This window comes from Fodinibacter luteus, from assembly GCF_039541575.1.
Classification (GTDB): Bacteria; Actinomycetota; Actinomycetes; order Actinomycetales; family Dermatophilaceae; genus Fodinibacter; species Fodinibacter luteus.
Genome location: NZ_BAABGM010000024.1, coordinates 55,998 through 111,380, shown reverse-complemented (window position 1 = coordinate 111,380; position 55,383 = coordinate 55,998). Strand labels below are relative to the sequence as shown.

The following is a 55,383-nucleotide window of genomic DNA, read 5'->3' as shown; positions in this document are numbered from 1 at the left end:
GTTCGGCGCGCTCGCCGAGGTCGGCCCCGCGGTCAGCGTCTTCGGCTCGGCGCGCACGCACCCGAGCGACCCCCTCTACGAGCTGGCCCGCCGGGTGGGCACCGCCCTGTGCGAGGCGGGGTACGCGGTCATCACCGGTGGGGGACCGGGTGCCATGGAGGCCGCCAACCGCGGGGCGCTCGAGGCCGGGGGGACCTCGGTCGGTCTCGGCATCGAGCTGCCGTTCGAGGCCGGGCTCAACGAGTTCGTCGACCTCGGCGTCAACTTCCGCTACTTCTTCGCCCGCAAGACGATGTTCGTCAAGTACGCGCAGGGGTTCATCGTCCTGCCCGGGGGGTTCGGCACGCTCGACGAGCTCTTCGAGGCCGTGACCCTCGTGCAGACCGAGAAGGTGACGAGCTTTCCCATCGTCCTGCTCGGGTCGGGGTACTGGAGCGGTCTGCTCGACTGGCTGCGCGGCACGGCGGCCGCGGCGGGCACGATCAGCACCCGCGACCTCGACCTGCTCACCCTCACCGACGACGTCGACGAGGCGGTGGCCGCCATCGTCGCGGCCGACACCTCGGCCGGGCCCACCCCTGACCAGCCCGAGGGTGCGACGTACCCCGAGTAGGCCCACGGCACGCCGCCGTAGGATCGGCGGCGTGGTCCCCGACGTCGTCCTCGTGCTCGCCGCCGTCGCGCTCGTCGCTGCCGTGCTCGGCGTCGCGAGCGGGCGGCTGCCCGCCGACCCGCTCGTCGAGCCGGTGCGCTCGACACCCGACACGGGCCTGCCCGAGGTGCCCGCGGCGGCCGACGTGGATGCCGTGCGCTTCGACACCGCGCTGCGCGGCTACCGGATGGCGGACGTCGACGCCCGCCTCGAGGAGCTGCGCGAGGAGCTCGCCGAGCGCGAGCGGGCGCTCGCCACGCTGTGCGGGGACGCGGGCGGCCGGCATCCGGTCGGTGTCGCCGACGACCCGGGCCACCCGCCTGCCGGCGACGGACGCCGACCCGCCGACCCGGCGGATCCCTACGACCCCCGGGGCGGCTGACGCCATGGCCTTCACCGTGAGCCGACGCACCGCCCTCGCGCCGGACGTCGTCTGGGCGGCGCTGAGCGACCTCGCCGAGCACACGCGGCACGTCCCGCTCACCGACGTCGAGGTCCCCGCGGCCGGCCTCGTCCTCGGCAGCGAGGTCGTGGCGTGGACCCGGCTCGGGCCGCTCGCCGTGGCCGACCGCATGCTCGTCACCGCGCTCGAGCCGGGCCACCGGCTGCGGCTCGTCAAGACCGGCCGCCTGCTGCGCGGCTGGGCCGACATCACCCTCGACGCCGACGCCGACGCGAGCGGGGGGTCCCGCGTCACGTGGACCGAGGAGCTGTGGCTCCCCGGCCTGCGCCGCCTCACCCGCCCGGTCGGCGACCGGCTCGGGGTCATCCTGTTCACCGGGCTCGTCGACGGACTGCTCGCCCGCGCGGCTGCGGCCGCCCGGGGCCCTGCCCCGGCGCCCGACGGGGCGGCGCCGTGACCTGGGCCGTGGCGCTCGCGGTGCTGGCCGGGGGCGTGCTCGTCGCCGTGGCGTGGCTGCTCGCCCGGCCCCGCCCGGTCGGGGGCTTCTGGGAGGACCCGGAGCCCGGGGGCGTGCCGCGTCCCGGCGACGGGTTCGCGAGCCAGCTCCGCGGCTACCGGATGGACCAGGTCGACACGGTCGTCGACGTCCTCGAGGCCCGGCTCGCCGAGCACGACCGCGACATCGCCCGGCGGCGCGGCGACCCCCGGGGCGCCCCCGCTGCAGGGGCCGCCCCGGTCGGCCCACCCCCCGCGGAGGAGCCACCGCCCCCCCGACCGGGTCCGGCAGCCCTCCACGAGGAGGTTCGGGCTGCCGGACGACCCGTGCCGCTGCGCCGGTCCGACCTCCTCGCACCGGCCACCTACCTCCTCCTCGCCACCTGGCTGCTCTCCGGGCTCATCGCTGACCTGCGCACCGGCTACCTCTCCCAGGGGGTCCAGGACCAGCAGGCCTTCGAGTGGTACTTCGGGGCGACCGCGCACAACCTCGTGACCCTCGCCAACCCGCTCTTCAGCGACCTCCAGAACTTCCCGGCCGGCGTCAACCTCATGGCGAACGCCTCGATGCTCGGTCTCGGGGTGCCGCTCGCCCCGCTCACCCTGATGGCGGGCCCCTCGGCGACCTTCCTCGTCGTCGAGCTGCTCGGCCTCGCCCTCACGGCGTCGGCCTGGTTCTGGCTGTTCCGCCGACGCCTGGCCGTGCACCCGCTGCTCGCCGCCCTCGGCGCCGGTCTCGCCGGCTTCGCCCCCGGGATGGTCGCGCACGCGAACGGGCACCCCAACTTCGTCGCGCAGGCGCTCGTGCCCGTGATGGTCGACCGGGTCGTGCGGATCGCCGAGGGCCGCCGCCCGGTGCGCGACGGTGTCGCCCTCGGCCTGCTCGCCGCCTGGCAGGTGTTCATCGGCGAGGAGGTGCTCCTCCTCACGGCCATCGGGGTGGGCCTCGGGGGTGCGGTGCTGCTCGCCCATGGCCTGGGAGACCCGCGGGCGCTCGCCCGCGGCGTGGCCACGGGGGCCGGCGTCTGCCTGGCCGTCGTGGCCGTCCCCCTGTGGTGGCAGTTCGCCGGGCCGCAGAGCTACACCGCGCTCTGGCACCCGCCGGCGGGCAACGACCTCGCCCAGCTCTGGGGGCGGGCGACCCGCAGCCTCGGAGCCGACCCGTGGCAGGCCGCGGCCCTGTCGATGAACCGCACCGAGGAGAACTCCTTCTTCGGCGTCCCGCTCCTCGTCGCCGCCCTGTCCGTCGTCGTCGTCCTCTGGCGGCGACCCCTCGTCCGCGCCCTCGGCGTCGTCGTCGTCGTCTCGCTGTGGCTGTCCCTCGGGGAGGAGGTCGTGCTGCACGGCCGCGCCACCGGCATACCGGGTCCGTGGGCCCTGCTCGAGCAGCTGCCGGTCGTCGAGAACGTCCTCCCGACGCGCCTGGCCCTCGTCGCGGTGCCCGCACTCGGTGCGCTCCTCGCGCTCGGGCTCGAGGAGGTGCGCCGCGCCGCCGGCCAGTATGCCGCGCACGAGGCGGCGGGTCTCGGCGTCGCCGCCCTGGCCGCCGCCCTCGTGCTCCTGCCGGTCGTCCCCACGCCCCTCGTCGTCGAGCCGCGCGCGGCGGTGCCGACGTTCTTCAGCGACGGGTCGTGGCGCGAGTGGGTCGACGACGGGGGGTCGGTCCTCGCCGCACCCGCGCCCTGGGTCGGCGACGCGCGGGCGCTCGAGTGGCAGGCGCAGGCCAGGTGGGGCTTCCCGCTCGTCGCGGGCTACTTCGTCGGGCCCGGCACGACGGCAGAGCGACGGGGCCAGTACGGCGCGACCCCGACCGCGCTGACCCAGTGGATGGCCGAGGTCGTCGAGTCGGGGGCCGTCGCCACCGCGGACGAGGCCCAGCGGCGGCAGTTCGGTCGCGACCTCGACGCGGGTCGGGTCGACGCCATCGTGCTCCCCGACTCGCACCCGGCGGCCCCCGCGCTGCTCGCGTCGCTCACGGGGGTGTTCGGGGCGCCGGTGGGCACCGGCGGGGTGCACGTCTGGGACGTCCGGAGCCTGACCGATGACGCTCGCTGACACCTCGGCGCCCGCGGCGCCCGAGCGCCCGAGCCCCTTCACGTCCGCCGGCCGGCACGCCCTCGGGGCCCGGGCGCTCGCGCACCCGCTCCGCACGATCGTCGTCGTCTACCTCGTCTCGCGGGTCGTCTCGCTCGTCGCCCTGTGGGTGGCCGCCACGTGGTTCCAGAACCCGGCGGGCGTCGGGCACGCCTCCCCGGGGCTCGGTGACATGTTCGGGCTGTGGGACGGCGTCTGGTACGAGCGGGTCGTCCGCGACGGCTACCCCGTGCCCCTGCCCGTCGACGCCGACAGCGGTGCCGTGACCTACAGCGCGTGGGCCTTCTACCCGCTCTACCCGTACCTCGTGAAGGCCGTCATGGTGACCGGCCTGCCGTTCACGGCGGCCGGCGGGCTGCTCAACGTCGTCCTCGGCGGGGTGGCCGCGGTGCTCATCTGGATGCTCCTGCGCTCCGGCGTGCACGCCGACCGGCAGCCGCAGCGCGAGCGGCTCGCCCTCGTCGCGGCGTGCCTGTGGTGCTTCTACCCGACGACCGCGGTCATGCTCAAGCCCTACACCGAGGCCCTCGCCACCGTCCTCGTCGTCGGGGCGCTGCTCCTGCTCGTGCGGCGCCACTACGTCCTCGTCGCGCTCGTCTCGGTGCCGCTCGGCTTCACCCGGGGCGTCGCCCCGGCGCTCGGCGCCGCCGCCCTCATCCACCTCGCGGTCCGGTGGCGCGAGGACCGGGCCGCCGGCATCCGCCCCCTCCACGGGCAGCGGCTCAGCGCCTTCGTCATGCTCGCCGGCCTCGCCGTGAGCGGCATCGCCTGGCCGGTCGTCGCGGGACTCGCCACCGGGGTGCCGACGGCGTTCTTCGACGTGCAGGCGGCGTGGGGACAGCGCCCGGGCGAGGGGCCGTTCGTCCTGTGGCTCGAGTGGGCCTGGCACGGCAAGGGTGCGGCCGGCGTCGTCGTGCTCGTCGCCCTCGTCGCGACCTACGTCGCGCTCGTGCTCGGGCGCCACGGCCGGTGGATCTGCATCGAGGCGCGGGCGTGGGCCCTGGCCTACCCGCTCTACCTCTTCGCCGTCGTCCGCCCCATCACGAGCATGTGGCGCTTCCTCCTCCTCGACTTCCCGCTCGCCGCGCTCGTCACGTCGGTGGCGATGCGCACCGCGAACGGACAGGGCGTCGTCCCCCACTGGAGGCGACGGGTCGCGGTCGTGCTCGTCGTCGTCGTCGCCGGGCTGCTCTGGTGGACGTGTGCGCTGCTCGTCTACACCCCGTGGGGCTCGTTCCCCCCGTGAGGGCCGCGCCGGGGCGGGGGGTGGATTTCGTTCCGTCGCACGGCTACGGGATAATGGACCACCATTGCCGACGCCCCGGCGTCGGACACCACGCGGCGCGCACTCCGCAGCCGCGGCGAGGAAGGGATTTCAGCCATGGCGGCAATGAAGCCGAGGACGGGCGACGGCCCGCTCGAGGTCACCAAGGAAGGCCGCGGCATCGTGCTGCGCATGCCCCTCGAGGGCGGGGGCCGGCTCGTCGTCGAGATGACTCCCGACGAGGTGCGCGCTCTCGGCGCCGCGATCGACAACTGCGAAGGCCTGAAGTGACCTCCTCCTGAGCCTCCACGACGGGGCCCCCACCGACACCGGTGGGGGCCCCGTCGTGTTCCCGGGCGCCGAGGCGCGAGGTGCGGTCGGTAGGGTCGGGCGGGTGCCGCGCGACGACGTCATCCTCACCCCCAGCACCTCGGCCTGGAGCGTCTGCGCCGACCTCGACGCGGCGCTCTTCGCACCGCAGGCCGGTGACGCCGCCGACGGGGCCGCGGTGGTGGCCGTCGTCGGCGACCCGGCCGGGCCCGGCGACGCCGCAGCCCGCGCCACCCTCGACGCCCTCGGACTCGACGCCGAGGAGGTCCTCGCCACGCACGAGCCGGGGACGACGGCCGGCGCCCTCACGACCGTCCCGCTGGCCCCGGGCCGGTTCGCCGTGCGCCGGGTCGTGCTCGTCGGCGTGGCCGACGGCACCGAGGGGCAGTGGCGGACGGCAGCGGCGGCGGTGGGCCGCGCGACCCGGGGTCGTCGCCGTGTCGTCCACGCGGTCGGCGGGTCGGCCACACCCGAGGCGCTCACGGCCTACGTCGAGGCGGCCGTGCTCGCCTCGTGGGGTTCGCCGCGCTGGACGAGCGAGGGGGCCACTGTCGTCACGCACCCCGCGGGCGAGGCGGTCGTCACGGGCACGACCGACGCCGCCGCGGTCCGCCGTGCGGTCGCGCGAGCCCGTGCGCAGCTGCTCGCCCGGGGCCTCGCGATGACGCCGTCGAACACGAAGAACCCGGCCTGGCTGGCCCGGCAGGCCCGGACCGTGGCCCGTCGCACCGGCCTGGCCGTCGACGTCTGGGACGAGCGGCGGCTCGCCAGGGACGGCTTCGGCGGGCTCCTCGCCGTCGGCCGCGGCTCGGCGACACCCCCGCGCCTCGTGCGACTCGACCACGTGCCCACCGGGGCGGGGGACCGGACGCCTCGCGTCGTGCTCGTCGGGAAGGGCATCACGTTCGACACCGGCGGCCTGCAGGTCAAACCGGTCGACGGCATGGTCGGGATGAAGACCGACATGTCAGGCGCCGCCGTCGTGCTCGCCGTGCTCAGCGCCTGCCGCGAGCTCGAGGTGTCCGTGCGCGTCACCGGGCTGCTCGCGCTCGCCGAGAACGCCGTCGGCGGGGCCTCCTACCGACCGGGCGACGTCGTGACCCACTACGGAGGGCGCACGGTGGAGATCCGCAACACCGATGCGGAGGGTCGCATCGTGCTGGCCGACGCCCTCGCGTGGGCGGATGCCCACCTCGACCCGGCCTGGCTCGTCGACGTCGCGACCCTGACCGGAGCGGCCCGGGTGGCCCTCGGCCGCGCGGTCGCACCCGTCTTCGCCACCGACCCGGCCCTCTCGGACGCCCTCGTCGCCGCGGGCGCGACGACTGGTGAGACGCTGTGGCCGATGCCCCTCGCCGACACCTACCGTCGAGCCCTCGACTCCGACGTCGCCGACCTCACCCACATCGCCGACGGGGTGGGTGCAGGGGCCGCCACCGCGGCCCTGTTCCTCCGCGAGTTCGTGGGGGAGCGCCGTTGGGCGCACCTCGACGTCGCGGGCACCGGACGTTCGGACGTCGACGCCGGGACCTCCGCCAAGGGGGCGACCGGGTTCGGGACACGACTGCTGCTGCGGTGGCTGGAGGAGATGGGATGAACGCCGGGTACGGGCTGACGGTGCGCTGGTCGCTGGAGAACGCTCCGGCCGATGCCGCGGACCGGCTGCGCGAGTACGTCGTCGGGACGTCGATCGCGCGGTTCATATTCCTCGACGGGCTCGCCTTCAAGGTGTGGCGGATGCGCGCGGGGGAGTGGTTCGAGGGCACCTACGTCTTCGACAGCGAACAGGACCGCACGCTCTTTCGTGAGGGCTTCGAGCCGGGTGCCGCCCAGGCGCCGGGCAGCGCGATCATCGGCTCGCCCCCCGTGCGCGTCGAGGAGTGGGAGGTCGTCGCCATCGCCGAGGGGCCGGCCGGGTTCCGGCGCGGCGCCGGCCCGGACGTCAGCTGAGGGTCAGCGCCGCACCGCGACGAGGAGCCCGTCGCTGACCGGCAGCAGGGCGGTGAGGAGCGACTCGTCGTCACGCAGCGTCTTGCCGAGGTCGCGCAGCGTGCTCGTCGTCGCGTCGCGCGCTGCCGGGTCGGCGACCTGGTCGTGCCAGAGCATGTTGTCCATGACGAGCACACCGCCGGGGCGCAGCAGCCGCACGGCGTGCTCGACGTACGTCGGGTAGCCGGTCTTGTCGGCGTCGACGAGCACGAGGTCGTAGGCCCCGTCGGCCATCCGCGGCAGCACGTCGCCCGCGGCACCGGTGATGACCCGGGTGCGCTGGTGCGCGTAGCCGGCGGCCGAGTAGGCCTCGCGCGCCGCGCGCTGGTGCTCGGCCGAGGAGTCGATCGTCGTGAGGACACCGTCGTCGGGCATGCCGGCGAGCAGCCACAGACCCGACGTGCCTGCCCCGGTGCCGATCTCGACGACGTGCCGGGCCTGCACGGCGGCGGCGACGAAGCGCAGCACCGCCCCGGCGCCGGTCCCCACCGGGGTGGCGTCCCCGAGCTCGAGCCCGCGCCGCCGGGCCGCCTCGACGACCTCGGGCTCCGGCACGAACTCCTCGGCGTAGGTCCAGCTGGCCGGCTTGAGGGTGCTCATGCGCCAACCCTAGGGCCCGGGGCCGGGCGGGTCGCGCCGATGGCCCGCCGTGACGTTCCCAGCGTTCGTTCAGGGAGACCGGGAACAATTCAGGACCCAGACGCGTACCGATGGGTGACACGAGCCACCCGGTGAGGGATGAACCGATGACGACGACGTATGCCGCGCAGCCCGGTGAGGCGCCGCCGGCTGCCGGTTGGGTGCCCCCGACGTGGGAGGAGGTCGTCGAGCAGCACTCCGCGCGGGTCTACCGGCTGGCGTACCGCCTCACGGGCAACGTGCACGACGCCGAGGACCTCACCCAGGACGTCTTCGTCCGGGTCTTCCGCTCGCTGCACACCTACCAGCCGGGCACCTTCGAGGGCTGGCTGCACCGGATCACGACGAACGTCTTCCTCGACAAGATGCGTCGCAAGCAGCGGATCCGCTTCGACGCGCTCTCCGACGAGTCCGCCGCACGGCTCCCGAGCCGGGGCCCGGGCCCGGAGCAGACCTACCACGACGCCCACTTCGACGACGACGTCCAGCGCGCCCTCGACGCCCTCTCACCCGACTTCCGGGCCGCCGTCGTGCTCTGCGACATCGAGGGCCTGTCGTACGAGGAGGTCGCGGCGACCCTCGGCATCAAGCTCGGCACCGTGCGGTCGCGCATCCACCGCGGCCGCGCCCAGCTGCGCGAGTCGCTCGCGCACCGGGCCCCGCAGCCGTCGACGACCCCCGCCAAGCCCCAGCGTGGCCGCCTCGTGCGCCGCCCCGCGGCCGGGACCGTGTGAACGACGCCATGCGGGTGCGCTGCCTCGGTGACGAGCTGACGGAGTACGCCGCCGGCCGCCTCCCGCTGGACCGGCAGTGGGCCTGGGACCGTCACCTCGTGGCCTGCCGGGTCTGCTGCCAGGCGGTCGAGGAGGAGCGGCGGCTGCGTGCGGCGCTCGCCGGGTCCCCGTCGATGCCGGGCGATCTGCGCTCCTCGCTGCTCGCCCTCGGCAGCTCGATGGCCGCCGAGGCGCCGGCCCGCCCGGCCGCCGACCGGCATCCGGACCCGCTGCGCCTCCTCGCGCCCTCGGCCCCGGCCTGCCACCGCAGCCCGCTGCGGGCCACGGTCGTCGCAGCGGCGGCCGCCGGCGTGTCGGCGGCGGCCGCGTGGAGCCTCACCGTGGTCCCCGCCCCCGGCGGGGCCCGGCCCGCCCTCGCCACGACGGCCACCCCGGTCGCCTCGCCCGCCGCCGCCCCCTCGCGCACGACGTCCACGACGCCGGCCGTCTCACCGGTGGGGCTGTCGCAGACCGTGGTCCTCACCCGGCTGGGCCAGCAGGCACAATCGACCCCATGACGAGCGAGCACGAGCCGGGGCGCGACGACTGGCGTCCGTGGGACCGGCCGGATGCCGTGCCCGAGCGGCCCGACGCCGCCGCCGGGGGAGAGCAGCCCGCCGACGGACCCCCGCGACCGGAGCCGGTCTGGGTGGGTCACGGGGCTGAGCCGACCCAGGAGGTGCCCCAGGCCCCGGCGTGGGTGTCCGCGTCGCCGGCGCCGCCGCCGGTGCAGCCGGTGCCGCCGGTGCCGGTGTCGTCACCGCCCACCCTCGGTGCGCCCGCCTACCCCGCGTACCCGCCGCTCACGACGTCGACGGCGCAGCGTCCGGCCCGCCGCGGGCCCGGGTGGGGTGCGCTCCTCGGCGTCTCGCTCGCGGTCGCACTCGTCGCCGGTGTGGTCGGCGGGCTGCTCGGCGGGGCGCTCACCGGCCGCGGAGCCCCGGACGGCACCGCTGGCCCCGCCCCGAGTGCCGGCCCGGCAGCCACGACGCGTCCTGCGGGATCGGTGGCGAACATCGCCGCGCGCGCGACGCCGAGCGTCGTCACGCTGCGCGTGGACGGGGCCGACGGCAGCGGCACGGGGTCCGGCTGGGTCTACGACGGCAACGGCCACGTCGTCACGAACAACCACGTCGTCGCGAGCGCGGCCGAGGGCGGTGAGATCACCGTCGTCCTCGCCAACGGGCAGCAGGTCGACGGCGAGATCGTCGGTCGGGACGCCTCGTACGACCTCGCGGTCGTCAAGGTCGACCGCGCCGACCTCGAGCCGCTCCCCCTCGGGCGGTCCGCCGACGTCGTCGTCGGCGACCAGGTCATCGCGGTCGGCGCGCCGCTCGGCCTCGACTCCACGGTCACGTCGGGCATCGTGAGCGCCCTCGACCGGCCCGTGACCCCCGGCGCCGCCGACGACCAGGCCTTCATCAACGCCATCCAGACCGATGCGGCGATCAACCCGGGCAACTCGGGGGGCCCGCTGCTCGACATGCAGGGCCGGGTCATCGGGGTCAACTCCGCCATCGCGCGCGCGCCGGGCTCCGAGCTGAGCGGGCAGAGCGGCAACATCGGCGTCGGCTTCGCCATCCCGAGCGACCAGGTGGCCACGACCGTCGAGCAGCTCATCGCGACCGGCCGCGCCGTCCACCCGATCATCGGCGTGTACCTCGACTCCCAGTACGAGGGGGAGGGCGTGCGCATCGCCGACGAGGGGCCCCAGGGCCAGCCGGCCGTCAACCCGGACGGCCCCGCGGCCGAGGCCGGTCTGCAGGCGGGTGACGTCGTCATCGCCTTCGAGGGCCGACCGGTCTCCGAGGACGGCGAGCTCGTCGTGCTCATCCGTGCCCGCACCGTCGGCGAGAAGGTGACCCTGACCATCCGTCGCGGCGGTACCGAGCGGGATGTCACGATGGTCCTCGAGGGCTCGGCGAACTGACGGCCCGCACGGGTCCGGTCGAGGAGAGGATGGTGGCGCGGTGTTCGGCGTGAACGGCTGGGAGATCGTGCTGCTCGCGCTCATCGCCGTGTTCATCCTCGGGCCCGACCGGCTGCCGGACTACGCGGCCAAGCTCGCGCGCGGCATCCGCAAGGCGCGGGTCATGGCCGAGGGGGCCAAGGGCCAGCTCAAGGAGCAGCTCGGCCCGGAGTACGAGGACATCAACTGGCGCCAGTACGACCCGCGGCAGTACGACCCGCGCCGGATCGTGCGCGAGGCCCTCCTCGACCCGCTCGACGACGCCGTGTCGCCGGTGCGCGACGAGATCGGCTCCGTGCGCGAGGTGGGCCGCCGCTCGGGCGGCGCGCCGGGCGCCGGGGTGGCCGCCGGCACCGTCGCGGGGGCCGCGGGGGCGGCGGGTGTCTCAGGCACCGACCGTCCGGTCCCTGCGACCTACGTCTCCAGGGCGCGCAGCGCGAAGGAGTACGACCCGACGCGGCCGACGCCGTACGACATCGACGCGACCTGACCCGGGCCCGTCGGGCCGGGCCCGGTCAGCGGCCGGCGGGGGTGAGCCCGAGCGAGCGGCCCGCGAGGCCGCGCGAGCGGGTCGCGAGCCCCTTGGCGATGCCGCGCAGCGCCACGGCGGCGGCGCTGTCGGGCTCGCCGAGCACGACGGGGGTGCCCTGGTCGGCACCGATCCGCAGGCTCGGGTCGAGCGGGATCTGCCCGAGGAGCGCGACCTCGGAACCGATGGCCCGGGTCAGCGACTCGGCGACGTCGCGACCTCCGCCCGAGCCGAACACCTCCTGGCGCGTCCCGTCGGGCAGCTCGAGCCAGCTCATGTTCTCGATGACGCCCGCGACCCGCTGGTGGGTCTGCAGGGCGATCGCCCCGGCCCGTTCGGCGACCTCGGCGGCGGCCTGCTGCGGGGTGGTGACGACGAGGATCTCCGCGCTCGGCACGAGCTGCGCGACCGAGATCGCGATGTCGCCCGTGCCCGGGGGCAGGTCGAGGAGGAGGACGTCGAGGTCGCCCCAGAAGACGTCGGCGAGGAACTGCTGGAGAGCCCGGTGCAGCATCGGCCCGCGCCACACGACCGGCTGGTTGCCCGGCACGAACATGCCGATCGAGATGACCTTCACGTCGTGGCTGACCGGCGGCAGGATCATGTCGTCGACCTGCGTCGGGCGCCCCTCGACGCCGAGCATGCGGGGGATGGAGAACCCGTAGACGTCGGCGTCGACGACGCCGACGCGCAGCCCCTGCTGGGCGAGGGAGGCCGCGAGGTTGGCGGTGACCGACGACTTGCCGACACCGCCCTTGCCGGACGCCACGGCGTAGACGCGGGTGAGCGACCCCGCCCGGGCGAACGGGATCTCCCGCTCGGCGACGCCGCCGCGCAGCATCGTGCGCAGCTCGGCGCGCTGCTCGTCGCTCATGACCCCGAGGGTCACGGTGACGCCGGTGACCCCCTCGACCCGCTCGAGCGCCGCGGTGGTGTCGCGGGTCAGGGTGTCCTTGAGGGGGCAGGCGGCCACGGTGAGCAGGATCGTGACGGCGACGTGACCGGCATCGTCGGCGGTGACGGCCTCGACCATGCCGAGCTCGGTGACGGGCTTGCGGATCTCGGGGTCGATGACGGTCTCGAGCGCAGCGTGCAGGGCGTCGGGGCTGACCTGGGGCATGGGGCCAGTCTAGGTCGGGGTGCCGGGCGTCCCGTCCACGGTGGGGGCGCCGGCGTCCCCGGCGCGCTCGAGGTCCTCCCGGCGCACGAGCACGAGGCCGCGCTCCTCGAGCTCCTCGAGCAGGTCGCGCAGCTCGCCCCGCACGAAGTCGCGGGTCGCCTGGTCGCGCAGGGCCAGCCGCAGCGCCGCGACCTCCCGCGTGAGGTACTCCGTGTCGGCGAGGTTGCGCTCGTCGCGGGAGCGGTCCTGCTCGAGGGCGACCCGGTCACGGTCGGCCTGGCGGTTCTGCGCGAGGAGGATGAGCGGCGCGGCGTACGAGGCCTGCAGGCTGAGCATGAGGGTGAGGAAGATGAACGCGTAGGGGTCGAAGCGCAGCCGCTCGGGGGCCAGGGTGTTCCACACCAGCCACAGTGCGACGAACACCGTCATCGCGATGAGGAAGTACGGCGTGCCCATGAACCGGGCGAACTTCTCGGAGGCGACGCCGAAGGTCTCCTGGGTCAGCACCGTCGGGGTGCTCCAGCGGCGACCTCCCTCGCGGGGCTGGTCGATGCGGGGCCGGCGCTCTCGCTCAGCCACGGCCCACCCCCTCCGCGCTCACGACGTCGTGGCGGTCCTCGCGCCAGTCGTCGGGAAGGATGTGGTCGAGCACGTCGTCGACGGTGACGGCGCCGAGCAGGTGCCCCTCCTCGTCGACGACGGGGATGCCGACGAGGTCGTAGGTCGCGAGCAGCCGGGTGACCTGCCCGAGGGATGCCGTGGGGAGCACGGGGTCGACGTCCTTGTCGAGGATGCCGCCGATGGGGGCGTGCGGGGGCTCGCGGAGCAGGCGCTGGATGTGGACCATGCCGAGGTAGCGGCCCGTCGGCGTCTCGAGCGGCGGCCGGCAGACGAACACGGTGCAGGCGAGCGCGGTCGAGAGCTCCTGCCGGCGCACGACGGCCAGCGCCTCGGCGATCGACGCCTCCGGGCCGAGGATGACCGGCTCGGTCGTCATGAGCCCACCGGCGGTGTTCTCGTCGTAGGTGAGGAGGCGTCGCAGGTCGGCGGCCTCGTCGGGCTCCATCTTCTGGAGCAGCTCCTCCTGGCGCTCCTTGGGGAGCTCGGCGAGCAGGTCGGCCGCGTCGTCGGGCTCCATCGCCTCGAGGACGTCGGCAGCCCGGTCGACCCGGAGCCCGGCGAGGATCTCGACCTGGTCGTCCTCGGGGAGCTCCTCGATGACGTCGGCGAGCCGCTCGTCGTCGAGGGCCGCCGCGACCTCGGCGCGCCGCTGGGGGGTGAGGTCGTGGATGACCTCGGCGAGGTCGGCCGGCTTGAGGTCCTCGTAGGCCGCGATGAGCCGGGCGGCGCTCTGGGCGCCCGGCGCGTCGCGCAGCCCGCGGACGTCCTCGATGCCGACGAGGAGGGTCTCGCCCCGGCGGCGGCCGAGCCGGCCGAGGCCGCTGCGCGGCGTGCCGGTGCGCACGAAGGCCCGGGCCACGCTCCAGCCGCGTGAGCCGTGCTGCTCGATCCCGATGTCCTCGACGGTGGCGTCGACGACGGTGCCCTCGTCGGTGCGCACCGTGACCGGCCGCTCGAAGAGCTCGGCGACGACGAGGGTCTCGTTGCCGCGCTGCTCGAAGCGCCGCATGTTCACCAGGCCGGTCGTGATGACCTGGCCGCCCTCGACGGACGTGACGCGGGTCATCGGCACGAACACCCGCCGACGTCCGGGCACCTCGACGACGAGGCCGATGACGCGCGGGCGGCTGCTCGTGGCGCTGAAGGTGACGACGACGTCGCGAACCCGGCCGACCTGGTCACCGAGGGGGTCGAAGACGTTGAGCTCGGTCAGGCGGCCGACGAAGGCGCGGGTCGGCGTGCTCACCCGGACAGGCTATCGGGGCACGTCACCTCGACCCGGCGCACCGCGCCGCGGGTCGGAGTTGCGCCGGGCGCCCGCCCGGCCGTGCCAGTGCCACGGCCGCCAGCGCGCGGTCGTGCCCGTGGCCGGGCGGACCGGGGTGGCTCCCGAGGAGTCGTCGTAGGCCCCCGGTCCCTCGACGAGCCGGCCGTGCGGCGTGATGACGTGGATGGTGCACGACCGGCGCCAGCGCTCGGCGACGTCGCCGACGGCGTTGAGCCGTTCGGGGCGCAGCACCTCCACCGCGGCGTCCCACCCGTCGTCCTCGGGGGTGATCTCACGGGCCGTCGCGTGGACGGTGAGCAGCCGCCCCCCGGTGTCCTTGCTGCGCAGGACGAGCTCGACCTCGTCGGGAAGCCAGGGCAGGCTCTGCTCGCCCGGGCCGGAGACGACGTAGGCCGCCGGACCGGTGCCGCGCGCGTCGCCGTCGTCGTGCCACACGTGCCACACGGGGTGCGTGCCGCCGCCGGGGACCCGGACCCACACGAGGCCCGACTTCCCCGCGGCCTCGTGGATGAGGCGGGTGACGTTGACGGGAGGCGCCACGGGCGGCTCGGGGGCGCCGACGGGCGGGAGGGCCTGCGTCGGGGCGTCGTCCGTCACACCGTGAACTCTCTCACAACGGCACCGGCGGGGGCGCTGCTAGCGTCCCCGGCAGACCTGCTCCCGCCGACGAGAGGCCCCCACATGCGCAGCGCCAAGGACTTCTTCACGCCCCTCGCGGTGGGGGCCCCGACCCCGCTGCGGGAGGTGCCCGCCCGGCCCAGCCGGATGATCCACTTCTTCGACCCGAGCAACCCGAAGATGGCCTCCAAGGTGCCCCAGCTCGTCGGCTCGGTCGACGTCCTCCTCGGCAACCTCGAGGACGCCGTCAAGGCCGAGAACAAGGAGGCCGCCCGCGCCGGCCTCGTCGAGATCGCCCGCTCCACCGACGTCGGGGAGCACACCCAGCTGTGGACCCGGGTCAACTCGCTCGACTCACCCTGGGTGCTCGACGACCTCACGACCCTCGTCACCGAGGTCGGCGACCGGCTCGACGTCGTCATGGTGCCCAAGGTGCAGGGCCCCGAGGACATCCACTACGTCGACCGGCTCCTCGCCCAGCTCGAGGCCCGCGCCGGCCTGACCCGCCCGATCCTCGTCCACGCGATCCTCGAGACCGCCCGTGGCGTGGCGAACGTCGAGGCGATCGCCGGTGCCAGCCCGCGCATGCAGGGCATCAGCCTCGGTCCGGCCGACCTGGCCGCCGACCGCCGGATGAAGACGACCCGGGTCGGGGGAGGGCACCCCGGCTACCTCGTGCGCCAGGACCCGGTCGCCGGCGACATCTCCGGGGAGCGCGCGACCTACCAGCAGGACCTGTGGCACTACACGATCGCCCGCATGGTCGACGCCTGCGCCATGCACGGGATCTTCCCGTACTACGGCCCCTTCGGGGACATCGCCGACGTCGTCGCGTGCGAGGACCAGTTCCGCAACGCCTTCCTCCTCGGCTGCGTCGGCACGTGGACGCTCCACCCCGCGCAGATCACCATCGCCAAGAGGGTCTTCAGCCCGAGCGCCGAGGACGTCGCGCACGCGCGACGGGTCAGGGCGGCCATGGGCGACGGCACGGGGGCGGTGATGCTCGACGGCAAGATGGAGGACGACGCGAGCCTCAAGCAGTGCCTCGTCATCCTCGAGCTCGCCGACCGGCTGTCCGCCAACGACCCCGAGCTCGCCGAGCTGTACGCCTCGCCCACCACCGCGGGCGGGGAGGCCGACGCATGAGCGGGGAGACGGCATACCGGCCGCGGCGCTCGGTGCTCTACATGCCGAGCAGCAACGAGCGAGCCCTCGAGAAGGCGAAGGCGCTGCCCGTCGACGGGCTCATCCTCGACCTCGAGGATGCCGTCGCCCCCGACCACAAGGAGGCGGCGCGCGAGAACGCCTGTGCCGCAGCTCGATCGGGCGAGTACGGTCAGCGCGAGGTGACGATCCGGGTCAACGGCGCCGGCACCCGGTGGCACGACGACGACCTCGCGGCCGCGTGCGCGGCGGGCCCGGACGGCATCGTCGTGCCGAAGGTCGACTCGGCCGACGAGGTGCTCGGCCTCGTGGCGGCCATGGAGCGCCACGGGGCCCCGGAGCGCACCCGGCTGTGGGCGATGGTCGAGACCCCGAGGTCGGTGCTCGCGGTCAGCGAGATCGCCTCGGCGTCACCCCGGCTGGCTGTACTCGTCATCGGCACGAACGACCTCGTCAAGGAGCTCGGCGCACGCCACGTGCCGGGGCGGGAACCCCTCGTCACGGCGCTGTCGCTCGCCCTCCTCGCGGCGCGCCGGGCCGGGGTGGCGATCCTCGACGGCGTCTACAACGACGTGCGCGACCTCGAGGGCTTCGAGGCCGAGTGCCGTCAGGGCCGAGACCTCGGCTTCGACGGCAAGACCCTCATCCACCCCGGGCAGGTGGAACCGTGCAACGCGGTCTTCGCTCCATCGACGGAAGAGGTCGCGCAGGCGCGCGGGATCGTCGCCGCGTGGGATGCCGGGGCCGGCACCGGGGTCGTCACCTACGAGGGGCGCATGGTCGAGCACCTCCACGTCGAGATCGCCCGCCAGGTCATCGCCACCGACGAGGCGATCCGCGCCCGCGGCTGACCGGGGGCTCGGCCCGTCGCCGCAACCCGTCGGTCGCAAACCGGCGCGTCGGGTGGCGTCGTCGCGCGTCGTCGCGTGTGCTGGGATGCCGGGAGGAGGCGACATGAGAGGGCACCGGCGCAGCACCGCGGCGACACCGCTCGCCGCGCTGGCCGCGGCCGTCGCTGCCGTCGTGGCGCTGGCGGGGTGTGGCGCGCTCGGCGGCACGTGGACGTCCGGCGGGGCCGGTGCGCCGGTCACACCGACCCCCGCCTCGGCCGACCCGACCCGGTCCGCCACGCCGTTCCCCTCGGCGACGGCCCCTCGTTCGCCGAGCCCCTCGCCGAGCCCCGCATCCCCGCCGTCGGCGGCCCCGAGCAGCCCCACCCCCTCCACCTCGGCGAGCCGCCCTCCCCGCACGACCCTGGTGCGCGGCGACCGCGGGCCGGAGGTCCTCGAGCTGCAGCGGCGGCTCACCGGGCTCGGCTACTGGCTGGGCACGCCGGACGGCTCCTTCGGATCGCTCACCCAGCAGGCCGTGTGGGCCCTGCAGAAGGCGGCCGGCATCCGGCGTGACGGCGTCGTCGGGCCGCGGACCCGCGCGGCGCTCGCCGAGGGGGTGCGTCCGCGCCCGACGCTGTCGGGGGACGGTGTCGAGATCGACCTCGAGCGGCAGCTGCTCCTCGTCGTTCGTGGCGGCTCGGTGCGCACCGTCCTCAACACCTCGACCGGCAACCGCGAGGAGTACACGACGACGTCGGGAACCCGCGCGATCGCGGTCACGCCGCGCGGCAGCTTCACCGTCTACCGCGCCGTCGACGGCCCGGTGACCAACTCGCTCGGGCAGCTGTGGAGGCCGCGCTTCTTCCACCGCGGCTACGCCGTGCACGGCTCGCCGAACATCCCGCCCTGGCCGGCATCCCACGGCTGCGCCCGCCTGAGCAACGCCGCGATGAACATGATCTGGGCCACGGACCTCATGCCGGTCGGCAGCCGCGTCCTCGTCCGCTGAGTGGCCTCCACCCGCGTACCTGTGCGGTTCGCCAGGGCTCGCGACACGCCGCCGGGGCCCTCGCGCAGGAGACTCTCCGGCGGTACCTTTCGAGAAATCCCACACATTCCCATTGTCCCGGGGTGACTCGTCCGTCACACTCGCCCCATGACGGCTGGATCTTCCGTGCCCGCCAGCGACGGCGCGCGACCTGAGCGACCCCCCCAGGGTCGGCACCGGCACGCTGCACCCCGGCGCTTCCGCACGCCCTGGGTGGTCGTCGCCGTCCTCGCCGTCGTGGCGGTCGGAGCGGGCATCGGCCTCGCCGCCAGCCGCGACGGCGCCGAGGCCGCCGGTGGTGGGTGCTCCGGTGACGCGCCGCTGCGGATCAGCGCGTCGGCACCGGTCGCCGCGGTCCTGGCGGACCACGCCGACGACTTCGACGAGTGGGTCGAGGGACGCGCCGGGATGCCGTGCACGACGACCGAGGTCACGACCGCGTCGCCGCAGGAGTTCTCCGCAGCGGTCGGCCGGGCCCTCGACGGCGACACCGAGTCGGCCCCGACGACGTGGGTGCCCGACTCCTCGCTGTGGCGCTCGGTCCTGGCGCGCGACCCCCGGGTCGCCGACGTCCTGCCGCGCACCTACCCGGTCGTCGCGGCGAGCCCGGTCGTCTTCGCGGCGCCGCGACCGATGGCCGAGGCCCTCGGCTGGCCCGAGAGGCAACCGTCGTGGGGTGAGCTGAGCGCCCTCGCCGCCGACCCCGCGGGATGGTCCGCCAAGCAGCACCCCGAGTGGGGCCGGATGCGCCTGGAGTGGCCCAACCCGCTCACCTCGACCGCCGGGCTGGGCTCGACCGTGGCGGTCTACCGCGACCTCGCCATCGGCGCCGAGGCCACCGACGAGCTGCGCCGCCGCCTCGTCACCGCGCACAACGCGGTGTCGGGGTCCACGGGCGACCTCGGGGGGGCCCTCGGGGCCCTGCGCGAGTCCGGCGCGACGGCGCCGGAGGCGCTCAAGGACCTCCCGGTCGTGCCGGCGACCGAGCAGGAGGTCGTCGCCTTCAACGCGCGCAAGCCGGCCGTCGAGGTCGCGGCGATCTACCCGACCGAGGGCTGGGTCGTCAGTGAGGTGCCGGTCCTCGGCCTCGAGGGCGACTGGGTCACGCCCGAGCAGCGCCAGGCGTCCGAGGCCTTCGCCGACTACGTCGTGCGCGGCGACGCGCAGGCGGCGCTGCAGGCGGCGGGGTGGAGGGCCGCCCGGCTCGACTCGGGGGTCACCGCCGACGCGGGGGTCGTCGCCACCCAACCCCGGTACACCCCGGCCCAGCCGAGCCAGGACGTGCTCGCCCGGACGCTGCAGAACTGGACGGCCCTGGACCGCCGCGGCTCGCTCCTCGTCGTGCTCGACACCTCCGGCTCGATGAAGGAGGAGGTCGGGACGACCGGCAAGAGCCGGCTCGACGTCGCCAAGGAGTCCATCCTCGCCTCGCTCCCCTTCTTCGCCGACGAGGCGTCCGTCGGGCTGTGGACCTTCTCGCGCTCGGAGCGGGGTTCGGACCACGTGCAGGTCGTTCCGCTCGGCCCGCTCAACCGGAAGGTCGGCCAGGGTACGGCGCGAGACAGCATCGCCTCGTCGGTGCCGCGCATCACCGCCGCCAACGACACCGCGCTGTACGAGACGACGCTCGCCGCCGTCGACGCCGTGCGCTCGTCGTGGCAGCCCGGCCCGAACACCGTCGTCCTCATCAGCGACGGCAAGAACGAGGACCCCGGCAGCCCCGATCTCGACACGACCCTCGCGCGGCTCGTCGACGGGGCCGACCCGGCCCGGCCCGTCGAGGTCGTCACGATCGCCCTCGGCTCGGGCGCGGACGCCAAGGCGCTGCGCAACATCTCGCGGGTGACCAAGGGCAAGGCGTACAGCGCCGGGCGGCCCGAGGACCTGCAGTCCGTCTTCCTCACCGCCCTCACCGGCTGATCCTCACCGGCTCACCCGGCCCGCCTCACTCACCCGGGTAGGCGACACCCACCTGTCGGCGTGCCTCGTCGAGCACGCCCATGACCCGCCGGGTGGCGTCCCACGGCATCGACCGGGTCTCCTGGCGGCCCTCGGCGAGCGCCAGGGCCACCTCCGCCGCCTCGTGGCGGAAGCCGTGGCCGGCCGGCGCCGAGCGGTACTCGTCGAGCACCGCACCGTCCGCCGCGACGAGCCGCACCGTGCTCCCCGCGTCGTAGAACCGCCCCGCGACCTCGAGGCGCGCCCGGGTGCCGACGACCCGGGCGGTGCAGGCGGTGGCTCCGGCCATCGTGCACCACAGCCGAGCGAGCTCCCCGGCGGGGCCGCGGGCGTCGATCGTCGTCGTCGCGTCGACCCCGAGGTCGGTGAGCACGCCGCGGGCGCTCACGTCGGCCAGCCCGCCGAGCACGTGGTCGGCGAAGGAGACGGGGTAGACGCCGAGGTCGAGCAGGGCGCCGCCGGCCAGCTCGGGGCGCGCGAGGCGCTCGGGCCCGTCAGGCCACAGCCGCTGCCCGTGCTCGGCCTCGACGACGAGCACCTCGCCGAGCGTGCCCGCCTCGACGGTGCGGCGCACGACGTCGTAGGTCGGCAGGTACCGGCTCCACATCGCCTCCGCGGCGAGCAGCCGCCCCGCGGCGGCGGCCGCGAACACCTCGTCGGCCTCCGCGAGGCTGCGGGTGAACGCCTTCTCGACGAGCACGGCCCGGCCCGCCCCCAGCGCGAGGAGCGCGTGGTCGCGGTGCTCACTGTGCGGGCTCGCGACGTACACGGCATCCACGTCGGGGTCGGCGACGAGGTCGGCGTACGACCCGTGGGTCCGGGTGACCCCGTGCCGCTCGGCGAAGGCCGCCGCTCGCTCGGCCGACCGCGAGCCCACGGCGACGACGCGCGAGCGCGTGCCGTGGGCGACGGCCTCGGCGAAGCGGTGGGCGATGCCGCCGGGTCCGAGCACGCCCCACCGGATCGGCGGGGCCTGCATCGGGTCCGGGACCGTGGGGGCGGCGAGCGCGAGGTGGGCGGACGGCATACGACCGAGCGTATGCCGTGCGCCCCGCCTCAGAACCGGGTCGTCGCCTCCGCGACGAGGTCGCCGACGAGCTCGCCGGCGTCGACCGGCAGCCCCTTGCGGGTGAACCACGTCGCCATCGTCGTCGCGTCGCGCTCGAGGAAGTCGAACCCGCGCGGGTTGCCGATGACGTCGACGACCTGCGGCCAGTCGATGAGCACGAGGCGCTCCTCGTGGAGCAGGACGTTGTACGGCGACAGGTCACCGTGCGCCCAGCCGTGGTGCGCCAGCGTGAGCATCGCCGAGCGCAGCTGCTCGAACAGCTCGGCGAGCAGGTCGGGCCCGGGGCGGGTCGCGACGAGCCGCGGTGCGGCGACCGGCGTCGCGCCCGAGGTGTCGCCGACGAACTCCATGAGCATCTCGCGCTCGTCGAGCTGCACGGGGTAGGGCACCGGGAGGTCGAGCTCCCAGAGCCGGCCGAGGGCGTCGAACTCGGCGGCCGCCCACTGGCCCGCGATGAGCTGCTTGCCGAAGTCCGTGCGCGTGGCCATGGCCCGCATCTCGCGGCTCTTGCGCACGCGACGTCCCTCGAGGTAGCCGGCGTCGCGGTGGAAGAGGCGGTGGTCGCCGTCGCGGTAGCGCTTGGCGGCCATCGTGCTCAGCCGAGCGGTGCCCGGCACCCAGCGGCGCAGGACGTGGACGTCGGCCTCCTTGCCGGTCTTGAGGACGCCGAGGTCGCTCTCGACGGCGCCGAGGTCAGTGACGACCCAGTCGGGCCGGGGCCTCGGGCCGTGGGTCGCGCCGTCCCAGGTGGACCAGCGCTCGCCCTCGGGCGGGGCGTCAGGTGAGGTGTCGACGGAGAAGAGGGCCTGCTTCTCCGGCAGGTGGAACGGCTGGTGTGCCACGGGTGTGCTCCTGGTCGAGGAAGGAAGGGATGGGGTCGGTGAGGACCCGGACGGTCGTCGACATCACGGCCTCCTTCTCTCGTTCCGGTGCACGGGCGGCACGACGGATGCCGTGCGCTCGCCTCCCAGCGTGACGCACCCCCGCCCTCGCGCGCCACCGGTTTACCGGGTCACCCGAGAAACCCCGGGGGTCGGTCAGGGGAGGCGCTCGACGCGGGCGAGCACCGGCTCGGTGGGGAAGAGCGTGATGAGGGCGTCGACGGGCAGGTGGTCGGTGGCGGCGACCGCCGTGACGCGGTGGTCGCGCAGCACCACGGCGAGAGCGAGCAGGGCCTCCATGACCGAGAAGTGCTGGCCGATGCACGCGCGCGGGCCGCCGCCGAACGGCATCCACGCGTAGCGGTGCCGCCGGGCCACCGCCTCGACCTCCGGTGCGAAGCGCGCGGGGTCGAACCGGAGCGGGTCGTCCCAGACGCCGGGGTGGCGGTGGATCGTCCACGGGGCGAGCACGACCGTCGTGCCGGCGCGCACCGGCAGGCCCATGACCTCGTCGTCGGCCACCGCCAGCCGGCTGACGAACGGTGCGGACGGGTAGAGCCGCATGGTCTCCTTGAGCACCGCGGTCGTCAGCGGCATGGATGCCGTCGCCGCGGCCGAGGGCCGCCCGTCGCCGACCGCCTCGCGCACCTCCTCGCGCACGGCGTCCTGCACGTCCGGGTGGCGACCGAGCAGGTGGAGGGCGAAGGTCAGGGCCGTCGAGGTCGTCTCGTGCCCGGCGAGGAGGAACACGAGCACCTGGTCGCGCACCTCGTCGTCGGTGAGGTGCTCGTCGCCGTCACGCGCCGCGAGGAGCCGGGTGAGCAGGTCGGTGCCACCGGTGTCCCCCGCGGCGCGTCGGGCCGCGACGATGCCGTCGCAGGCGCCGAAGAGGTCGGCCCGGGCCGCTCGGCCCCGCAGGATGCGCGGCGTGGGCACCGCGGTCGGGAGGCGCACGACACCCACCCCGCGGCGGACGACGGTGTCGGAGACCACGGGGAAGGACCGGCGCACGTGGGGGACGACGGCGTCGGCGGACTCGCCGAAGAGCGCCCGGACGACGACCCGCAGGGCGAGCTCCTGCATCCAGCGGCCCAGGTCGACGGGGCCGTCGAGCGCCCGCGTGTGGTCCGCGACGACGTGCTCCACCTCGTCGACGACGAGGTCGCCGTACCCGTCGACCGCCGCCCTGGTGAACACCGGCTGGACGAAGCGTTTCTGGCGCGTCCAGGCCTCACCCTCGGCGGTGAGCAGGCCGTGCCCGAGCCAGCGGCCGACCTCCTCGTAGACGGGGTCCTGCTTGGCGAAGGCCCGCCACGAGCTCCCGGACAGCACCCGGGACGCCGCCTCCGGGTGGTGCAGCATCCAGATCTCGCGGTCCAGGCCGGGCGGCCCGAGGACCTGCCGCACGACGTCGCCGTGCGCGCGCCACATGCCCTCCGCGTAGCCGACCATGTTCCGGCGCATCGCGACGACCGGGCGGAACCGTCCCCCGACGACTTGGGGCAGCCCGACGGGCCCCGGGTCGGGGGAGGACGTGCGCGCGAGGCCGGCCATGACCCCATGGTGGCCCGGGCGACGGGCCCCGTCGAGGGGGTGGCTCCGCAGGCAGCCGACGCCCGCCCGCCCGCCGGGGTGGGAGGACTCACACCGGCACACGGTTCATCGGGCGCGGGCCCGGCGGCATACTCGGGAGGCAGACCCACCCCCCAGCCGAAGGCGGCGATGACGCGTGTCCCGACTCCAGACCACGGACGGCCTCACCGAGGAGCAGCACGAGCTCGTCAAGCTCGTGCGGGAGTTCGTCGACGAGCAGATCCTGCCGGTCGCCACCGAGCTCGAGCACCGCGACGAGTACCCGACGGAGATCGTCGAGGGCATGAAGGAGATGGGGATCTTCGGGCTGATGATCCCCGAGGAGTACGGCGGGCTCGGGGAGTCGCTGCTCACCTACGCGCTCGTCGTCGAGGAGATCGCCCGGGGCTGGATGTCGGTGAGCGGCATCATCAACACCCACTTCATCGTCGCCTACATGATCATCCAGCACGGCACCGAGGAGCAGAAGCAGCGCTACCTGCCGCGGATGGCGACCGGCGAGGTGCGCGGGGCGTTCTCGATGTCCGAGCCCGGCATGGGCTCCGACGTCGCCGCCATCCGCTCCAAGGCCGTGCGCGAGGGGGACGAGTGGGTGCTCACCGGGCAGAAGATGTGGCTGACGAACGGCGGGTCGTCCAACCTCGTCGCGGTGCTCGTGCGCACCGACCTCGGCGAGAGCGACAGCCCGTACAAGAACATGACGGCCTTCCTCATCGACAAGGAGTCCGGCTTCGGGGAGACCGCCCAGGGCATCACGGTCCCCGGCAAGATCGAGAAGATGGGCTACAAGGGCGTCGACACGACCGAGCTCGTCATGGAGGGCCACCGCGCGAGCGACGCCCAGGTGCTCGGCGGGGTGCCGGGCAAGGGCTTCTACCAGATGATGGACGGCGTCGAGGTGGGCCGCGTCAACGTCGCCGCCCGCGCCTGCGGCCTGTCCCGGCGGGCCTTCGAGCTCGGCATCGCCTACAGCCAGCAGCGTGAGACGTTCGGCAGGAAGATCGCCGAGCACCAGGGCATCCTGTTCCGGCTGGCCGACATGGCGACCAAGGTCGAGGCGAGCCACCAGATGATGGTCAAGGCCGCGCGGCTCAAGGACGCGGGGCAGCGCAACGACCTCGAGGCCGGCATGGCCAAGTACCTCGCGTCGGAGAACTGCGCCGACGTCGTCGAGCAGAGCTTCCGCATCCACGGTGGCTACGGCTACTCCAAGGAGTACGAGATCGAGCGCCTCTACCGCGAGGCACCGATGCTCCTCATCGGCGAGGGCACTGCGGAGATCCAGAAGATGATCATCGGCCGGCGCCTGCTCGAGGACTACAAGGCCCGCTGACCCGGCGCGAGTGCGGAGAAGGTCGCCGAGCGACCGCTTCCGCGCTCATGGCGGGATGCCGGGCGCGGGATGCCGGGCGCGGGGTCGGCCACCCGGCCGCCGGTCAGTACGTGGGCGCGTCGGGCCGCCCGAGGAACTCCTCGTAGGACCGCCAGCCGCCCTCGTGGTACGCCCGGGCCAGGGCGGTGCCGACGAACCGGAAGTGCCACGGCTCGAAGCCGACCCCGGTCACGGGGGTGCGGCCCTTCTCGTAGCGCAGCAGGTAGCCGAAGCGCCACGAGTTCCGGGCCAGCCACTCGCCCTGGGGGGTCTCGTCGATGCAGTCGTTGATCGCGCAGGTCGGGTGGCCGACCGGCAGCAGGTCGACGGTGAGCCCGGTCTGGTGCTCGCTGAACCCGGGCCGCAGGTACCAGCGGTCGGTCCAGGCCCGGCCCCGGCGCGCGAGCGTCCGCGCGTAGAGCGACTCCTGGGTCTCGTAGGAGCGGAACGCGGTGTCGATGCCGACCCGGCCCACCCCGGCGTCGGCTGCCGCGGACGCCATCTCGGCCAGCGCCGTCGCGGCGTCCGCCCGCAGCCGCTGGCCGTTCGCGTGCGGCATCGGCGGCACGACGAGGTCGGTCGGCGCGAAGCGCTCCGGGGACAGGCCGGTGCGCTTGTTGACGAGCACCCACGGGCTCGAGGGGTCCTCGGTGCTGCGGCAGCGCTCGAGGCGCGCGACACTGCTGCGGAGCGTGCGCTCGCCCCCGACGACGGTGACCCGGGCGACGGTCGGCGCGAGGACGGCATCCCGGCTCGCCAGGGGGAGGCAGTACGGCAGCGCCCACAGGAGCGGGGCGCCGGACCGGCCGGCGACGAACGCGCCGGTGAACGCGTCGGTCGGGCGGTCCGGGGTCGCGAGGAGGGCCGCCGCGGGCGTCGCCCCCGGCCAGGCCCGGGCGTGGGCCGCGGCGGCGCGGGCGGCGCGGTCGTCGTCGAGGACCCGCTCCACGGCCCCGGACGGCAGGGCCCGTGCCAGCCCGGACGCGGTCCCGGCCGCGTCGCCGGCGGCCCCGACGACGGTGACGTCCTCGACGCCGAGGCCGCGCAGCAGGGCCACGTCGTCCGCAGCGGGGGCCGCCGACCCCGCGTCGACGACGAGGAGGGGCGAGCGTCGTCCGGCGGCGGCGGCAGCCGCGGTGGCGAGGTCCGCGCCCCGGTCGGCCCCGGCCACCCAGGCGGCGGTGGCCCCGGGGAAGGCTGCCCGGGTGATCGCGCGGGCGGCTGCGGCCGGCTCGCCGTGGTCGACGCGGGTGACGCGCGGGCCAGGCCCGCCGCGCAGGGCCTCGGCGGCGCCCTCGACGACCTCGTCGGACACGGAGCCGGCGTCCCCGACGACGACGACCTCGGCCGGCGCGAGCCGCGCGAGCTCCGCCGCCGTCGTGTCCGGCAGGCCGTCCGCCCGCGTGAGGAGCACGACCCCGCCGCGCGCGGCGGCGGCGGGGACGGCGGCCCAGCCGAGGTCGAGGGCGTCGTCGGCGACGAGGTAGGCGACCGGCACCGGGCCGCCGTCGGGGAACGCTGCGCGGCTCGCGGCGACCGACAGGGCGTGCCGGTCCGCAGCGGTGAGCCGCCCCACCCGGGGTGCGCTCCCCGACTCCCGCGCGGTCGGAGTGCTCGTCGGCGTGGCCGTGGGCGTCGCCGTTGCCACCGCGGACGGCGGTGCGGATGCCGGCCCGCCCGCGGTGGGTGCCGCGGCGCCGGCACCCGCTCCCGTCGCGTCGGGGCGCCAGACGACGACGGCTCCGGCCACACCGGCGACCAGTGCAATGGCGAGCCCGACGACGAGCGCCGGGCGGACGGCGCGATGCCGGCCCCTTCGGGCTGGGTGCTGCGGGCGCGGACGCATCCACCCAGCATCCCCGATCGTCGCCGCCCGCTCGCGCGACGGGTGCCCGGTAGGCCCCGCCGGTGCCCGCGGCATCCCGCGGCATCCCGCGACGAGCGTGCGGGCGAGGGCGGGGATAATGGGGCCATGAGCACGCAGCCCATGCGCCCGGGCCTCCGGGCCACCCTCTCGCTCGAGTACCCCATGTCGCTGGGGCTCTACGACTCCTACGAGGAGGCGCAGGGGGCCGTCGACTACCTCTCCGACCACGACTTCCCCGTCGAGGACGTGCTCATCGTCGGCACCGACCTCAAGCAGCTCGAGCGGGTCACGGGCCGGCTGACCCGCGGCCGCGTCATCGGCGCGGGTGCGCTGTCCGGTGCCTGGCTCGGCCTGTTCGTCGGCACGATCTTCGCGCTGTTCGACCCGAGCGGCTTCAACATCCTCAACGTCGTCGGCACCGTCGTGTTCGGCGCGGTCTTCGGCATGATCTGGGCCGCCGTCGGGTACCGGCTCACCCGCGGTCAGCGCGACTTCACGTCCGTGAGCCAGGTCGTCGCGGCCAAGTACGAGGTGCTCTGCGAGCACAAGCACGTGCAGCGCGGGCGCGAGCTGCTCGTCCGGATGGACCCGATGCGGGCCGCCCAGGAGGAGGTCCGGCGGGCGCGCGAGGCCGAGCAGGCCCGCGCCGCGCAGGTGAGCCAGCAGCACGACCCGCAGGGCCCGCCGGCCCAGCAGCCCCTCCCGCCCCCCTCGGCCTGAGGGAGATTCCCTCCTGACAGGTGGGGTCGTCAGGGAGCAGACTGCGGGGGTAACGGCAGGGGGCCTCTCCCCGCCGTGGACGGGAGTTCCCCGTGAGCCAGCCCGACGGCCCGCAGCAGCCCGACCGCCCCGTCGAGCCCGCTGACCCGGGCGACGCCCGGTGGCTCGCCGACCGCCTCGCCGAGGCGCGGGACCAGCTCGCCGCGACCCGGGAGATCCTGTCGGTGCTCGCGAGGGCGTCCTCGTCGGAGGACGACGTCTTCGCGGCGATCGTGGAGCACGCGCGTCGGCTCTGCCGCGCCCAGGTCGCGCAGATCCTGCTGTTCGACGGGAGCTTCTACCGGCTCGTGAGCGGCACGGGCCACTCCGAGGAGTACGCCGAGTACGCGGCCCAGCACCCGGTCCCCCGCAGCCGGGCCACGCTCGCCGGGCGAGTGGCGATGGACCGGCGGACCCACCAGATCGCCGATGTGCTCGCCGACCCCGACTACGACCTCCCCGGCCTCCAACGGCTCGGCGGCTACCGGTCGATCGTCGGGGCGCCGATGGTCGTCGACGACGAGGTGGTCGGGGTGCTCATGGCGTGGCGGACGAGGGTCGAGTCCTTCGACGAGAACACGCGTGCCCTGCTCACGACGTTCGCCGAGCAGGCGGCCCTCGCCCTGCGCAACGTCGAGCTGTTCACCGCGCTCCAGGCCCGCTCGGCCGAGCTGGCGCGCAAGATCGACGAGCTGGAGGCGCTGGCCGAGGTCGGTCGGGTGGTCAGCTCCACGCTCGACCCCCACGAGGTGCTCACGACGATCGTCGAGCACGCCGTCGAGCTGGCCGACGCGGACGGGGGCTCGATCATGGAGTACGACGAGGACGTCCACGGCTTCCGGGTGCGCACGACGTACGGCACCGGCGAGCACGCGCGAGAGCAGCTGAGGTCGGTGCAGATTGACCTCGACGAGAGCCTCGTCGGCCGGGCGGCGACGCGGGGCGAACCGGTGCAGGTCGCCGACCTGTCGGCGGTCGACCTCGACCCCCACCTCCGGCTGCTCCACGACGACGGCTGGCGCTCCCTCGTCGCCGTGCCGCTCGTGCGGCCCGACCGGATCGTCGGCGCGCTCGTCGTCCGACGGCGGACGCCCGGTACGTTCAGCGACGAGACCTGCGAGATCCTCACCGCCTTCGCGAGCCAGTCGGCGATCGCGCTGACCAACGCGCGCCTCCACGAGCAGCTCGAGCTCCAGCGGCTCGAGCTCGTGCGGACGAGCCAGCACAAGTCCGACTTCCTCGCGAGCATGTCGCACGAGCTGCGGACCCCGCTCAACGCCGTCATCGGCTTCTCCGAGGTGCTCCTCGAGCGGATGTTCGGCGAGCTCAACGAGCGCCAGGCGGACTACGTGGGCGACATCCTCGACGCCGGGCGCCACCTGCTCGCCCTGCTCAACGACGTGCTCGACCTCTCCAAGGTCGAGGCGGGACGGATGGAGCTCGAGGTCACGAGCTTCCCCACGGTCGACGCCATCCAGGGGGTCCTCGCCCTCGTGCGTGAACGTGCCGCCCAGCACGGCGTCGAGCTGCGTTTCGACCCGGCCACGGCACCCGAGGCACTGAGCGCTGACGAGCTGCGCTTCAAGCAGGTGCTGCTCAACCTCGTCGGCAACGCCGTGAAGTTCACCCCCGCCGGTGGCACCGTCACGGTGTCGGCGTGGGCCGAGGGGCCGGAGGTGCTCGTCACCGTGGCCGACACGGGGATCGGCGTGCCGGAGTCGGAGCGGTCGCGCATCTTCGACTCCTTCCAGCAGGGGACCCGGTCGGCGGCGAGCACCGAGGGGACCGGCCTCGGGCTCACCCTGACCCGGCGGATCGTCGAGCTGCACGGGGGACGGATGTGGCTCGAGAGCGAGGTGGGCGAGGGGAGCACCTTCGGCTTCGCCCTGCCGCGCCAGGCGGGCTCCGTGGCCACCGCCGACCCGGGCTGGAGCGAGCCCGCCGTCGAGGACGCCCGGCGCTCGGTCGTCGTCATCGAGGACGACCCGAGCTCCGCCGAGCTCGTCGGTGTCCACCTCGCCGCAGCGGGGCTGCGACCGGTCGCGGTGCGCACCGGCGAGGACGGCCTCGCCGCGGTGCGGGCGCTGCGCCCGACCGCCGTCGTGCTCGACATCCACCTTCCCGGGATGGACGGCTGGGACGTCCTCAGCGCGATCAAGGCTGACCCCGCCGTGGCGGCGACCCCGGTCGTCGTCGTCTCGGTGCTGCCCGAGCGGGGCCGGGGCTTCGCCCTCGGGGCCTCGGACTACCTCGTCAAGCCGGTCTCGCGGGAGGGGCTGCTCAGCGCGGTGTGGCGCGCGGTCGAGCAGCGGGCCGACCGGGCCGCGGGTCGTCGTGACGTCGTCGTCATCGACGACGACCCGGCTGCGCTCGAGCTGATCCGAGCCACCCTCGAGCCGCACGGGTGGACGGTGACGACGTGCACCGGGGGCGCCGAGGCGCTCTCGGTCATCCGGTCGATCCGGCCCTCCGTCGTGCTCGTCGACCTGCTCATGCCCGACATCGACGGGTTCGCGGTCGTCGACGCGCTGCGCGCCGACCCGCGGACGGCCGGCACCCCGGTCGTCGTGCTCACGGCGGCGACGCTCACCGCGCACGACCGCCGCCGGCTCCAGGGCCGCATCGAGTTCGTCGCGTCCAAGGGCGAGCTCGACCTCAGCTGGCTCGCCGAGCGGCTGACCCAGGTCGCCGCCGGGGGCGGCCGGGCCGAGCCGCACGGGCAGGACCCGCACGGGCCCGACGCGCACGGGCCGGATTCGCACGGCCCCGACGCGCACGGGCAGCACCCGGGCGGTGGGGCGCCATGAGCGTGCTCAGCGTGCTCCTCGTCGAGGACAACCCCCGCAACCTCAAGCTCGCGCGTGACGTGCTCGAGTTCGCCGGGTTCGTCGTCACGGCCGTCATGACGGGGGAGGAGGTGCTGCCGGCCGCGCTGCACGTGCGCCCGGACGTCATCCTCATGGATCTCCAGCTGCCCGGCATCGACGGCCACGCCGCGCTCTCCCGGTTGCGCGCCGACCCGCAGACGGCCGGCATCCCCGTCGTCGCGGTGAGCGCCTTCGCGATGCGGGTCGACCGGGAGCGGGCGCTCGAGGAAGGCTTCGACGGCTACCTCGAGAAGCCGATCAGCGTCCGCGAGCTGCCCGACCAGGTGCGCCGGCACGCCGCCCCGAGGGGCGACCCGTGAGCACCGACGACGCGACCGTCCTCGTCGTCGACGACCTGGCCCAGAACCTGCGCCTGCTCGATGCCGTCCTGTCACCGCACGGGTTCACCGTGGTGCCGGCCTCGTCGGGCGAGCAGGCGCTGGCACTGCTCGCCGAGCAGCTGCCGGACATCGTGCTCCTCGACGTCATGATGCCGGGCCTGGACGGCTACGAGACGTGTCGACGGATCCGCGCCGAGCCGGCGACCTCGTTCATCCCGGTCGTCATGGTGACGGCGAGCGGCGACGCCGAGAAGGTGCGGGCCATCGAGGCGGGGGCCGATGACTTCGTCACCAAGCCGTTCAACCGCGCCGAGCTGCTCGCCCGGGTCCGCTCGCTCGTGCGGGTCAAGCGCTACCACGACACGATGACGGCCCAGGCCGAGGCGCTCGCCGCGTGGAACAGAGAGCTCGAGGCGCGGGTCGAGGCCCAGGTCGCCGAGCTCGAGCGGCTCGGGCGGCTGCGGCGCTTCCTGTCGCCGCAGGTCGCCCAGCTCGTCGTCGACACCGGGGACGACTCGTTCCTGCGCAGCCACCGTCGCGAGATCGTCTCGGTGTTCACTGACCTGCGCGGCTTCACGCCCTTCGCCGAGCGCTCCGAGCCCGAGGAGACGATGGAGGTGCTGCGCGAGTACCACCTCGCCCTCGGCGAGCTCGTCTTCGCGTTCGACGGCACGCTCGAGCACTTCGCGGGCGACGGGCTGCTCGTCTTCTTCAACGACCCCGTCCCGTGCCCGGACCCCGCCGACCGGGCGGTGCGGATGGCTCTCGCCATGCGCGACCGGGTCGCCGCGCTGGAGCAGGCCTGGGCACGCCGGGGCCACGACCTCGGCTTCGGGGTCGGCATCGACCAGGGCTACGCCACCCTCGGACGGGTCGGCTTCCCCGGCCGCTACGACTACGCCGCCATCGGCACGGTGACCAACCTCGCGGCCCGGCTGTGCGCCCACGCGCTCGCCGGGCAGGTGCTCGTCACGACGCGGGTGCGGCACGGGATCGTCGGCGAGGTCGAGTGCCGCGACGTCGGCCCGCTCGACCTCAAGGGCTTCAGCCGGCCGGTCGAGGCCCACGAGATCATCGCAGTGCACTAGGAACGGAGGTGGCGCCGTGGTCGACGTCGCGCACGAGGGACCGACGCTCGCCGAGCTCGACGAGGACGCGCGCAACGCCGTCTTCGACCGGCTCCAGGCCCGGATGCCGGAGGTCTGGCAGGCGTTCCGCCGCGACGACCCCCGTGAGTCCGTCGTCGTCGTCCCGTCGATGACCCTCGACCGGGTCGTGGCCAACAGCGGTGGGCTGAGCCAGGCGCTCGAGGAGCGGTTCCTGTTCTTCCTGCTGCTCCTGCGCCAGCCCCGGCTGCGAATGGTCTACGTCACCTCCCAGCCGGTCAACCCGCTCGTCGTCGAGTACTACCTGTCGCTGCTGCCCGGGGTCATCCCGAGCCACGCCCGGGCACGGCTCTCGCTCGTCTCCGTCGACGACTCGGGCCCGGAGCCGCTCACCGAGAAGGTCCTCGCGCGGCCCCGGCTCGTCGCCCGGATCCGCGACCTCGTCCCCGACCGGTCGCTGTCGCACCTCGTGCCGTACAACACGACCTCCCTCGAGCGGGACCTCGCGGTGCTCCTCGGCATCCCGATGTACGGCGCGGACCCCCGCCTCTTCCCGCTCGGGACGAAGACGGGGTGCCGCCGCCTCTTCGCGCGCGCGGGCGTCCCCCACCCCGCCGGGGCCGAGGACCTGCACACCCGGGACGACCTCGTCGCCGCCCTGCTCGAGCTGCGGGGCGTGCGGCCCGGCATCCGGGCCGCGATGGTCAAGCTCAACGAGGGAGTGTCCGGGGCGGGCAACGCCGTCGTCGACCTCGCCGGGCTGCCCGAGCCCGGCAGCGCGGGGGAGGCAGTCGCGGTCGGCGCGTGCGTCGACGCCATGGAGCTCGAGGACACCCGGATCGACGTCGGCGCCTACCTCGCCAAGCTCGCCGAGCGCGGTGGCATCGTCGAGGAGCGGGTCGTCGGCGACGAGATCCGCAGCCCGAGCGTTCAGCTGCGGGTGACGCCCCTCGGCGAGGTGGAGGTGCTCTCGACGCACGACCAGGTGCTCGGTGGACCGAGCGGTCAGTCCTACCTCGGCTGCCGCTTCCCCGCGGACGCCGGGTACGCGCGCCTCATCACCCGGGACGCCGAGCGGATCGGCGAGCTGCTCGCCCGCGAGGGCGTGCTCGGCCGCTTCGCCGTCGACTTCGTCACGGTGCGGCGGGGTGAGGAGTGGGAGGCCTTCGCGATCGAGGTGAACCTGCGCAAGGGGGGGACGACCCACCCGTTCCTCACCCTGCAGTTCCTCACGGACGGCCGCTACGACCCCGAGACGGGGCGGTTCCGCACCCCGAGCGGCGAGGAGCGCCACCTCGTCGCCACCGACCACCTCGAGGACCCGAGCCTTCGGGGGCTGCGCGTCGAGGACCTGTTCGACCTCGTCGCCCGCTCGGGGCTGCACTTCGACCAGGCCCGCCAGATCGGCGTCGTCTTCCACATGCTCAGCGCCATCACGGCCTTCGGCCGGGTGGGGCTGACCGCCATCGCGCCCACCCCGGATGCCGCGCAGCGCCTCCTCGAGGACGCCGAGGGCGCCCTGCGCGAGGAGGCGCGGGCCGCCCTGGCGCCACAGCCCGTGCCGACCTGAGCGGGCCCGGTGCCTCGCCCCTGACGCCCCCTCCGCCCCTCGCCCCGTGACGCCCCCTCGGCTCACGGGGCGAGGGCGTCGGAGTGCAGGAGTGCCTCGATGACGGCCTCGCGCCAGGTGCGCTCGCGCACGGGGATACGGCGCGAGGCGCCGCCGCACCCGCACTCCCACACCCAGCTGCCGCGCACGCGGTGCACGCTCGGGTGGTGGTGCGCGACGTTCCGGTGGTTGCGCTGCACGGTCATCACTGCCTCCTGCGGCCGGTTCCCGGATCGGCTCCCGGGCCTGCGTCCACCCTCGCCGGGCTGGGCGCCCGGGTCTGTCGCCGGCGAGGCGCACGGCGTGTGCCGGTCGTGACACAGGGCGCCCGGCGTGCTCCACTGGCGGCATGGAGTGGGGACTGCTCGCCGGGCTCTCGGACGCCGACCGTCGCGTCGTGCTGGGCTCGACGCACCGCCGCCGGTTCGCCCGAGGGGAGGTCGTCTTCCACGAGGCGGACCCCGCCGACACGGTGCACTTCGTGGCCGAGGGCCGCCTGGCCGCCCGGCGGACCACCCCGGACGGCGACACCGTGACCTTCGCCGTGCTCGGCCCGGGCGACGCGTTCGGTGAGCTGGCCATGCTCGCACCGCTGCCCCGGCGCACGTCGACGGTCGTCGCGCTCGAACCGGCCGTGACCCAGAGCCTGTCGTTCGCCGACTTCGAGCGGCTCCGGGCGGCCCACCCGGCCGTCGAGCGGCTGCTCGTCGAGCTGCTCGCCGAGCGGGTGCGGCGGCTGTCCGACCACCTCCTCGAGGCGCTCCACGTGCCCGCGGACGAGCGGGTCGTCCGGCGCCTGTCGGCCCTGTGCGAGCGCTACGGCCCGCCCGACCCCGCCGTGCCGGCCGTCGTCCCGCTCACCCAGACCGAGATCGGCGAGCTCGCGGGCGCGTCACGGCCGACGACGAACCGGGTGCTCCGGGTGCTCGCCGGGCAGGGGGTCGTCGTGCTCCACCGCGGCACGGTCGAGGTGCGCGACCGTGCCGCCCTGGCCCGCCGCGCGGCGCGCTGACCGGGGAGCTGCTCGGGCTGCTGAGCGGGCGACGGGGCGTCGGGGTCCGCTACCCCGTCAGCCCTTGACCGCGCCCGAGGTCAGGCCGCGCACGAAGAACCGCTGGAGCGAGAAGAAGACGATCATCGGGACGACCATCGAGATGAAGGCCGCCGCCGTGAGCAGCTCCTTGCCCTGCCCCTGGGTGCCGAGCAGCTGCTGGACCTGCACGATGACGGTCGTGTTGTCGGCGCTGAGGAACAGCTTCGCGATGAGCAGGTCGTTCCAGACCCAGAGGAACTGCAGCGTCGCGAAGGCCGCCATCGCCGGCACCGCCATCGGCGCGACGAGCTTCCAGAACGTCTGGTAGTGGCTGCACCCGTCGACCTTCGCCGACTCCACGACGCTCACCGGAAGGGTCGCCATGTAGTTGCGCAGGGTGTAGAGCGCCAACGGCATCCCGAAGCCCGTGTGCAGTAGCCAGACCGCGATGTACTGCCCCGAGATGCCGAGCCCCTCCGGGCCGAGGATGTCGAGCATCGGCTGGAACGCGACCTGGATCGGCACGACGAGCAGGCCGACGATCATGATGAAGATGACGTCCTTGCCGCGGAACTCCATGAAGGTGAACGCGTAGGCGGCGAAGGCCGCGAACATGATCGGCAGGATCGTCGCCGGGATCGCGACGACGATGCTGTTGAGCAGCCCGGTGCCGATGTCGGACCCCTCGAACACCTTGCGGTAGTTCTCGGTCGTCCAGCCGGCGCCGAAGGGGTTGAGCACCGCCGTCCACCAGCCCGACGACGCCGCGTCGTCGCGGGTGCGGAACGACGTCACGAGGAGCCCGAGGGTCGGGATCGTCCAGAGCACGACGAGCAGCGCCACGGTGACGACCGAGAAGACGCTGCGGGGGCGCCCGTCCTTCATCAGGGTGCGGCTCATCGGTTGGCCTCCTCGGCGCGGAAGTGGCGGACCTGGTAGATGAGGACCGGGATGACCGCGATGAGCAGGACGACGACGATCGCCGTGGCCCGGCCCGCCTGGCTGTTCGCGAAGAGCTCGTTGAAGAACAGGTTGGCGATGACGTTGGAGTTGAACCGCCCGTTCGTCATGACGTAGACGATGTCGAACACCTTGAGCACGAGGATGAGCACGGTGATGAAGACCGTGATGATCGTGCCCTTGATCTGCGGGATGACGACCTTGAAGAAGATCTGCACCTCGCTCGCGCCGTCGATGCGCGCCGCCTCGATGGTGTCCTCGGGGACGCCCTTGATGGCCGAGGACAGCAGGATCATCGCGAACCCCACCTGCAGCCAGATGAGGATGACCATCATGAGGAAGGAGTTGAGCCGCGCCGTCGAGATGTTGAGCCAGGTCTGCGGGTCCCCGCCGAGAGCGACCCAGATCGCGTTGAGGAGGCCGGTCTGCGGCTGCCCGGGGTTGTCGTAGGCGTAGATGAGGCCCCAGATGGCCGAGGCGCCGACGAACGAGATCGCCATCGGCAGGAAGATGAACGACTTCGACACCTTCTCGCCCCGGGCCGTCAGCTTGTCGGCGAGCACGGCCACCATGACGCCGAAGACGACCGTGACGGCCGGGACGACGATGATCCACAGGATGTTGTTGATGATCGACTGCCAGAACTCGGAGTCGCTGAAGATCGACCGGTAGTTGTCCAGGCCCACGTAGGCCGTGCTGTCGGCGTTCGCGAACGAGTAGTTGATGGTCTGGATCGTCGGGTAGATGAGCATCAGCCCGATGAACACGAGCGACGGCAGGAGGAAGGCGTAGGGGATGAGCCCCTCCGAGAGCCGCCGGGGCAGCGCCTCGACGAACATGTTGAGGAAGTAGAACAGGGCGGCCGCGCCCCCGACGCCGGCGACGAGCGCGATCGCGCCGATGAGGATCCGGCTGTCGAAGAACCACCCGGGGTAGAACGCGAAGCCGAGGAAGAGGTTCGCGACGAACCACACGACGAGCACCATGCCGACGAGGCCGACGAGCAGGCGCACCGGCTTCGCGCCACCGGGCTCCCCCTCGGGGCCGCGGACCGGTTCGGGCGCGGTGACGGTCGGCGGCGGGGGAGCGGTCGTCGCGCTGCTCATGACGACTGCTCCGCGGCCTGCGGCCAGGAGGCCTCGATCTTGTCGGCGGTCTCCTGCGAGGAGGCCCCGCTCATCCACTCGACCATGCCGGTCCAGAAGGTGCCCGAGCCGACCTCCTTGGGCATGAGGTCGGAGCCGTCGAAGCGGAAGACGTCGGCACTGGAGGCGATCTCGGCCATCTGGCGGGTCGTCTCGTTGGGGTAGTTGGTCGCGTCGAAGGTCGTGTGCGGGGACAGCCAGCCGCCGGCCTTGGCCCACTCGCCGCCGAACTGGTCGGAGGTGAGGAACTGCATGACGGCCTTGGCGTCGTCGTCGTTGCCGTTGAACAGGCCGGCGATGTCGCCGCCGCCGAGGATCGCCTGGCCCTCGAAGCCGCCCTCGAAGGGCGGGTAGACGAAGATGCCCACCTTCGCGTCGAGGTCGGACTGGACGTCGGCCGGGAGGAAGCCCGACGCGAAGTTGCCCTGGCGCATGAGGTAGCACTGGGGGTCCGGCCCGAAGGCGGGGTTCATCGTCTCCCCGAACGGGGTGTTGAGGATGCCGCGGCTGCCGCCGAGCACGTTGCCCTCGGTCTTCGCGAGCTTGCCGAACTCCTCGAAGGACTGCACGATCCGCTCGTCGTTGAACGGGATCTCGTGGGAGACCCACTGGTCGTAGACGTCCGGACCCCACATCCGCAGGACGATCTCCTCGATCCAGTCGGTGCCGACCCAGCCGGTCGCCTGGTCGCTCTCCCAGCCCATGCACCACGGGGCGACGCCGTCGCCCTTGACCGTGTCGGTCACCGACGCGAGGTCCTGCATGGAGGTCGGCTCGACGGAGTAGCCGCCGTCCTCCCAGGACGGCTTCGGGTACCACACGAGGCTCTTGACGGCCAGCCGCATCGGCGCGCCGTAGACGCGACCCCGGTAGCGGGCCGACTCGAGCAGGCCCGGCACGAGGGTGCTGTCGAGGGACTCGTAGTCGAGGTAGGTGTCGATCGGGTTGACCTTGTCCTGCGCGGCGAACTCGAGCAGCCCGCCGGGCTGGGGGAACAGGCCGATGTCCGGTGAGTCGCCCGAGTTGACCTTCTGCTTCACGGTCGTCGTGAAGTCCTGGTCGGGGGTGTACTGGACGTCGATCCCCGACTCCTCCTCGAAGGCGACGAGCGAGGCCTCGAAGGCCTCGGCCTCGGCGCCGCCGAACGCTCCGAGGATCGTGACGTTCTTGTCGCCGTCGGCGGTCCCGCCGTCGACGAAGCCGCCGAGGCCACCTCCCCCCGCGCCGCCCGTGGGGTTCGGGTTCTGCAGGCACCCTGTTGCCGTGAGGGCGACCGCAGCGACCGCCACCAGCCTCAGACCCATCCTCCGACGTCGCACAGGCTCAGCCATCACCACTCCTCGTCATCGAGTCGCCCGCGGGCACGTGTGACGCGACCCACACCGGTGAGACCCTGTCTACTCCACCGGGCGGGTCTTGGCCACTCCATGACCGCAGGCCGACCCGCCCGTCGAGGGTTCGTCGGGCCGCCCACTCGCCACCGCCCACCGCCCACCGCCCGCTATGGTCGGTCGATGGACCGCGAGCCCCCTGCCCTCGAGCCCCTGGACGACGCCTTCTCCACCGTCCTGTGCGTCGTCGCGCACCCGGACGACATCGAGTACGGCACGGCGGCCGCCGTGCACCGGTGGGTCGGGGACGGCTCGACGGTGAGCTACTTCCTGCTCACCCGGGGCGAGGCCGGCATCGACACGATGCACCCCGACGAGGCCGCGCGGGTCCGTGAGGCCGAGGAGGTCGAGAGCGCGCGTCGCGTGGGGGTCGACGCCGTCGAGTTCGGCGACCACCGCGACGGGGCGATCGAGTACGGCGTGGCCCTGCGGCGCGACATCACCCGGGCCGTCCGCCGCACTCGCCCCGAGCTCGTCGTCGCCCAGACCTGGGGCGAGCGCTTCGCGGGCGGCATGGTCAACCAGGCCGACCACCGGGCGGTGGGCCTGGCGACGCTCGACGCCGTGGCGGATGCCGGCAACCGCTGGCTGCACCCCGACCTCGCCGGCGAGGGGCTCGAGCCGTGGGGCGGGGTGAAGGCCATCGCGGTCGCCGGGAGCGCCACTCCCACCCACTGGGTCGACGTGTCCGGCGAGCACTTCGAGGCGGCGGTGCACTCGCTCGAGGCCCACGAGGCCTACAACGCCGCCCTGCCGGAGAGCTTCCCGGAGCCCCGAGCGCTGCTCCAGATGATCCTCGGGGGCGGCGGCCAGGCCGCGGGTGTCGAGCACGCGGCGCTGTTCGACGTCATCCGCCGCGGCTGACGGGGACGGGCCGGCTCAGCGGGCCTGGACCCGGGCGATCCAGGCCTCGACCTCGTCGGCGCGCCGCGGCATCCCCGCCGACAGGTTCTCGCAGCCGTCCTCGGTGACGAGGACGTCGTCCTCGATGCGCACGCCGGTGCCACGGAAGCGCTCGGGGGCGAGCAGGTCGTCGGCCTTGAAGTACAGCCCCGGTTCGACGGTGAGCACCATGCCCGGCCGCAGCTCGGCATCCATGTACTCCTCCCGCGTCGCGAGGGCGCAGTCGTGCACGTCGAGCCCGAGGTGGTGCGACGTGCCGTGCACCATCCAGCGCCGGTGGTACTGCCCGTGCTCCTTGTCGAGGGTGTCCTCGACGGTGACCCCCTCGGGCAGCAGCCCCCAGGCGTGGAGGTGCTCGGCGATGACGCGGATCGCGGCCGCGTGGACGTCGGAGAACCGGTTGCCGGGCCGCACCGCCGCGATGCCGGCCTCCTGGGCCGCGTACACCGCGTCGTAGACCTCGCGCTGGGCAGCGGTGAAGGTGCCCGACACGGGAAAGGTGCGGGTGATGTCGGCCGTGTAGAGCGAGTCGACCTCGACCCCGGCGTCGATGAGGACGAGGTCGCCCTCGCGGACCTCACCGGTGTTCTTGATCCAGTGCAGGGTGTTGGCGTGGTCGCCGGCCGCGCAGATCGAGTCGTAGCCGACGCCGTTGCCCCGGTGCCGGGCGTGCAGCGCGAAGGTCCCCTCGAGCCAGCGCTCGCCGCGGCCGAGGGCGGCGGCCCGCGGGAGCTCGGCGACCATGGCGTCGAAGCCGTGGTGGGTCGCCTCGACGGCAGCCCGCATCTGCTCGACCTCGTAGTCGTCCTTGCACATGCGCAGGTGCGAGATGTCGTGGGCGAGGGCGTCGTCGGCCTCCTGCAGCCCCTCGACGGCCGCGCCGTTGTCGACCCGGGCGACGTCGAGGCGGGCGGTCAGCTCGCGGTCGGCGTCGCGCACGAGGCGCACCGTGACCTCGCCGGCGTCCTTGGCGGCCGCGGCCTCGAGCTCGTCGACGTGGCGGGCGGTGAGCCGGAGCTCGCGCTCGACGTCGGCGAGCGTCGGGCGGGCGCCGACCCAGAACTCGCCGTACCGGGAGTCGGCGAAGAACTCGTCGCTGTCGCGGTCGGCGAGCGGGCGGAGGTACAGCACGGCCTCGTGGCCGCCGCCGTCACCCGGCAGCGGCTCCATGACGAGCACGGCGTCCGGCTCGCGGTCGGCCCCGAGGCCGGTGAGCCACGCGAAGGCGGTGTGCGGCCGGAAGACGTAGTCGGTGTCGTTGCTGCGGACCTTGAGGCCGCCGGCGGGGACGATGAGCCGCTGCCCGGGGTACGCCGCACCGAGCCGGGCTCGACGCGCGGCCGCCGGGGCGGCGGAGGGAGCCGGCGCCGTCACCTCGGAGCGCCGGGGGGCCCAGCCCTCGCGGACGAACGCGCGGAACTCGTCGGTCGTCGAGCGACCGCGGTTGTCTGCCTGCCTCTGCTGCTCACTCACCGCCCCATCGTCCCACGATGTGGCTCCTCGGCCGTCCTGTGACAGGGTGGACGGATGGGTCGGCACAGTGCTCCTCGTCGCCCCGGGCCGGTCGTCGCGCTCGGTGCGGTGGCCGTCGTGAGCACCACGGTCCCCGTCCGGGTCGCGCCGACGCCGAGCCCGTCGGCGACGTCGACGCCCGTCGTCGTCGGGGTCCCGCAGCCCTCGCCGGCGCTCCCCGACCCGCCGCCCTCGCGCGCGCCGGAGCCCGCCCCGACGAGTGCGCCGACGAGTGCTCCGGCGCCCGTCGTGACGCCCGAGGTGGCCCCGACGCCCGATCCGACGCGCACCCGCCCGGGCAAGGGTGTCGTGCCGACGCCCCGGCCGACGAAGTCGCCGAAGTAGCCTGCCCCCATGGGCGCGCACGAGGGCACGACGCTGGCCCACCGGCTCCGCGCCCACTTCGGCGACGCGGACCACCTCTACGCCTCCCTGCTCGCCGGGATGGCCGACGACTGGGAGGTCGGCGGCGTGACCCGCGAGGTGTTCGAGGGCTGGGAGGACGCCCCACCCCAGCAGCTGCCCCAGCTGCGGCTGCTCGCCGGGCTCTTCCGGATCGTGCTGCGCGGTGACGCACCCCAGCTCGAGGGCTACTACCCGGCCCTCGGGGGCGACCTCGACCACCACGAGGCCTGGGCCGCGGTGCGCCCGGTGCTCGCGGCCCACGTCGAGGAGCTCCACGAGGCCCTGCGCGACGCGCCCCAGACCAACGAGCCGGCCCGCTCCGTGGCGCTGCTCGTCGGGCTGTCCGAGGCGATCGCGCGCACCGGCCTGCGGCGGGTGCGGCTCCTCGAACCCGGTGCGTCCGGTGGGCTCGGCCTGCTCGTCGACCGCTACCGCTTCGTCGGTGACGGCTGGGCTGCTGGGCCCGATGACTCGCCACTCGTCGTCGAAGGCTGTGGCGCCGCAGGCTTCGAACCGGTCGCGTTCGACGTCGTCGACCGCAGGGGCTGCGACGTCGCCCCCGTCGACCTGTCGAGCGAGGCGGGCCGCGCCTACCTCACCTCCTTCGTCTGGCCGTGGCAGGTCGACCGGCACGCGCGCCTCGCCGCGGCGATCGAGGTCGCCCGGGCGCACCCGGTCGTCGTCGACCGCGCCCCGGCGTCGCAGTGGGTGGCCGAGCGGCTCGCCGGCCCGGCCGAGCCCGGTGTGCTCACCGTCGTGTGGCACTCGGTGACCCGGCTCTACTGGCCCGCCGACGAGACCGCGGCGATGCAGGCCGCGGTCGACGAGGCCAGGTCACGGATGCCGGTCGCGCACGTCGCGCTCGAGCACGACTGGTCCTCGGCCGGCGGAGGGGTCGACCCGGGGCTGCCGTCGATCGAGCTCGACGGGGAGGTGCTGGGCGTCGGGGACCACCACGGGCCGCCCGTACGCTTGTCCTGATGAGCGAGCCGCTGCGCCCCCACGACCCACGCCGGGTCGACGTGCGGCGTACCCGCGGGCCATCACCTGAGGTCATCGCCCGACGCCGCCTCGTGGTCGGCGGTGGAACCGTGCTGGGTCTGGGGGTGCTCGGTCTGGGGGTGCGTGAGCTCGTCGCCGGCGATGCCGCAGCCTCGCCGGCGGCGGCGACCATAGTGGCGTCGAGCCGGTCCACCGCCGCAGCCGGTTCCGGGCCGCCCACGGCATCCCCCACTGCGAGCCCGTCCGTCGCGGCAGGGAGCCCGTCCGTCGCGGCAGGCGTGGCACCGACGGTGGTCGAGGCCCCCCGGCTCGCCGGCAGGCTCGAGGACTACCTGTCCGGTCGCAGCGGACGCCTCGGCCTCGAGCTCGTCGACCTTCGCCGGGGCCAGGCCTTCCGCCACGAGGCGACCGAGGGCTTCTGCTACAGCACCATCAAGGTGCTCGTCCTCACGACCGTGCTCCGGCAGGCCCAGGAGGCGAAGGTCGACCTCACGAGGAAGCAGCGGGCCCTCGCGGAGCGGATGATCACCCGCAGCGACAACGCGGCCACCGAGACGTTGCTCGCCCAGGTGGGCCGCGACGAGGTGCGGCGGGTCGCGGGGCTCGTCGGGATGGACCGCACCGAGATCGACGAGGGCTGGTGGGGGCACTGGCGCACGGTGCCGGGGGACCTCAACGCGATGGTCCTCGCCCTGCTCTCGGGCGACGACGTGCTCGACGGCGCCCGTCGCACCGTCGCACGCTTCCTCATGGCCGACGTCGTGGCCGAGCAGCGGTGGGGGGTCTTCGCGCCCGAGTCGCGCGGGGTGCACGTCGCCGCGAAGAACGGGTGGGGCCCGCTGCCCGACGGTTACCGGCTCAACTCGACCGGCTGGGTGATCGCCGACGACCGCGAGTACGTCCTCAGCATCCTGTCGCGGAGCACCGCCGGTTTCAGCCATGGTCGCCGCACGGTCAACGAGGTCGCCGACATCTGCCACGCCGCGATGGCCGACGGCTTGTCCTGAGCCCGGCGGCGCGCGTCACCGCCTGGTGGGTGCTCCTGCCGCACTGACTGCGCCTGCCGGCCACCCGGCATCCGGGCGGTGCAGCCGGACCTACTCGACGTCGACCCAACCCAGGGTGCGCTCGACGGCCTTGCGCCAGCCGGCGTACCCGTCGCGCCGCTGGGCGTCGTTCCACCGCGGCTGCCACCGCTCCGCCTCGGCCCAGTTGGCCCGCAGCTCGTCGGTGCCGGACCAGTAGCCCGTGGCGAGGCCGGCGGCGTACGCCGCGCCGAGGGCCGTCGTCTCGGGGACGACCGGCTTGGACACGGGGACGCCGAGGATGTCGGCCTGCAGCTGCATGCACAGCCGGTTCGCGGTGATGCCGCCGTCGACCTTGAGCGTCGTGAGGGCCACGCCGGAGTCGGCCGCCATCGCGTCGACGACGTCGCGCGACTGGTAGCAGATGGCCTCGAGGGTCGCGCGGGCCAGGTGGGCGTTGGTGTTGAAGCGCGACAGCCCGACGATCGCCCCGCGCGCGTCGCTGCGCCAGTAGGGGGCGAACAGGCCGCTGAACGCGGGGACGAAGTAGACCCCACCGGTGTCGTCGACCGAGGCCGCGAGGGCCTCGACCTCGGACGCGCCGGAGATGATGCCGAGCTGGTCGCGCAGCCACTGCACCGCGCTGCCCGTGACGGCGATCGAGCCCTCGAGGGCGTAGACGGGCGCGGCGTCGCCGAAGCGGTACGCGACCGTCGTGAGGAGGCCGTTGCGGCTGCGGACGAGCTCCTCGCCGGTGTTGAGGAGGAGGAAGTTCCCGGTGCCGTAGGTGTTCTTCGCCTCGCCGGGCTCGAAGCAGACCTGCCCGACCGTCGCCGCCTGCTGGTCGCCGAGGACGCCGGTGATCGGCACGGCACTGCTGCCGCGACCGCCCGCCGTCTCGCCGAAGGCGGTGCGGTGGCTGCTGCTGTGGATGCTCGGGAGCATCTGCCGGGGGATGCCGAAGAAGCCGAGCAGCTCGTCGTCCCAGTCCAGGCTCGTGAGGTCCATGAGCATCGTGCGGCTCGCGTTCGTCACGTCCGTCGCGTGGATGCCGCCGTCCGGGCCGCCGGTGAGGTTCCAGACGACCCACGTGTCGGGCGTGCCGAAGAGGGCGTCGCCGCGCTCGGCCGCCGCGCGCAGCCCGTCGACGTGCTCGAGCAGCCACTGGACCTTGCCCGCGGAGAAGTACGTCGCGGGGGGCAGGCCGGCCTTGTGCCGGATGACGTCACCGCGACCGTCGGCGTCGAGCGCCTTGGCGATCGAGTCGGTGCGGGTGTCCTGCCACACGACGGCGTTGTGGAACGGTCGGCCGGTGCGGCGGTCCCAGACGACCGCCGTCTCCCGCTGGTTCGTGACCCCGATGGCGGCCAGGTCGGACGTCGCGAGGCCCGCGGTCGTCAGTGCGCTGCCGATGACGGTCCGGGTGCGGTCCCAGATCTCGAGGGGGTTGTGCTCGACCCAGCCGGCGCGCGGGAGCACCTGCTCGTGCTCGAGCTGGTGGCTCGCGACGGGGCGTCCGTCGTGGTCGAAGACGATGAACCGCGTGCTCGTCGTGCCCTGGTCGACCGCTCCGATGAAGTCACCCATGGTCAGCAGGGTAGGGGGCGTCCCCCTCGGGCCGGCCGGCACCCGGCCGCGCCACGGCATCCGGCGCTCGGACCCACTCACCCGCGGCCCCGAGCCACGTCACCCGCGGCCCCGAGCATCCGGCATCCGGCAGTTCGCGTACCCACCGACAGGCAGTGGAGGCGTCGGGCGCGCCCGGTGAGCACGGCCGCCGACGCGAATCGGCTGCACTGCCTGTCTGCAGTGACCTCCCACGCGTCCCGCCCCCGCGGCGTGGCGGGCAAGCGTGAGGAAGGGCACGCGCCATCCCCCTGCCGGATGCCGGGCACTCGCGCGAGGATGGGCGCCTCACGTCGAGCGAATGGAGTCAACCGGTGCAGTTCGGGCGCAGCTACGAGGAGTTCGAGGTCGGTGCGACGTACAAGCACTGGCCGGGGAAGACGGTCACCGAGTACGACGACCACCTGTTCTGCCTGCTCACGATGAACCACCACCCCCTGCACCTCGACACGCACTACGCGCAGGAGACGACCCAGTTCGGGCAGAACGTCGTCGTCGGCAACTACGTCTACTCGATCCTGCTCGGCATGAGCGTCCCCGACATCAGCGGCAAGGCCATCGCCAACCTCGAGATCGAGAGCCTGCGCCACGTCGCCCCGACCTTCCACGGAGACACCCTCTACGGCGAGACGACGGTGCTCGACAAGTGGGAGAGCACGAGCAAGGACGACCGGGGCGTCGTGCACGTCGAGACGATCGGCTACAACCAGGACGGCAAGGTCGTGTGCATCTTCCGCCGCAAGGTCATGGTGCCCAAGGAGAACTACCTCGAGGCCCGCGGCGGCGAGCAGCCCGGGCGGCCGACGCCCGTGCCCGACCGCTCCTGGCCCGGCCCGGCGACCGCGGGCTGAGCGCACCCGTCGACGCGGGTCCGCCGCCGCACGGCCACTACGCTGCACGCGTGGTCATCGACCTCCACACCCACTCCACGGCGAGTGACGGCACCGAGCCCCCTGGCGTGGTCGTCGCGCAGGCCGCCGCGGCGGGGCTCGACGTCGTCGCGCTCACCGACCACGACACGACCGGGGGCTGGGACGAGGCGGCCGACTCGGCCCGCCGGCACGGCATCACCCTCGTCCGCGGCATCGAGGTGTCGTGCAGCCGCCGGGGGCAGAGCGTGCACCTGCTCGCCTACCTCCCCGACCCCGCGCACCCCGGGCTCGTCGCCGAGCTGGAGCACGCCCGGAGGAGCCGCGACACCCGCCTCGAGCGGATCGTGGCCAAGCTCGCGGCGGCCGGCGTCGACGTGACGATCGAGGCCGTGCGGGCCGAGGTCGAGGACGGGGCCACCGCCGGCCGGCCGCACATCGCCGACGCACTGGTGCGCGCCGGGCACGTGGCCGACCGCGACGAGGCCTTCGCCCGGTGGCTCGGCAACGACCGCCCGTACTACGTCGCCCACTACGCGCCCGACCCGGTCGACGCCGTGCGGCTCGTCCGCGACGCGGGCGGGGTGCCGGTCATCGCCCACCCGAGGTCGGTCGACCGCGGCCGCGTCGTGTCCGACGCCCTCGTCGAGGAGATGACCGCCGCCGGCCTGGCCGGGCTCGAGGTGCACCACCGCGACCACGGCCCGGATGCCGTGCACCACCTCACCGGCCTCGCCCGGTCGCTCGGCCTGCTCGTCACCGGCTCGAGCGACTACCACGGCGACGGCAAGGCCAACCGGCTCGGCGAACGCACGACCGCACCCGAGGTGCTCGAGGCCATCGAGGCCCTCGCTTCGGGCAGCGGGGTCGTGCGCGCGTGACCTCGGTCGCCGCCGCCCTCCAGGCCGGGTGGATCGGGGGCGGTCGCCCCCGTACGGTGGCGGGGTGCCCGACACCACGACCGTCCCCACCGACAACGTGCTCATCCTCTCCTGCCCCGACCAGCGCGGCATCGTCGCGACGGTGACCGCGCTGCTGTTCGAGCACGGCGCGAACATCGAGGAGAGCCAGCAGTTCGACGACGTGCGCACCGACCAGTTCTTCATGCGCATCCGCTTCTCGGTGGAGATCGGGGGGCCGCGCACCGAGCGCTGGCGCGAGCTCTTCGAGCCGGTCGCGACCGCGTACGGCATGGACTGGTCGATCCGCGACGCCACGACCCCCTACCGGGCGCTGCTCATGGTGAGCCGCTTCGGCCACTGCCTCAACGACCTGCTCTTCCGCTGGCGCTCGGGCGCGCTCACCATGGACGTCCCCGCGGTCGTGTCGAACCACCCCGACCTCGAGCCGCTCGTCGCGTCGTACGGCATCCCCTTCCACCACGTGCCGGTGACGCCCGACACCAAGGCCGGCGCAGAGGCCCGGCTGCGCGAGATCGTGGCCGAGCACGACGTCGACCTCGTCGTGCTCGCGCGCTACATGCAGGTGCTGTCCGACGACCTCAGCCGCGACCTGTCGGGCCGGGTCATCAACATCCACCACTCGTTCCTGCCCTCGTTCAAGGGCGCCAAGCCCTACCACCAGGCGTTCGCGCGCGGGGTCAAGCTCGTCGGGGCGACGGCGCACTACGTCACGGCCGACCTCGACGAGGGGCCGATCATCGAGCAGGACGTCGTGCGGGTCGACCACCGGATGGCGCCCGAGCACCTCGTGCGCGCGGGCGAGGAGGTCGAGTCCCGGGTGCTCGCACGGGCGGTGCGGTGGCACTGCGAGTCACGGGTGCTGCTCAACGGCGACCGCACGGTCGTCTTCAGCTGAGCGCGGCTCGTCGCGGGCCCGGACGCTCCGGCCCGAGGGTCGACGCACCCGTCACACGTGGCGGTGCGGCAGGTGCGGGTGCGGCAGGTGCAGGTGGGGGAGGTGGAACCGGACCTGCGGCAGGTGCAGCCGGCGGAGGGCGCGGGGCGCACGGGGTGCGCGCTCGCGGCGCTCGAGCGACGTCGGGGTCAGGGATGCGGCGATGCCGGGCGTGATCATGTGCATACCCACGAGGAGGGACCCGGGCGCCGCCTGATACGTCGGGTCGCACGGCCGTGGCGGCCGGCGCGCCGGCGTGCCCCCGGCATCCGACGTCAGGACCCCGCGCTCGACTCCGGCGTCGCGGCGTGGCCGGGACGCCCGTGGGTGCGCCGCTCCTGCTTCATCTCCGCCTCGTACACGTGCCGCCTGCCGCCGAGGAGCTCGTCGCGGGCGCGCCGCTCGTGCTCCCGGAAGGCACCGTAGTAGCCGTCGTCGTACTCCTCGACGACCTGGAAGGACCACCGCCCGGCGAGGACGTTGCGCCCCACGAGGTCGGTCTCGAGCCGGTCGGCCAGCTCGTCGTGGCCGGCCTCCCGCAGCAGGTCGACCGCCTCGCCGAGGGCGAGGTCGGCCATCCCGCACCGGCGGTGGAAGCCGTACAGCAGCCCGCGGGCCTCCTCGACGACCTCGAGCGCCTCGGACAGCTTGCCGAGCGCAGCGACGGTCGTGTCGCTCGCGCCGGGGGGACGGGTGTGGGCGTCGTCGACGGACATGGCACCACGGTAGGCCGCGGATGCCGTGCCACGGCACCCTGCGGACCGTCGTGGGGCCGCGTCAGCACTCGATGACGTTGACGGCGAGCCCGCCCCGCGAGGTCTCCTTGTACTTGACCTTCATGTCGCGACCGGTGTCGCGCATCGTGCGGATCGCCTTGTCGAGCGAGACGACCTGCCGGCCGGTGCCGCGGAGGGCGATCCGGGCCGCGGTGATGGCCTTGACGGAGGCGACGGCGTTGCGCTCGATGCACGGGATCTGCACGAGCCCCCCGACCGGGTCGCAGGTGAGGCCGAGGTTGTGCTCGATGCCGATCTCGGCGGCGTTCTCGGCCTGGTCGGGGGTGCCGCCGAGCACCTCGGCGAGGGCCCCGGCCGCCATCGAGCACGCCGAGCCGACCTCGCCCTGGCAGCCGACCTCGGCCCCGGAGATCGACGCGTTCTCCTTGTAGAGGCTGCCGATGGCGGCGGCGGTGAGGAGGAAGCGCACGACGCCGTCGTCGTCGGCGCCGGGCACGAAGCGCGTGTAGTAGTGCAGCACCGCGGGGATGATGCCGGCCGCGCCGTTCGTCGGCGCCGTGACCATCCGCCCGCCGGAGGCGTTCTCCTCGTTGACCGCGAGGGCGTACAGGGTGACCCAGTCCATCGCCGCGAGGGGGTCGCCCGAGTGCTCCGTGCGCAGCTGGCGGGCCAGGCGCGGCGCGCGGCGCTGCACCTTGAGCCCACCCGGCAGCACCCCTTCGGACCGGCACCCGGCGTCGACGCACTCCTGCATGACCTGCCACAGGTGGAGCAGCCCCTCGCGGACCTCGGCCTCGGTGCGCCACGACAGCTCGTTGGCCATCATGACGCCGCTGATCGGCAGCCCCGACTCCGCGCAGCGGGCGAGCAGCTCGTCGCCGGTGGTGAACGGGAAGCGCACCGGGGTGCGGTCGGGGACGATGACGTTCTCGCCGACCTCGTCCTCGTCGAGGACGAAGCCACCGCCGACGGAGTAGTAGTCGCGCTCGCGCAGCGGTCGCTCGTCCGCGGCCGGGTCGGCGGACGCGAACGCCGTGAAGCGCATGCCGTTGGCGTGGAAGGGCAGGGTGGCCCGGCGGTGCAGCACGACGTCCGTGTCGACCGCGCAGCGCACCTCGTGGGCGCCCGCGAGCCGGAGGATGCCGGTCGCCCGCACCTCCTCCAGCCGGGGGTCGGCCCGGCGCGGGTCGGTGGTCTCGGGTGCCTCTCCCTCGAGGCCGAGCACGACGGCCTTGACCGACCCGTGGCCGTGGCCGGTGGCCCCGAGCGAGCCGAACAGCTCGGCGCGCACGCGACCGACGCGGTCGAGGAGCCCGTCGGCGTGCAGACCCTGCGCGAAGGTGCGCGCCGCCCGCATCGGACCGACGGTGTGCGAGCTGGAGGGGCCGATGCCCACGGAGAAGAGGTCGAACGCGCTGATGGCCATGTCACGCACAGTGTGTCAGGTCGACCCGTCGTCCGGGGGCGACGGCGCGGTGCCGTCGGCGGCAGGGGCTACCGTCGGGGCATGAGCACGCAGGCGGAGCAGAGGGCCCTTCCCGGCATGCCCGCGCCGCTGTACCCCGCGAGCCCGAGCCGGCTGCTCGCCTACCTCGACTGCCCCCGCCGCTACCGCCTCCAGTACCTCGACCGGCCCGCGCCCGAGCGCCGCCGGCAGCGGGCGCACACCTCCCTCGGCACCGCCGTGCACCACGCCCTGCGCGACTGGTGGGACCTCCCGGTCCGCACCCCCGAGGCCGGTGCCGGCCTCGTCGACCGCGCGTGGATCGACGTCGGCTTCCGCGACGGCGAGCAGTCGCGCGAGTGGCGCGAGCGGATGCGGCGCGCCGTCACGGCCTACCTGGGGTCGCTCGACCCGCAGAGCCAGCCGCTCGGCATCGAGCGCACGGTGTCCTTCGTCAGCGGTGACCTGCGGGTCAGCGGTCGCGTCGACCGGCTCGACGAGCGCGACGGCGAGCTCGTCGTCGTCGACTACAAGACCTCGCGGGTCCCACCCACCGACGACGACGCGCGCACCTCGCTGCCCCTGGCCCTGTACGCCGCGGCCGTGTGGAAGATGTTCCGGCGCCGCACGCTGCGCGTCGAGCTGCACCACGTCCCGAGCGGGGCGGTCGCCGTCCACGAGCACAGCCCCGAGTCGCTGACCCGCAAGGTCGAGCAGGCCCGGTCGATCGCCCGCGACGCGCGGCGCGCCGACCTCGACTTCGGCGAGCAGGGGGGGCGGAGCACGATGTTCCCCCCGCGACCGGGGCCGCTGTGCGGGTGGTGCGACCTGCGCGCGCACTGCGCCGAGGGGCAGGCGGCGGGGCCCGAGAAGTCGGACTGGGCCGCCCTCGACGAGGCGGCGCCGGCGGGGGTCGGGTCGAGCGCCTCGACGCCTGACGGGGTCGGTCCCCGGTGACGGGGCCGCCCGTGCGGCGCACCGAACGGCTCGTGCTGCGGCAGTGGGGGGAGGCGGACCGTGAGCCGTTCGCGGCGATGAATGCCGACCCCGAGGTCATGGAGCACCTGCCGCAGCCGCTCGACCGGGCGGCATCCGACGCGATGCTCGACCGGCTGCGCGCCACGATCGAGGAGCAGGGCTGGGGACCGTGGGCCGTGGAGCACGCAGCGACGCGAGAGCTCATCGGCTTCACCGGCCTGGCCGTGCCGCGGCACCCGCTGCCGTTCCAGCCGTGCGTGGAGGTGGGCTGGCGCCTGGCCCGGGCGGCGTGGGGCCACGGGTTCGCCACCGAGGCGGCCCGCGAGGCGCTGCGGGTGGCCTTCGACGAGCTCGGCCTCGGGGAGGTCGTGTCGTTCACGGTGACGGGCAACGTGCGGTCGCGGGCCGTCATGGAGCGGATCGGCATGACGCGCGACCCGGCCGGCGACTTCGACCACCCGGCGTTGCCGGTCGGTCACCCGCAGCGGCGGCACGTGCTGTACCGCGTGCGTCCGCCCGCCGGGGGCGTCAGGCGCTGACGGTGCGACGCTGGTGGTAGGCGCGCAGGTTCTCCATGAGGATGCCGCGGATCATCTCCGCCTCCGGGGTGTCCTGCGCGTCGACGCTCGCGAGCAGGTCGTCGATCTCGTGCGGGGTGCGGTAGTGCGCCAGGTCGGCGCGCAGGGTGTTGAGGGCGGCACGCGCCTCACGGCGCTCGCGCAGCTCGTCCTTGACGGTGGTCCACAGGGTTGAGGTGGTCATGACTCCAGTGTCATTGGGCGCCATCCCATGCGTCCAATGTAATCGGCACATAGAAACTATGCGGTAGTGTCATGGGATGGACACGGATGCGCTCCGCTGGTTCCAGCTCGTCGCGGACGGCTACACGGTCACGGAGGTGAGCGACGTCTTCGGGGTGAGCCAGCCCGGTGTCTCACGCGCCCTGGCGCGCCTCGAGCGGGAGGTGGGCACTGCGCTGCTGCGGCGCTCCGGGCGGGTGCTGCGGATGACGCACGCGGGGGCGGCGTTCAAGCGCCACGTCGACTCACTCGTCAACGACCTCGACGACGGGCTCGCCGCGGTGAGCGAGCTCGTCGACCCGGAGTCCGGCGTCGTGACGCTCGCCTTCCCCCTGAGCCTCGGGTCGTGGCTCGTGCCCCGGCTCATCCATGCCTTCCGCCGGGACCACCCGCGGGTGCGGGTCGTGCTGCAACGCACCGCCGTGGGAGAGAGCGGCCGGGTCTCCCCCCTGCTCGCCACCCGGGCCGCCGACGTCGAGCTGACGACCCACCGGGTCAGTGGCCCCGACGTCGAGTGGCGCCGGGTGCTCGTCGAGCCGCTCGTCCTCGCCGTACCCACGACCCATGCCCTCGCCACGGGGGACGCCGTGTCGCTCGCCGAGGTCGCCGACGAGCCGTTCGTCATCCGGCGGGCGCCCTCGGGGATGCGCGCGCAGACGCTCGCCCTCTGCACCGCCGCGGGGTTCGAGCCCCTCATCGACTTCGAGGCCGACGACGTGGCCACCGTGCGCGGCCTCGTCGCCGCCGGGCTCGGCGTGGCGGTCGTGCCCGCCATGGGCCTCCCGGCGCCGACGACCTTCGCGGGCATCCGGCTGCTCCCGCTGACCGACGCCGACGCCCGGCGCGAGGTCGGCCTCGCCTGGGTCGCGGGCCGTGCGCTCCTGCCCTCGGCGCAGGCGTTCCGGCGGTTCGTCCTCGCCGACGCGGCCCGGGGCCGGCCCGACCGGGCACGCCCCGGGTGACAGAATCGGCAGCACTCCCGCGGACCCCTCGAAAGGCCCCCTGATGGCGCCCAAGCGCAAGGCCACGATCATCGCCCTCGCGAACCAGAAGGGCGGGGTCGCCAAGACGACGTCGGTCGCGTCGCTCGGTGCGGCGTTCGCCGAGCAGGGTCGACGGGTGCTGCTCGTCGACCTCGACCCGCAGGCCTGCCTCACCTTCAGCCTCGGGGTCGACCCCGACACCGTCGAGGCGTCGGTCAACGACGTGCTCGTCGGCGGCGCCGAGCTGCGCGACGTCGTCGTCTCCTGCGACGAGGGCGTCGACCTCGTGCCGAGCACGATCGACCTCGCCGGCGCCGAGGCGGTCCTGCTCTCGAGGCCGGCCCGCGAGTACACCCTGCAGGGGGCCCTCGACGGGGTGCGCCGCGACTACGACATCGTCCTGCTCGACTGCGCGCCGAGCCTCGGGGTGCTCACCCTCAACGCCCTCACCGCGGCGCACGCCCTCGTCATCCCGATGCCCTGCGAGATGCTGAGCCACCGCGGCGTCGGGCAGCTCCTCGACACGGTGCGCGACGTCAAGCGGATCCTCAACAAGAAGCTGCGCGTCCTCGGCATCCTGCCGACCCTCTACGACGGGCGGAGCCTGCACGCGCGCGAGGTCCTCGAGGACGTCGGGGACCGCTACGACCTCCCGGTGCTCTCGCCGCCGATCCCCAAGACCGTGCGCTTCGCCGAGGCCCCGGCCGTCGGCCGGTCCATCCTGTCGACGGCCCGCAGGTCCAAGGGGGCGGCTGCGTACCGCGAGGTCGCCGCGACGCTGCTCGCCGGGCTCTGAGCCGACCCGGGGTCCCGGGACGGGCTTCGAGGGCGGCGCTCGACCGGCATACAGTGAGGGAATGCCGACCACGACCCCCGCACTCATCGCCGACTCCGCGACCTCCGGCTTCCGCCAGGGCACCATCGAGCGTCGTGACCTGCGCCCCGACGACGTCCGCATCGCCATCGCCTACGCGGGGATCTGCCACTCCGACATCCACACCGTCCGCGAGGAGTGGGGTCCCGCCCACTTCCCGCTCACGGTGGGCCACGAGATCGCCGGCACGGTCGTCGCCGTCGGTGACGAGGTCACCCGCCATGCCGTCGGCGACCGGGTCGGCGTCGGCTGCCTCGTCGACGCGTGCGGCGAGTGCGAGCCGTGCAAGGACGGCATGGAGCAGTTCTGCACCAAGCCGTCGGTCGGCACGTACAACTCGCAGGGCTACGACGGCGAGTGGACGATGGGCGGCTACGCCCGGGAGGTCGTCGTCAGCGAGCGGATGGTGCTGCGCATCCCGGACGCCCTCGAGCTCGACGTCGCGGCGCCGCTGCTGTGCGCGGGCATCACGACGTACTCACCGCTGCGCCGCTGGGGCGCCGGCACCGGGCGCTCCGTCGCGGTCGTCGGGGTGGGGGGCCTGGGCCACATGGGGGTCAAGATCGGCGCCGCGCTCGGGGCCACCGTCACGACGATCTCGCGCAGCACGGCCAAGGCCGACGACGCCCTCGCCCTCGGCGCGAGCGCGCACATCGCCTCCTCCGACCGCGCCGCGATGCGGACCGCCCGCGGCTCGTTCGACATCGTCCTCAACACGGTGAGCGCCGACATCCCGATCGAGGACTACGTGCGCCTGCTCAAGCCGGGCGGCGTCGTCGTCAACGTCGGCCTGCCCATGCAGCCCTACTCGGTGCGCCCGGGCGCCCTCATCGGCGGCAACAAGGCGGTCGCCGGCTCGCAGATCGGCGGGATCGCGGAGACCCAGGAGATGCTCGACTTCTGCGCCGAGCACGGCCTCGGGGCGACGATCGAGGTCGTCGACGCCGCCGACGTCGACGCGGTGTGGGACCGCGTCGTCGAGGGCGACGTGCGCTACCGCGCCGTCATCGACACGAGCACCCTGACCGGCGGCTGACGGGCGCCGGCGCCTCGCACCGGTGTCCGCGTCCGCAGCCACCGGTCAGTCGAGCCGCACCCGCTCCCCGAAGCGCGGGACGACGGCGAGCCAGCCGAGCTCGTCGGTGACGCGGTCGGCGAGGGCCCGGGCCGCCTGTGGCTCCCCGTGCACGGCGTAGACCGCGCGCGGCGGGGACGGGCAGCGGGAGAGCCACTCGAGGACCTCGTCGGCGTCGGCGTGCACCGAGAACTCGGGGTCGTTGACGACCTCGGCCCGCACCGGCACGTACCGGCCGTGCATCTTGACCTCGCGCGCCCCCTCGAGCAGGGCGCGACCGCGGGTGCCGACCGCCTGGTAGCCGGTGAGCACGACGCAGTTCCTCGCGTCGCCGAGCTGGTGGGCGAGGTGGTGCACGACCCGGCCCCCGGTCGCCATCCCCGAGGCGGAGATGATGACGCACGGCTGCCGGGGGGTGTTGAGGGCCACGGACTCGTCCGCGCTCCGCACGATGCGCAGGTCGGGCACCCCGAAGGTCTCGACGTCCCACCCCGGGGGCAGCAGCCTCGGGTCGACCCCGGCGAGGGCCCGGCGGTAGACGTCGAGGGCTCGCAGCGCCATCGGGCTGTCGAGGTGGACGGGCACGGTCGGGACGGCCCCGCTCGTCATGAGCTCGCCCACGCGGAGCAGGACGAGCTCGGTGCGGTCGATCGCGAAGGCGGGCACGAGCACGCTGCCACCGCGCGCCACGGTGCGCCGGATCGCGTCGGCGAGCACGTCGTCGGCCGGGCCGCCCGGCGGTGCGGGGTGGGTGCGGTCGCCGTACGTCGACTCCACGACGACGACGTCGGCCTCCGGCGGGTTCTCCCGCCTGGGGACGAGGGGGTGGCCCGGGCGGCCGAGGTCCCCGCTGAACAGCGCGCGCGACCCGGCGGCGTCGACGAGCACACTCGTCGCACCGAGGATGTGCCCGGCCGAGCGAAGCGTCACGAGGGAGTCCTCGGTCAGCGGGACGTCGTCGTGCAGCGGGACCGGCCGCAGGAGGGGCAGGGTGCGCTCGACGTCGCGCTCGTCGTAGAGCGGCAGGGCCGGGTCGTGCTTCGAGAAGCCGGCCTCCGTGGCGTAGGCCGCGTCCTCCTCCTGGAGCCGGGCGCTGTCGCGGAGCACGATCGCGGCGAGCTCGGCCGTCTCGGCCGTGCACAGCACCGGCGCGTCGAGCCCGTCGCGGACGAGGCGGGGGAGGTAGCCGCAGTGGTCGAGGTGCGCGTGGGTGAGCACGACCCCGTCGAGGGTGCGCGGGTCGACCGCGAACTCCTCCCAGTTGCGCTGCCGCAGCTCGCGGGGCCCCTGGTAGAGCCCGGCGTCGACGAGGATGCGGGAGGCGTCGGTCTCGACGAGGAAGCGGCTCCCGGTGACCGTGCCGGCAGCCCCCCAGAACGTCAGCGTGGGTTGGGTCACGGCTCCGATTGTCGTCCGGCCCCGGCCCCGCGGACAGCGGCGCGCGGCGACGCCTTCCTCACACCGCCGGCCACGCCGGCCACGCCCGACCGCCGACCGCCGACCGCTGGCCGT

General features: G+C 74.2%; 55 protein-coding genes (1 of these 55 cut by a window edge). 35 read left to right on the top strand and 20 right to left on the bottom strand.

What is annotated here, in order from left to right:
* From ABD899_RS16710 to ABD899_RS16675, 8 genes are all read left to right on the top strand, one after another.
* Positions 1 to 613, top strand: the 3' portion of a protein-coding gene (locus ABD899_RS16710) for an LOG family protein (RefSeq protein ID WP_345208180.1). Its footprint begins 125 nt before the window's first position; only the last 613 of its 738 coding nucleotides appear in the window; its start codon lies beyond the left edge, outside the window; its stop codon occupies positions 611 to 613.
* Positions 614 to 644: 31 nt separating this feature from the next.
* The gene (locus ABD899_RS16705; RefSeq protein WP_345208071.1) at positions 645 to 1,034 is read left to right on the top strand and encodes a DivIVA domain-containing protein; all 390 of its coding nucleotides are present in this window, start codon (positions 645 to 647) and stop codon (positions 1,032 to 1,034) included.
* A gap of 4 nt (positions 1,035 to 1,038) precedes the next feature.
* Positions 1,039 to 1,512, top strand: coding sequence for an SRPBCC family protein (locus ABD899_RS16700; RefSeq protein ID WP_345208069.1), 474 nt, complete (start codon positions 1,039 to 1,041; stop codon positions 1,510 to 1,512).
* The gene (locus tag ABD899_RS16695; protein ID WP_345208067.1) at positions 1,509 to 3,605 is read left to right on the top strand and encodes a glycosyl transferase; all 2,097 of its coding nucleotides are present in this window, start codon (positions 1,509 to 1,511) and stop codon (positions 3,603 to 3,605) included. The genes ABD899_RS16700 and ABD899_RS16695 overlap by 4 nt, the downstream gene beginning before the upstream one ends.
* A complete protein-coding gene (locus ABD899_RS16690) occupies positions 3,592 to 4,890 on the top strand; it encodes a hypothetical protein (RefSeq protein ID WP_345208065.1) in 1,299 nt (432 codons plus the stop codon). The genes ABD899_RS16695 and ABD899_RS16690 overlap by 14 nt, the downstream gene beginning before the upstream one ends.
* A 135-nt stretch (positions 4,891 to 5,025) precedes the next feature.
* Positions 5,026 to 5,199: a DUF3117 domain-containing protein gene (locus ABD899_RS16685; RefSeq protein ID WP_345208063.1), complete on the top strand. Its 174-nt coding sequence runs from the start codon at positions 5,026 to 5,028 to the stop codon at positions 5,197 to 5,199.
* A gap of 103 nt (positions 5,200 to 5,302) precedes the next feature.
* Positions 5,303 to 6,835 (top strand): leucyl aminopeptidase family protein, encoded by a 1,533-nt coding sequence (locus ABD899_RS16680; RefSeq protein WP_345208061.1) that lies wholly within the window; start codon positions 5,303 to 5,305, stop codon positions 6,833 to 6,835.
* A complete protein-coding gene (locus ABD899_RS16675; RefSeq protein ID WP_345208059.1) occupies positions 6,832 to 7,188 on the top strand; it encodes a hypothetical protein in 357 nt (118 codons plus the stop codon). Before ABD899_RS16680 ends, ABD899_RS16675 begins: the two co-directional genes overlap by 4 nt.
* 3 nt (positions 7,189 to 7,191) lie before the next feature.
* On the opposite strand, the gene ABD899_RS16670 is transcribed toward ABD899_RS16675, so the two are convergent.
* Positions 7,192 to 7,827, bottom strand: a complete 636-nt coding sequence (locus ABD899_RS16670; RefSeq protein ID WP_345208057.1) for an O-methyltransferase — start codon at positions 7,825 to 7,827, stop codon at positions 7,192 to 7,194.
* Between the two features lie 146 nt (positions 7,828 to 7,973).
* Between ABD899_RS16670 and sigE the strand changes: the two genes are divergently transcribed.
* The 4 genes from sigE to ABD899_RS16650 are packed head-to-tail and all read left to right on the top strand — an operon-like array spanning position 7,974 to position 11,098.
* The gene (sigE, locus tag ABD899_RS16665; protein WP_345208055.1) at positions 7,974 to 8,600 is read left to right on the top strand and encodes an RNA polymerase sigma factor SigE; all 627 of its coding nucleotides are present in this window, start codon (positions 7,974 to 7,976) and stop codon (positions 8,598 to 8,600) included.
* Positions 8,597 to 9,157, top strand: a complete 561-nt coding sequence (locus ABD899_RS16660; protein ID WP_345208053.1) for an anti-sigma factor — start codon at positions 8,597 to 8,599, stop codon at positions 9,155 to 9,157. The genes sigE and ABD899_RS16660 overlap by 4 nt, the downstream gene beginning before the upstream one ends.
* On the top strand, positions 9,154 to 10,569 hold the full coding sequence (locus ABD899_RS16655) for a trypsin-like peptidase domain-containing protein (protein ID WP_345208051.1): 1,416 nt from the start codon (positions 9,154 to 9,156) through the stop codon (positions 10,567 to 10,569). The genes ABD899_RS16660 and ABD899_RS16655 overlap by 4 nt, the downstream gene beginning before the upstream one ends.
* Positions 10,570 to 10,609: 40 nt before the next feature.
* A complete protein-coding gene (locus tag ABD899_RS16650) occupies positions 10,610 to 11,098 on the top strand; it encodes a twin-arginine translocase TatA/TatE family subunit (RefSeq protein ID WP_345208049.1) in 489 nt (162 codons plus the stop codon).
* A 25-nt stretch (positions 11,099 to 11,123) separates the two neighbouring features.
* Here ABD899_RS16650 and ABD899_RS16645 read toward each other — a convergent pair whose 3' ends face one another.
* From ABD899_RS16645 to ABD899_RS16630, 4 genes are read right to left on the bottom strand one after another with little or no spacing between them, the layout of a single operon-like run.
* Positions 11,124 to 12,257, bottom strand: a complete 1,134-nt coding sequence (locus ABD899_RS16645; RefSeq protein ID WP_345208047.1) for an Mrp/NBP35 family ATP-binding protein — start codon at positions 12,255 to 12,257, stop codon at positions 11,124 to 11,126.
* Positions 12,258 to 12,266: 9 nt separating this feature from the next.
* Positions 12,267 to 12,836, bottom strand: a complete 570-nt coding sequence (locus ABD899_RS16640) for a DUF1003 domain-containing protein (protein ID WP_425474987.1) — start codon at positions 12,834 to 12,836, stop codon at positions 12,267 to 12,269.
* Positions 12,829 to 14,124: a magnesium transporter MgtE N-terminal domain-containing protein gene (locus ABD899_RS16635; protein WP_345208045.1), complete on the bottom strand. Its 1,296-nt coding sequence runs from the start codon at positions 14,122 to 14,124 to the stop codon at positions 12,829 to 12,831. The genes ABD899_RS16640 and ABD899_RS16635 overlap by 8 nt, the downstream gene beginning before the upstream one ends.
* Positions 14,125 to 14,133: 9 nt before the next feature.
* The gene (locus ABD899_RS16630; RefSeq protein ID WP_345208043.1) at positions 14,134 to 14,763 is read right to left on the bottom strand and encodes a hypothetical protein; all 630 of its coding nucleotides are present in this window, start codon (positions 14,761 to 14,763) and stop codon (positions 14,134 to 14,136) included.
* An 84-nt stretch (positions 14,764 to 14,847) separates the two neighbouring features.
* Between ABD899_RS16630 and ABD899_RS16625 the strand changes: the two genes are divergently transcribed.
* The 4 genes from ABD899_RS16625 to ABD899_RS16610 all read left to right on the top strand — a co-directional run bounded on the left by ABD899_RS16625 (position 14,848) and on the right by ABD899_RS16610 (position 19,749).
* The gene (locus ABD899_RS16625; RefSeq protein WP_345208041.1) at positions 14,848 to 15,930 is read left to right on the top strand and encodes an HpcH/HpaI aldolase/citrate lyase family protein; all 1,083 of its coding nucleotides are present in this window, start codon (positions 14,848 to 14,850) and stop codon (positions 15,928 to 15,930) included.
* Positions 15,927 to 16,799 (top strand): HpcH/HpaI aldolase/citrate lyase family protein, encoded by an 873-nt coding sequence (locus ABD899_RS16620; protein WP_345208040.1) that lies wholly within the window; start codon positions 15,927 to 15,929, stop codon positions 16,797 to 16,799. Before ABD899_RS16625 ends, ABD899_RS16620 begins: the two co-directional genes overlap by 4 nt.
* A gap of 103 nt (positions 16,800 to 16,902) precedes the next feature.
* Positions 16,903 to 17,790, top strand: coding sequence for a L,D-transpeptidase family protein (locus tag ABD899_RS16615; RefSeq protein WP_345208038.1), 888 nt, complete (start codon positions 16,903 to 16,905; stop codon positions 17,788 to 17,790).
* Positions 17,791 to 17,937: 147 nt separating this feature from the next.
* A complete protein-coding gene (locus ABD899_RS16610) occupies positions 17,938 to 19,749 on the top strand; it encodes a substrate-binding domain-containing protein (RefSeq protein WP_345208036.1) in 1,812 nt (603 codons plus the stop codon).
* 25 nt (positions 19,750 to 19,774) lie between these two features.
* Here the strand turns inward: ABD899_RS16610 and ABD899_RS16605 are convergent, their stop codons facing one another.
* From ABD899_RS16605 to ABD899_RS16595, 3 genes are all read right to left on the bottom strand, one after another.
* Positions 19,775 to 20,815, bottom strand: a complete 1,041-nt coding sequence (locus tag ABD899_RS16605) for a Gfo/Idh/MocA family protein (RefSeq protein WP_345208034.1) — start codon at positions 20,813 to 20,815, stop codon at positions 19,775 to 19,777.
* Between the two features lie 29 nt (positions 20,816 to 20,844).
* A complete protein-coding gene (locus ABD899_RS16600) occupies positions 20,845 to 21,699 on the bottom strand; it encodes a serine protein kinase RIO (protein WP_345208032.1) in 855 nt (284 codons plus the stop codon).
* Positions 21,700 to 21,894: 195 nt separating this feature from the next.
* Positions 21,895 to 23,292: a cytochrome P450 gene (locus ABD899_RS16595; protein WP_345208030.1), complete on the bottom strand. Its 1,398-nt coding sequence runs from the start codon at positions 23,290 to 23,292 to the stop codon at positions 21,895 to 21,897.
* A 175-nt stretch (positions 23,293 to 23,467) separates the two neighbouring features.
* On the opposite strand from ABD899_RS16595, the gene ABD899_RS16590 reads away from it, so the two are divergent.
* Positions 23,468 to 24,664 (top strand): acyl-CoA dehydrogenase family protein, encoded by a 1,197-nt coding sequence (locus ABD899_RS16590; protein WP_345208028.1) that lies wholly within the window; start codon positions 23,468 to 23,470, stop codon positions 24,662 to 24,664.
* Between the two features lie 103 nt (positions 24,665 to 24,767).
* On the opposite strand, the gene ABD899_RS16585 is transcribed toward ABD899_RS16590, so the two are convergent.
* Positions 24,768 to 26,549 carry a M15 family metallopeptidase gene (locus tag ABD899_RS16585; RefSeq protein ID WP_345208026.1) on the bottom strand — a complete coding sequence of 594 codons (1,782 nt, stop codon included), beginning with the start codon at positions 26,547 to 26,549 and terminating at the stop codon, positions 24,768 to 24,770.
* 126 nt (positions 26,550 to 26,675) lie between these two features.
* Here ABD899_RS16585 and ABD899_RS16580 point away from each other — a divergent pair, with 126 nt between their 5' ends.
* From ABD899_RS16580 to ABD899_RS16560, 5 genes are all read left to right on the top strand, one after another.
* The gene (locus ABD899_RS16580) at positions 26,676 to 27,290 is read left to right on the top strand and encodes a YflT domain-containing protein (RefSeq protein ID WP_345208024.1); all 615 of its coding nucleotides are present in this window, start codon (positions 26,676 to 26,678) and stop codon (positions 27,288 to 27,290) included.
* A 92-nt stretch (positions 27,291 to 27,382) separates the two neighbouring features.
* Positions 27,383 to 30,136 carry a GAF domain-containing protein gene (locus ABD899_RS16575; protein WP_345208022.1) on the top strand — a complete coding sequence of 918 codons (2,754 nt, stop codon included), beginning with the start codon at positions 27,383 to 27,385 and terminating at the stop codon, positions 30,134 to 30,136.
* Positions 30,133 to 30,516 carry a response regulator gene (locus ABD899_RS16570; protein ID WP_345208020.1) on the top strand — a complete coding sequence of 128 codons (384 nt, stop codon included), beginning with the start codon at positions 30,133 to 30,135 and terminating at the stop codon, positions 30,514 to 30,516. The genes ABD899_RS16575 and ABD899_RS16570 overlap by 4 nt, the downstream gene beginning before the upstream one ends.
* Entirely contained in the window at positions 30,513 to 31,625 is a 1,113-nt protein-coding gene (locus ABD899_RS16565) for an adenylate/guanylate cyclase domain-containing protein (protein WP_345208018.1), read from the top strand. Before ABD899_RS16570 ends, ABD899_RS16565 begins: the two co-directional genes overlap by 4 nt.
* Positions 31,626 to 31,641: 16 nt before the next feature.
* Positions 31,642 to 33,213 (top strand): peptide ligase PGM1-related protein, encoded by a 1,572-nt coding sequence (locus ABD899_RS16560; RefSeq protein WP_345208016.1) that lies wholly within the window; start codon positions 31,642 to 31,644, stop codon positions 33,211 to 33,213.
* Between the two features lie 62 nt (positions 33,214 to 33,275).
* On the opposite strand, the gene ABD899_RS16555 is transcribed toward ABD899_RS16560, so the two are convergent.
* On the bottom strand, positions 33,276 to 33,458 hold the full coding sequence (locus ABD899_RS16555) for a hypothetical protein (RefSeq protein WP_345208014.1): 183 nt from the start codon (positions 33,456 to 33,458) through the stop codon (positions 33,276 to 33,278).
* Between the two features lie 143 nt (positions 33,459 to 33,601).
* Between ABD899_RS16555 and ABD899_RS16550 the strand changes: the two genes are divergently transcribed.
* Positions 33,602 to 34,264 carry a Crp/Fnr family transcriptional regulator gene (locus tag ABD899_RS16550; RefSeq protein WP_345208012.1) on the top strand — a complete coding sequence of 221 codons (663 nt, stop codon included), beginning with the start codon at positions 33,602 to 33,604 and terminating at the stop codon, positions 34,262 to 34,264.
* 57 nt (positions 34,265 to 34,321) lie between these two features.
* On the opposite strand, the gene ABD899_RS16545 is transcribed toward ABD899_RS16550, so the two are convergent.
* From ABD899_RS16545 to ABD899_RS16535, 3 genes are read right to left on the bottom strand one after another with little or no spacing between them, the layout of a single operon-like run.
* Positions 34,322 to 35,185, bottom strand: coding sequence for a carbohydrate ABC transporter permease (locus ABD899_RS16545; protein WP_345208010.1), 864 nt, complete (start codon positions 35,183 to 35,185; stop codon positions 34,322 to 34,324).
* Entirely contained in the window at positions 35,182 to 36,351 is a 1,170-nt protein-coding gene (locus ABD899_RS16540) for a carbohydrate ABC transporter permease (protein ID WP_345208008.1), read from the bottom strand. Before ABD899_RS16540 ends, ABD899_RS16545 begins: the two co-directional genes overlap by 4 nt.
* Positions 36,348 to 37,721, bottom strand: a complete 1,374-nt coding sequence (locus ABD899_RS16535; RefSeq protein ID WP_345208006.1) for an ABC transporter substrate-binding protein — start codon at positions 37,719 to 37,721, stop codon at positions 36,348 to 36,350. The genes ABD899_RS16540 and ABD899_RS16535 overlap by 4 nt, the downstream gene beginning before the upstream one ends.
* A gap of 183 nt (positions 37,722 to 37,904) precedes the next feature.
* Here ABD899_RS16535 and ABD899_RS16530 point away from each other — a divergent pair, with 183 nt between their 5' ends.
* The gene (locus tag ABD899_RS16530) at positions 37,905 to 38,645 is read left to right on the top strand and encodes a PIG-L deacetylase family protein (protein WP_345208004.1); all 741 of its coding nucleotides are present in this window, start codon (positions 37,905 to 37,907) and stop codon (positions 38,643 to 38,645) included.
* A gap of 15 nt (positions 38,646 to 38,660) precedes the next feature.
* Here ABD899_RS16530 and ABD899_RS16525 read toward each other — a convergent pair whose 3' ends face one another.
* Entirely contained in the window at positions 38,661 to 40,157 is a 1,497-nt protein-coding gene (locus ABD899_RS16525) for an aminopeptidase P family protein (protein ID WP_345208002.1), read from the bottom strand.
* Between the two features lie 117 nt (positions 40,158 to 40,274).
* Here ABD899_RS16525 and ABD899_RS16520 point away from each other — a divergent pair, with 117 nt between their 5' ends.
* Genes ABD899_RS16520 through ABD899_RS16510 form a run of 3 tightly spaced genes read left to right on the top strand, consistent with a single transcriptional unit; the run spans position 40,275 to position 42,610 of the window.
* Entirely contained in the window at positions 40,275 to 40,541 is a 267-nt protein-coding gene (locus ABD899_RS16520; RefSeq protein WP_345208000.1) for a hypothetical protein, read from the top strand.
* A gap of 9 nt (positions 40,542 to 40,550) precedes the next feature.
* Positions 40,551 to 41,582 carry a DUF2332 domain-containing protein gene (locus ABD899_RS16515; RefSeq protein ID WP_345207998.1) on the top strand — a complete coding sequence of 344 codons (1,032 nt, stop codon included), beginning with the start codon at positions 40,551 to 40,553 and terminating at the stop codon, positions 41,580 to 41,582.
* The gene (locus tag ABD899_RS16510) at positions 41,582 to 42,610 is read left to right on the top strand and encodes a serine hydrolase (protein WP_345207996.1); all 1,029 of its coding nucleotides are present in this window, start codon (positions 41,582 to 41,584) and stop codon (positions 42,608 to 42,610) included. Before ABD899_RS16515 ends, ABD899_RS16510 begins: the two co-directional genes overlap by 1 nt.
* Before the next feature lie 90 nt (positions 42,611 to 42,700).
* Here the strand turns inward: ABD899_RS16510 and glpK are convergent, their stop codons facing one another.
* The gene (glpK, locus tag ABD899_RS16505; RefSeq protein ID WP_345207995.1) at positions 42,701 to 44,215 is read right to left on the bottom strand and encodes a glycerol kinase GlpK; all 1,515 of its coding nucleotides are present in this window, start codon (positions 44,213 to 44,215) and stop codon (positions 42,701 to 42,703) included.
* Positions 44,216 to 44,568: 353 nt separating this feature from the next.
* Here glpK and ABD899_RS16500 point away from each other — a divergent pair, with 353 nt between their 5' ends.
* The 3 genes from ABD899_RS16500 (at position 44,569) to purU (ending at position 46,941) form a co-directional block, all read left to right on the top strand.
* Complete coding sequence (locus tag ABD899_RS16500; protein WP_345207994.1) at positions 44,569 to 45,105, top strand: MaoC family dehydratase; 537 nt, start codon at positions 44,569 to 44,571, stop codon at positions 45,103 to 45,105.
* 50 nt (positions 45,106 to 45,155) lie between these two features.
* Complete coding sequence (locus tag ABD899_RS16495; protein WP_345207993.1) at positions 45,156 to 46,004, top strand: PHP domain-containing protein; 849 nt, start codon at positions 45,156 to 45,158, stop codon at positions 46,002 to 46,004.
* Positions 46,005 to 46,068: 64 nt separating this feature from the next.
* Positions 46,069 to 46,941: a formyltetrahydrofolate deformylase gene (gene purU / locus ABD899_RS16490; protein ID WP_345207992.1), complete on the top strand. Its 873-nt coding sequence runs from the start codon at positions 46,069 to 46,071 to the stop codon at positions 46,939 to 46,941.
* Between the two features lie 51 nt (positions 46,942 to 46,992).
* Here purU and ABD899_RS16485 read toward each other — a convergent pair whose 3' ends face one another.
* The 3 genes from ABD899_RS16485 to ABD899_RS16475 form a co-directional block, all read right to left on the bottom strand.
* Positions 46,993 to 47,160, bottom strand: coding sequence for a hypothetical protein (locus ABD899_RS16485; RefSeq protein WP_345207991.1), 168 nt, complete (start codon positions 47,158 to 47,160; stop codon positions 46,993 to 46,995).
* Positions 47,161 to 47,255: 95 nt separating this feature from the next.
* Complete coding sequence (locus tag ABD899_RS16480; RefSeq protein ID WP_345207989.1) at positions 47,256 to 47,696, bottom strand: hypothetical protein; 441 nt, start codon at positions 47,694 to 47,696, stop codon at positions 47,256 to 47,258.
* A 61-nt stretch (positions 47,697 to 47,757) separates the two neighbouring features.
* The gene (locus ABD899_RS16475) at positions 47,758 to 49,143 is read right to left on the bottom strand and encodes an L-serine ammonia-lyase (protein ID WP_345207987.1); all 1,386 of its coding nucleotides are present in this window, start codon (positions 49,141 to 49,143) and stop codon (positions 47,758 to 47,760) included.
* A gap of 81 nt (positions 49,144 to 49,224) precedes the next feature.
* Between ABD899_RS16475 and ABD899_RS16470 the strand changes: the two genes are divergently transcribed.
* On the top strand, positions 49,225 to 50,118 hold the full coding sequence (locus ABD899_RS16470; protein WP_345207985.1) for a RecB family exonuclease: 894 nt from the start codon (positions 49,225 to 49,227) through the stop codon (positions 50,116 to 50,118).
* Between the two features lie 11 nt (positions 50,119 to 50,129).
* Entirely contained in the window at positions 50,130 to 50,678 is a 549-nt protein-coding gene (locus ABD899_RS16465) for a GNAT family N-acetyltransferase (protein ID WP_345207983.1), read from the top strand.
* On the opposite strand, the gene ABD899_RS16460 is transcribed toward ABD899_RS16465, so the two are convergent.
* Complete coding sequence (locus ABD899_RS16460; RefSeq protein ID WP_345207981.1) at positions 50,668 to 50,901, bottom strand: hypothetical protein; 234 nt, start codon at positions 50,899 to 50,901, stop codon at positions 50,668 to 50,670. The two genes, ABD899_RS16465 and ABD899_RS16460, sit on opposite strands and share 11 nt — an antisense overlap.
* A gap of 76 nt (positions 50,902 to 50,977) precedes the next feature.
* Between ABD899_RS16460 and ABD899_RS16455 the strand changes: the two genes are divergently transcribed.
* The 3 genes from ABD899_RS16455 to ABD899_RS16445 all read left to right on the top strand — a co-directional run bounded on the left by ABD899_RS16455 (position 50,978) and on the right by ABD899_RS16445 (position 53,832).
* Positions 50,978 to 51,901: a LysR family transcriptional regulator gene (locus ABD899_RS16455; RefSeq protein WP_345207979.1), complete on the top strand. Its 924-nt coding sequence runs from the start codon at positions 50,978 to 50,980 to the stop codon at positions 51,899 to 51,901.
* A gap of 43 nt (positions 51,902 to 51,944) precedes the next feature.
* Positions 51,945 to 52,718, top strand: coding sequence for a ParA family protein (locus ABD899_RS16450; protein WP_345207977.1), 774 nt, complete (start codon positions 51,945 to 51,947; stop codon positions 52,716 to 52,718).
* 61 nt (positions 52,719 to 52,779) lie between these two features.
* A complete protein-coding gene (locus ABD899_RS16445) occupies positions 52,780 to 53,832 on the top strand; it encodes an NAD(P)-dependent alcohol dehydrogenase (protein WP_345207975.1) in 1,053 nt (350 codons plus the stop codon).
* Between the two features lie 45 nt (positions 53,833 to 53,877).
* Here ABD899_RS16445 and ABD899_RS16440 read toward each other — a convergent pair whose 3' ends face one another.
* A complete protein-coding gene (locus tag ABD899_RS16440) occupies positions 53,878 to 55,269 on the bottom strand; it encodes an MBL fold metallo-hydrolase RNA specificity domain-containing protein (RefSeq protein WP_345207973.1) in 1,392 nt (463 codons plus the stop codon).
* Between the last annotated feature and the right edge of the window lie 114 nt (positions 55,270 to 55,383).

Excerpts from the sequence above, each read along its gene's own strand:
- ABD899_RS16700 (WP_345208069.1), top strand. The coding sequence starts at position 1,039 with ATGGCCTTCACCGTGAGCCGACGCACCGCCCTCGCGCCGGACGTCGTC.
- ABD899_RS16690 (WP_345208065.1), top strand. The coding sequence starts at position 3,592 with ATGACGCTCGCTGACACCTCGGCGCCCGCGGCGCCCGAGCGCCCGAGC.
- ABD899_RS16685 (WP_345208063.1), top strand. The coding sequence starts at position 5,026 with ATGGCGGCAATGAAGCCGAGGACGGGCGACGGCCCGCTCGAGGTCACC.
- ABD899_RS16675 (WP_345208059.1), top strand. The coding sequence starts at position 6,832 with ATGAACGCCGGGTACGGGCTGACGGTGCGCTGGTCGCTGGAGAACGCT.
- ABD899_RS16670 (WP_345208057.1), bottom strand. The coding sequence starts at position 7,827 with ATGAGCACCCTCAAGCCGGCCAGCTGGACCTACGCCGAGGAGTTCGTG.
- sigE (WP_345208055.1), top strand. The coding sequence starts at position 7,974 with ATGACGACGACGTATGCCGCGCAGCCCGGTGAGGCGCCGCCGGCTGCC.
- ABD899_RS16655 (WP_345208051.1), top strand. The coding sequence starts at position 9,154 with ATGACGAGCGAGCACGAGCCGGGGCGCGACGACTGGCGTCCGTGGGAC.
- ABD899_RS16645 (WP_345208047.1), bottom strand. The coding sequence starts at position 12,257 with ATGCCCCAGGTCAGCCCCGACGCCCTGCACGCTGCGCTCGAGACCGTC.
- ABD899_RS16625 (WP_345208041.1), top strand. The coding sequence starts at position 14,848 with ATGCGCAGCGCCAAGGACTTCTTCACGCCCCTCGCGGTGGGGGCCCCG.
- ABD899_RS16620 (WP_345208040.1), top strand. The coding sequence starts at position 15,927 with ATGAGCGGGGAGACGGCATACCGGCCGCGGCGCTCGGTGCTCTACATG.
- ABD899_RS16615 (WP_345208038.1), top strand. The coding sequence starts at position 16,903 with ATGAGAGGGCACCGGCGCAGCACCGCGGCGACACCGCTCGCCGCGCTG.
- ABD899_RS16610 (WP_345208036.1), top strand. The coding sequence starts at position 17,938 with ATGACGGCTGGATCTTCCGTGCCCGCCAGCGACGGCGCGCGACCTGAG.
- ABD899_RS16605 (WP_345208034.1), bottom strand. The coding sequence starts at position 20,815 with ATGCCGTCCGCCCACCTCGCGCTCGCCGCCCCCACGGTCCCGGACCCG.
- ABD899_RS16595 (WP_345208030.1), bottom strand. The coding sequence starts at position 23,292 with ATGGCCGGCCTCGCGCGCACGTCCTCCCCCGACCCGGGGCCCGTCGGG.
- ABD899_RS16585 (WP_345208026.1), bottom strand. The coding sequence starts at position 26,549 with ATGCGTCCGCGCCCGCAGCACCCAGCCCGAAGGGGCCGGCATCGCGCC.
- ABD899_RS16580 (WP_345208024.1), top strand. The coding sequence starts at position 26,676 with ATGAGCACGCAGCCCATGCGCCCGGGCCTCCGGGCCACCCTCTCGCTC.
- ABD899_RS16570 (WP_345208020.1), top strand. The coding sequence starts at position 30,133 with ATGAGCGTGCTCAGCGTGCTCCTCGTCGAGGACAACCCCCGCAACCTC.
- ABD899_RS16555 (WP_345208014.1), bottom strand. The coding sequence starts at position 33,458 with ATGACCGTGCAGCGCAACCACCGGAACGTCGCGCACCACCACCCGAGC.
- ABD899_RS16550 (WP_345208012.1), top strand. The coding sequence starts at position 33,602 with ATGGAGTGGGGACTGCTCGCCGGGCTCTCGGACGCCGACCGTCGCGTC.
- ABD899_RS16545 (WP_345208010.1), bottom strand. The coding sequence starts at position 35,185 with ATGAGCCGCACCCTGATGAAGGACGGGCGCCCCCGCAGCGTCTTCTCG.
- ABD899_RS16540 (WP_345208008.1), bottom strand. The coding sequence starts at position 36,351 with ATGAGCAGCGCGACGACCGCTCCCCCGCCGCCGACCGTCACCGCGCCC.
- ABD899_RS16535 (WP_345208006.1), bottom strand. The coding sequence starts at position 37,721 with ATGGCTGAGCCTGTGCGACGTCGGAGGATGGGTCTGAGGCTGGTGGCG.
- ABD899_RS16530 (WP_345208004.1), top strand. The coding sequence starts at position 37,905 with ATGGACCGCGAGCCCCCTGCCCTCGAGCCCCTGGACGACGCCTTCTCC.
- ABD899_RS16515 (WP_345207998.1), top strand. The coding sequence starts at position 40,551 with ATGGGCGCGCACGAGGGCACGACGCTGGCCCACCGGCTCCGCGCCCAC.
- ABD899_RS16510 (WP_345207996.1), top strand. The coding sequence starts at position 41,582 with ATGAGCGAGCCGCTGCGCCCCCACGACCCACGCCGGGTCGACGTGCGG.
- glpK (WP_345207995.1), bottom strand. The coding sequence starts at position 44,215 with ATGGGTGACTTCATCGGAGCGGTCGACCAGGGCACGACGAGCACGCGG.
- ABD899_RS16485 (WP_345207991.1), bottom strand. The coding sequence starts at position 47,160 with ATGATCACGCCCGGCATCGCCGCATCCCTGACCCCGACGTCGCTCGAG.
- ABD899_RS16480 (WP_345207989.1), bottom strand. The coding sequence starts at position 47,696 with ATGTCCGTCGACGACGCCCACACCCGTCCCCCCGGCGCGAGCGACACG.
- ABD899_RS16475 (WP_345207987.1), bottom strand. The coding sequence starts at position 49,143 with ATGGCCATCAGCGCGTTCGACCTCTTCTCCGTGGGCATCGGCCCCTCC.
- ABD899_RS16470 (WP_345207985.1), top strand. The coding sequence starts at position 49,225 with ATGAGCACGCAGGCGGAGCAGAGGGCCCTTCCCGGCATGCCCGCGCCG.
- ABD899_RS16460 (WP_345207981.1), bottom strand. The coding sequence starts at position 50,901 with ATGACCACCTCAACCCTGTGGACCACCGTCAAGGACGAGCTGCGCGAG.
- ABD899_RS16455 (WP_345207979.1), top strand. The coding sequence starts at position 50,978 with ATGGACACGGATGCGCTCCGCTGGTTCCAGCTCGTCGCGGACGGCTAC.
- ABD899_RS16450 (WP_345207977.1), top strand. The coding sequence starts at position 51,945 with ATGGCGCCCAAGCGCAAGGCCACGATCATCGCCCTCGCGAACCAGAAG.
- ABD899_RS16445 (WP_345207975.1), top strand. The coding sequence starts at position 52,780 with ATGCCGACCACGACCCCCGCACTCATCGCCGACTCCGCGACCTCCGGC.